Annotated in this window: 51 protein-coding genes and 1 tRNA gene (2 of these 52 only partly in view); 22 read left to right on the top strand and 30 right to left on the bottom strand. The window is 69.1% G+C overall.

What is annotated here, in order from left to right; genetic code table 11:
* A protein-coding gene (locus ACQEU1_RS24610) for a hypothetical protein (protein ID WP_433206072.1) crosses the window boundary here: on the top strand, positions 1–485 show its 3' portion. 49 nt of this gene lie to the left of the window's left edge; 485 of the gene's 534 nt are visible here — the last part of the coding sequence; its start codon lies off the left edge, out of view; the stop codon is at positions 483–485.
* Positions 486–575: 90 nt separating this feature from the next.
* Here the strand turns inward: ACQEU1_RS24610 and otsB are convergent, their stop codons facing one another.
* The 3 genes from otsB to ACQEU1_RS24595 form a co-directional block, all read right to left on the bottom strand.
* Positions 576–3107, bottom strand: coding sequence for a trehalose-phosphatase (gene otsB, locus ACQEU1_RS24605; RefSeq protein WP_433206069.1), 2532 nt, complete (start codon positions 3105–3107; stop codon positions 576–578).
* Positions 3108–3152: 45 nt separating this feature from the next.
* Positions 3153–4586, bottom strand: a complete 1434-nt coding sequence (locus ACQEU1_RS24600; RefSeq protein WP_433211722.1) for an alpha,alpha-trehalose-phosphate synthase (UDP-forming) — start codon at positions 4584–4586, stop codon at positions 3153–3155.
* Between the two features lie 69 nt (positions 4587–4655).
* Positions 4656–6083 carry a threonine/serine ThrE exporter family protein gene (locus ACQEU1_RS24595; protein WP_433206066.1) on the bottom strand — a complete coding sequence of 476 codons (1428 nt, stop codon included), beginning with the start codon at positions 6081–6083 and terminating at the stop codon, positions 4656–4658.
* Between the two features lie 175 nt (positions 6084–6258).
* Between ACQEU1_RS24595 and ACQEU1_RS24590 the strand changes: the two genes are divergently transcribed.
* A tRNA-Thr gene (locus tag ACQEU1_RS24590) sits at positions 6259–6331 on the top strand.
* A gap of 489 nt (positions 6332–6820) precedes the next feature.
* Positions 6821–7849, top strand: coding sequence for an L-glyceraldehyde 3-phosphate reductase (mgrA, locus tag ACQEU1_RS24585; RefSeq protein ID WP_433206063.1), 1029 nt, complete (start codon positions 6821–6823; stop codon positions 7847–7849).
* A gap of 533 nt (positions 7850–8382) precedes the next feature.
* On the opposite strand, the gene ACQEU1_RS24580 is transcribed toward mgrA, so the two are convergent.
* Complete coding sequence (locus tag ACQEU1_RS24580) at positions 8383–9804, bottom strand: sensor histidine kinase (protein WP_433206060.1); 1422 nt, start codon at positions 9802–9804, stop codon at positions 8383–8385.
* 7 nt (positions 9805–9811) lie between these two features.
* Complete coding sequence (locus tag ACQEU1_RS24575; RefSeq protein ID WP_109631358.1) at positions 9812–10528, bottom strand: response regulator transcription factor; 717 nt, start codon at positions 10526–10528, stop codon at positions 9812–9814.
* 117 nt (positions 10529–10645) lie between these two features.
* On the opposite strand from ACQEU1_RS24575, the gene ACQEU1_RS24570 reads away from it, so the two are divergent.
* Genes ACQEU1_RS24570 through ACQEU1_RS24560 form a run of 3 tightly spaced genes read left to right on the top strand, consistent with a single transcriptional unit; the run spans position 10646 to position 13259 of the window.
* The gene (locus ACQEU1_RS24570) at positions 10646–12004 is read left to right on the top strand and encodes a ferredoxin reductase family protein (protein WP_433206057.1); all 1359 of its coding nucleotides are present in this window, start codon (positions 10646–10648) and stop codon (positions 12002–12004) included.
* Between the two features lie 14 nt (positions 12005–12018).
* On the top strand, positions 12019–12516 hold the full coding sequence (locus ACQEU1_RS24565) for an FMN-binding protein (protein WP_433206054.1): 498 nt from the start codon (positions 12019–12021) through the stop codon (positions 12514–12516).
* A 2-nt stretch (positions 12517–12518) separates the two neighbouring features.
* Entirely contained in the window at positions 12519–13259 is a 741-nt protein-coding gene (locus tag ACQEU1_RS24560) for an FAD:protein FMN transferase (RefSeq protein ID WP_433206051.1), read from the top strand.
* A 301-nt stretch (positions 13260–13560) separates the two neighbouring features.
* Here the strand turns inward: ACQEU1_RS24560 and ACQEU1_RS24555 are convergent, their stop codons facing one another.
* A complete protein-coding gene (locus ACQEU1_RS24555) occupies positions 13561–14595 on the bottom strand; it encodes an ADP-ribosylglycohydrolase family protein (protein WP_433206048.1) in 1035 nt (344 codons plus the stop codon).
* Positions 14596–14696: 101 nt separating this feature from the next.
* On the opposite strand from ACQEU1_RS24555, the gene ACQEU1_RS24550 reads away from it, so the two are divergent.
* Positions 14697–17462, top strand: a complete 2766-nt coding sequence (locus ACQEU1_RS24550) for a BTAD domain-containing putative transcriptional regulator (protein WP_433206045.1) — start codon at positions 14697–14699, stop codon at positions 17460–17462.
* Between the two features lie 144 nt (positions 17463–17606).
* Here the strand turns inward: ACQEU1_RS24550 and ACQEU1_RS24545 are convergent, their stop codons facing one another.
* The 7 genes from ACQEU1_RS24545 to ACQEU1_RS24515 form a co-directional block, all read right to left on the bottom strand.
* Entirely contained in the window at positions 17607–18371 is a 765-nt protein-coding gene (locus ACQEU1_RS24545) for an SGNH/GDSL hydrolase family protein (protein ID WP_433206042.1), read from the bottom strand.
* A gap of 577 nt (positions 18372–18948) precedes the next feature.
* Positions 18949–19962 carry an N-acetylglucosamine kinase gene (locus tag ACQEU1_RS24540; RefSeq protein WP_433206039.1) on the bottom strand — a complete coding sequence of 338 codons (1014 nt, stop codon included), beginning with the start codon at positions 19960–19962 and terminating at the stop codon, positions 18949–18951.
* Positions 19963–19967: 5 nt separating this feature from the next.
* Positions 19968–21236 carry a 6-phospho-beta-glucosidase gene (locus ACQEU1_RS24535; RefSeq protein ID WP_433206036.1) on the bottom strand — a complete coding sequence of 423 codons (1269 nt, stop codon included), beginning with the start codon at positions 21234–21236 and terminating at the stop codon, positions 19968–19970.
* Positions 21233–22126, bottom strand: a complete 894-nt coding sequence (locus ACQEU1_RS24530; RefSeq protein ID WP_433206033.1) for a carbohydrate ABC transporter permease — start codon at positions 22124–22126, stop codon at positions 21233–21235. The genes ACQEU1_RS24535 and ACQEU1_RS24530 overlap by 4 nt, the downstream gene beginning before the upstream one ends.
* Positions 22123–23097, bottom strand: a complete 975-nt coding sequence (locus ACQEU1_RS24525; RefSeq protein WP_433206030.1) for a carbohydrate ABC transporter permease — start codon at positions 23095–23097, stop codon at positions 22123–22125. The genes ACQEU1_RS24530 and ACQEU1_RS24525 overlap by 4 nt, the downstream gene beginning before the upstream one ends.
* Before the next feature lie 12 nt (positions 23098–23109).
* On the bottom strand, positions 23110–24435 hold the full coding sequence (locus ACQEU1_RS24520) for an ABC transporter substrate-binding protein (RefSeq protein WP_433206027.1): 1326 nt from the start codon (positions 24433–24435) through the stop codon (positions 23110–23112).
* Between the two features lie 16 nt (positions 24436–24451).
* Entirely contained in the window at positions 24452–25663 is a 1212-nt protein-coding gene (locus ACQEU1_RS24515) for an ROK family protein (protein WP_433206024.1), read from the bottom strand.
* 126 nt (positions 25664–25789) lie between these two features.
* On the opposite strand from ACQEU1_RS24515, the gene ACQEU1_RS24510 reads away from it, so the two are divergent.
* Positions 25790–26437, top strand: coding sequence for a DUF3159 domain-containing protein (locus ACQEU1_RS24510; RefSeq protein ID WP_433206021.1), 648 nt, complete (start codon positions 25790–25792; stop codon positions 26435–26437).
* 1 nt (position 26438) lies between these two features.
* Here the strand turns inward: ACQEU1_RS24510 and ACQEU1_RS24505 are convergent, their stop codons facing one another.
* The 8 genes from ACQEU1_RS24505 to ACQEU1_RS24470 form a co-directional block, all read right to left on the bottom strand.
* A complete protein-coding gene (locus ACQEU1_RS24505) occupies positions 26439–27611 on the bottom strand; it encodes a hypothetical protein (protein ID WP_433206018.1) in 1173 nt (390 codons plus the stop codon).
* The gene (locus ACQEU1_RS24500; protein ID WP_433206015.1) at positions 27608–28912 is read right to left on the bottom strand and encodes a hypothetical protein; all 1305 of its coding nucleotides are present in this window, start codon (positions 28910–28912) and stop codon (positions 27608–27610) included. Before ACQEU1_RS24500 ends, ACQEU1_RS24505 begins: the two co-directional genes overlap by 4 nt.
* On the bottom strand, positions 28909–29235 hold the full coding sequence (locus ACQEU1_RS24495) for a hypothetical protein (RefSeq protein WP_433206012.1): 327 nt from the start codon (positions 29233–29235) through the stop codon (positions 28909–28911). The genes ACQEU1_RS24500 and ACQEU1_RS24495 overlap by 4 nt, the downstream gene beginning before the upstream one ends.
* Complete coding sequence (locus tag ACQEU1_RS24490) at positions 29235–29747, bottom strand: YbaB/EbfC family nucleoid-associated protein (RefSeq protein WP_433206009.1); 513 nt, start codon at positions 29745–29747, stop codon at positions 29235–29237. The genes ACQEU1_RS24495 and ACQEU1_RS24490 overlap by 1 nt, the downstream gene beginning before the upstream one ends.
* 43 nt (positions 29748–29790) lie before the next feature.
* Positions 29791–29952 (bottom strand): DUF397 domain-containing protein, encoded by a 162-nt coding sequence (locus tag ACQEU1_RS24485; protein ID WP_433206006.1) that lies wholly within the window; start codon positions 29950–29952, stop codon positions 29791–29793.
* The gene (locus tag ACQEU1_RS24480) at positions 29952–30785 is read right to left on the bottom strand and encodes a helix-turn-helix domain-containing protein (protein ID WP_433206002.1); all 834 of its coding nucleotides are present in this window, start codon (positions 30783–30785) and stop codon (positions 29952–29954) included. Before ACQEU1_RS24480 ends, ACQEU1_RS24485 begins: the two co-directional genes overlap by 1 nt.
* Positions 30786–30895: 110 nt before the next feature.
* Entirely contained in the window at positions 30896–31966 is a 1071-nt protein-coding gene (locus ACQEU1_RS24475; protein WP_433205999.1) for a 3-dehydroquinate synthase II family protein, read from the bottom strand.
* Positions 31963–32757 (bottom strand): 2-amino-3,7-dideoxy-D-threo-hept-6-ulosonate synthase, encoded by a 795-nt coding sequence (locus tag ACQEU1_RS24470; protein ID WP_433205996.1) that lies wholly within the window; start codon positions 32755–32757, stop codon positions 31963–31965. The genes ACQEU1_RS24475 and ACQEU1_RS24470 overlap by 4 nt, the downstream gene beginning before the upstream one ends.
* Before the next feature lie 202 nt (positions 32758–32959).
* Between ACQEU1_RS24470 and ACQEU1_RS24465 the strand changes: the two genes are divergently transcribed.
* Positions 32960–33868: a LysR family transcriptional regulator gene (locus tag ACQEU1_RS24465; RefSeq protein ID WP_433211718.1), complete on the top strand. Its 909-nt coding sequence runs from the start codon at positions 32960–32962 to the stop codon at positions 33866–33868.
* Here the strand turns inward: ACQEU1_RS24465 and ACQEU1_RS24460 are convergent.
* Both ACQEU1_RS24460 and ACQEU1_RS24455 read right to left on the bottom strand, forming a co-directional pair.
* Positions 33863–34786 (bottom strand): N-acetylglucosamine kinase, encoded by a 924-nt coding sequence (locus ACQEU1_RS24460; protein ID WP_433205993.1) that lies wholly within the window; start codon positions 34784–34786, stop codon positions 33863–33865. The genes ACQEU1_RS24465 and ACQEU1_RS24460 overlap by 6 nt on opposite strands.
* Before the next feature lie 51 nt (positions 34787–34837).
* Positions 34838–37654, bottom strand: coding sequence for a S8 family serine peptidase (locus ACQEU1_RS24455; protein ID WP_433205990.1), 2817 nt, complete (start codon positions 37652–37654; stop codon positions 34838–34840).
* 113 nt (positions 37655–37767) lie between these two features.
* Between ACQEU1_RS24455 and ACQEU1_RS24450 the strand changes: the two genes are divergently transcribed.
* From ACQEU1_RS24450 to ACQEU1_RS24410, 9 genes are read left to right on the top strand one after another with little or no spacing between them, the layout of a single operon-like run.
* The gene (locus tag ACQEU1_RS24450) at positions 37768–38622 is read left to right on the top strand and encodes a fumarylacetoacetate hydrolase family protein (protein ID WP_433205987.1); all 855 of its coding nucleotides are present in this window, start codon (positions 37768–37770) and stop codon (positions 38620–38622) included.
* Positions 38622–39929, top strand: a complete 1308-nt coding sequence (locus tag ACQEU1_RS24445; RefSeq protein WP_433205984.1) for an enolase C-terminal domain-like protein — start codon at positions 38622–38624, stop codon at positions 39927–39929. The genes ACQEU1_RS24450 and ACQEU1_RS24445 overlap by 1 nt, the downstream gene beginning before the upstream one ends.
* A complete protein-coding gene (locus ACQEU1_RS24440; protein WP_433205981.1) occupies positions 39926–40678 on the top strand; it encodes an SDR family NAD(P)-dependent oxidoreductase in 753 nt (250 codons plus the stop codon). Before ACQEU1_RS24445 ends, ACQEU1_RS24440 begins: the two co-directional genes overlap by 4 nt.
* 14 nt (positions 40679–40692) lie before the next feature.
* A complete protein-coding gene (locus tag ACQEU1_RS24435) occupies positions 40693–41730 on the top strand; it encodes a sugar ABC transporter substrate-binding protein (protein ID WP_433205978.1) in 1038 nt (345 codons plus the stop codon).
* Positions 41730–43205, top strand: a complete 1476-nt coding sequence (locus ACQEU1_RS24430; RefSeq protein ID WP_433205975.1) for a sugar ABC transporter ATP-binding protein — start codon at positions 41730–41732, stop codon at positions 43203–43205. Before ACQEU1_RS24435 ends, ACQEU1_RS24430 begins: the two co-directional genes overlap by 1 nt.
* Positions 43202–44218: an ABC transporter permease gene (locus ACQEU1_RS24425; protein ID WP_433205972.1), complete on the top strand. Its 1017-nt coding sequence runs from the start codon at positions 43202–43204 to the stop codon at positions 44216–44218. Before ACQEU1_RS24430 ends, ACQEU1_RS24425 begins: the two co-directional genes overlap by 4 nt.
* Positions 44219–44222: 4 nt before the next feature.
* Positions 44223–44534, top strand: coding sequence for an L-rhamnose mutarotase (locus ACQEU1_RS24420; RefSeq protein ID WP_433205969.1), 312 nt, complete (start codon positions 44223–44225; stop codon positions 44532–44534).
* Positions 44531–45487 carry an aldo/keto reductase gene (locus ACQEU1_RS24415; protein ID WP_433205966.1) on the top strand — a complete coding sequence of 319 codons (957 nt, stop codon included), beginning with the start codon at positions 44531–44533 and terminating at the stop codon, positions 45485–45487. Before ACQEU1_RS24420 ends, ACQEU1_RS24415 begins: the two co-directional genes overlap by 4 nt.
* A complete protein-coding gene (locus tag ACQEU1_RS24410) occupies positions 45484–46314 on the top strand; it encodes an amidohydrolase family protein (RefSeq protein WP_433205963.1) in 831 nt (276 codons plus the stop codon). The genes ACQEU1_RS24415 and ACQEU1_RS24410 overlap by 4 nt, the downstream gene beginning before the upstream one ends.
* Here the strand turns inward: ACQEU1_RS24410 and dapA are convergent.
* Positions 46311–47168 (bottom strand): 4-hydroxy-tetrahydrodipicolinate synthase, encoded by an 858-nt coding sequence (dapA, locus tag ACQEU1_RS24405; RefSeq protein ID WP_433205960.1) that lies wholly within the window; start codon positions 47166–47168, stop codon positions 46311–46313. The two genes, ACQEU1_RS24410 and dapA, sit on opposite strands and share 4 nt — an antisense overlap.
* 71 nt (positions 47169–47239) lie before the next feature.
* Here dapA and ACQEU1_RS24400 point away from each other — a divergent pair, with 71 nt between their 5' ends.
* Complete coding sequence (locus tag ACQEU1_RS24400; protein ID WP_433205957.1) at positions 47240–48118, top strand: LysR family transcriptional regulator; 879 nt, start codon at positions 47240–47242, stop codon at positions 48116–48118.
* 201 nt (positions 48119–48319) lie between these two features.
* Complete coding sequence (locus tag ACQEU1_RS24395) at positions 48320–48988, top strand: hypothetical protein (RefSeq protein WP_433205954.1); 669 nt, start codon at positions 48320–48322, stop codon at positions 48986–48988.
* A 14-nt stretch (positions 48989–49002) separates the two neighbouring features.
* Here ACQEU1_RS24395 and ACQEU1_RS24390 read toward each other — a convergent pair whose 3' ends face one another.
* Positions 49003–49677 (bottom strand): FadR/GntR family transcriptional regulator, encoded by a 675-nt coding sequence (locus ACQEU1_RS24390; RefSeq protein WP_285642861.1) that lies wholly within the window; start codon positions 49675–49677, stop codon positions 49003–49005.
* A gap of 189 nt (positions 49678–49866) precedes the next feature.
* Here ACQEU1_RS24390 and nagA point away from each other — a divergent pair, with 189 nt between their 5' ends.
* Entirely contained in the window at positions 49867–51072 is a 1206-nt protein-coding gene (gene nagA, locus ACQEU1_RS24385) for an N-acetylglucosamine-6-phosphate deacetylase (RefSeq protein ID WP_433205951.1), read from the top strand.
* Between the two features lie 204 nt (positions 51073–51276).
* The gene (locus ACQEU1_RS24380) at positions 51277–52305 is read left to right on the top strand and encodes a serine hydrolase domain-containing protein (protein WP_433205948.1); all 1029 of its coding nucleotides are present in this window, start codon (positions 51277–51279) and stop codon (positions 52303–52305) included.
* Positions 52306–52357: 52 nt separating this feature from the next.
* On the opposite strand, the gene ACQEU1_RS24375 is transcribed toward ACQEU1_RS24380, so the two are convergent.
* The 5 genes in view from ACQEU1_RS24375 to ACQEU1_RS24355 are tightly spaced (at most 10 nt apart) and all read right to left on the bottom strand, a layout consistent with a single transcriptional unit that may run on beyond the window.
* Positions 52358–53398, bottom strand: coding sequence for an SIS domain-containing protein (locus ACQEU1_RS24375; RefSeq protein WP_433205945.1), 1041 nt, complete (start codon positions 53396–53398; stop codon positions 52358–52360).
* Positions 53395–54813, bottom strand: a complete 1419-nt coding sequence (locus tag ACQEU1_RS24370) for a glycoside hydrolase family 3 protein (RefSeq protein WP_433205942.1) — start codon at positions 54811–54813, stop codon at positions 53395–53397. The genes ACQEU1_RS24375 and ACQEU1_RS24370 overlap by 4 nt, the downstream gene beginning before the upstream one ends.
* 3 nt (positions 54814–54816) lie before the next feature.
* Positions 54817–55635 (bottom strand): carbohydrate ABC transporter permease, encoded by an 819-nt coding sequence (locus ACQEU1_RS24365; RefSeq protein ID WP_433205939.1) that lies wholly within the window; start codon positions 55633–55635, stop codon positions 54817–54819.
* On the bottom strand, positions 55635–56633 hold the full coding sequence (locus tag ACQEU1_RS24360; RefSeq protein WP_433205936.1) for a carbohydrate ABC transporter permease: 999 nt from the start codon (positions 56631–56633) through the stop codon (positions 55635–55637). The genes ACQEU1_RS24365 and ACQEU1_RS24360 overlap by 1 nt, the downstream gene beginning before the upstream one ends.
* Before the next feature lie 10 nt (positions 56634–56643).
* On the bottom strand, positions 56644–56945 hold the 3' end of the coding sequence (locus tag ACQEU1_RS24355; RefSeq protein ID WP_382442835.1) for a sugar ABC transporter substrate-binding protein. It continues 973 nt past the right edge of the window; only the last 302 of its 1275 coding nucleotides appear in the window; its start codon lies off the right edge, out of view; it ends in the stop codon at positions 56644–56646.

Here is a 56945-nt window from a genome sequence, read left to right as displayed (position 1 = left end):
CGTCCTTGGTGCCCCAGGAGGTCCAGGGCGAGGACCTGCTCGACTACCTGGACCTCGAGGAGTGGGAGCTGGTGCTCCAACTCCTCGGCGACTTCGACGGCCACACCTGGCAGACGCCGCGCTACTGGGCCCTGCTGGCCGAAGCGGCCACGCAGATGGACCAGGACGAGGCCTGGTTCCAGTGGCGCTGCGTGGAGTCGATCCAAGGCCTGCTGCGCGTGGAGCTCACCCTCGCCGTGGATGCGGAACCGTTGCAGGCCAGGGGAGAACGTCCGATGTGGGACGTCACCGGCAGAACGCACCGGGTCGCCGCGCTGTGGATCGAGTCCAAGCCGGTGCTGGGTCCTGGCGAACGCGCGACGGCTCGCCTGCGCCCGTTCGTGCCGCCCGCGTGGGCGCACCTGATCCGCGGCGACACGATCACGCTGCACGGCACCTCCCCAGGCACCGCGAAGATCATCGAGAAGGTCCCGCCCCGCCTCTGACGCGCCAGCCTCCGAAACGGCAACGACCGCGGCCCCAACGGCAACCGCCGCGGCCCCCAAGGGGAACCGCGGCGGCACCAGACGAACGTCCTACTGCGAGAGCAGCTGGGCGCAGCGGATCAGGCCCAGGTGCGAGTACGCCTGCGGGTGGTTGCCCAGCGAGCGCTCGGCCACCGGGTCGTACTCCTCCGGCAGCAGGCCGGTCGGGCCCGCCGCCGCCACGATCTGGCCGAACAGCTCCTCGGCCTCGGTGCGACGACCGGTCAGCAGGTACGACTCGATCATCCACGCCGCGCAGAGGTGGAAGCCGCCCTCGTCGCCCGGCAGGCCGTCGTCGCGGTGGTAGCGGTAGACGGTGGAACCGGACCGCAGCTCCGCCTCGATGGCGGTGACGGTGGACTGGAAGCGCTCGTCGGTCGGGTCGATCAGGCCCGACAGACCGACGAACAGGGACGCGGCGTCGAGGTCGTCGCCGTCGTAGGCCGTGGTGAAGGACTGGACCTCGTCGTTCCAGCCGTTCTTCAGCACGTCGGTGGCGATCGTGTCGCGCAGCGGCACCCACGACGGGTCCAAAGACCGGCCGAACTGCTCGCCGAGCTTGATCGCGCGGTCGATGGTCAGCCAGCACATGACCTTCGAGTACACGTGGTGGCGCGGCGCGTGCCGTTCCTCCCAGATGCCGTGGTCGGGCTCGTGCCAGCGCCGCGAGACGGCCTCGGCCATGGCCTGGACCATCGTCCAGTCCGCGTCCGACAACGCACCCCGTGCCGTGGCCAGCTGCACCACCAGATCCACGACGGGACCGAAGACGTCGAGCTGCACCTGCTGGTTCGCGAGGTTGCCCACGCGGACCGGGCGGGAACCCGCGTAGCCGGGCAGCGACTCGATCACGGCCTCGGCGCCCAGCTGGGTGCCGTGCAACGTGTACAGCGGGTGCAGGCGCTCCGGGCCGGGGATGGTCTCCAGGACGCCGTGCAGCCACGCCAGGAAGCCGTCCGCCTCGGCGAACGAGCCCACCGACACCAGGGCGGCGGCGGTCATGGCGCCGTCGCGGAGCCAGCAGTAGCGGTAGTCCCAGTTGCGGACGCCGCCGAGCTCTTCCGGCAACGACGTCGTGGCCGCGGCCATGATCGAGCCGGAGTCCTTGTGCACCAGGCCGCGCAACGTCAGCGCCGACCGCAGCACCAGGTCCGTCTGCACCTTCGGCAGGTGCAGGCCCGCTGCCCAGTCCGACCAGTAGCCGGCCGCGCGGTCACGGCGGACCGACTCCGGCGACGCGTGCTCGGACAGGTCGTCGGTGCCGCACCGGAGTTCCAGCAGCACCGGCGCGCCCTCGCGCGGCCGCACGACGGCGCGGGCCGTCTCCTGCATGCCGTCCGAGGTGATCTCCCAGTCGACACCGGGGGACCGCAGCACCATCGGGTCGGACGTGCCGACCACGCGCAGGCCATCGCGCTCGCGCAGCAGCCGCACGGGCACCTGGCCGAACTCCGGCCGCGGCGCGAACGTGATCACCGCGTTGGTCGAGCCCGAGATGCGGCGCACCAGGTCGGTGCGGTGCGACGCGAGGTCGTGCTCCAGGTAGTCGGTCACGAGCAACCGCGACCAGCGGGTCTCCACGATCATCGTGCCCGGCAGGTAGCGCTGGCCCAGCGGCAGCGAGCCGTGTTCGGGCTTGATCGAGAAGTGGCCTGCCGCAGGGCCACCCAGGAGGTCCGCGAAGATCGCCGCGGAGTCCGGTTCGGGGTGGCACAGCCAGTTGACCTTGGCGTCCGGGGTCACCAACGCCACCGAACGCTCGTTCGCGAGCATCGTCAGGCGTTCGATCGGGACGGCCTGGTCGCCGTGCAGCCACGCCCGGCGCTCCTCCAGCAGGAACGCGAGCACGGTCGCCACGTCGGCAGGATCGGACACGTAGTGCTCGGCCAGCGACTCGCCAGCACCCACGCGGATGCCCAGGTCAGGACCGGAGAGGCGGGCGAACGCCTTCTCGTCCGTCACGTCGTCGCCCAGGAAGATCGCCGCGGTGGCGCCGACCTGGTGGCGCAGGATGTCCAGGGCGTGGCCCTTGTTGGTCTCGACCACGGCCAGTTCGATGACGGCCTTGCCCTCGGTGACCTGCACACCGTCCCAGGTGCACGGGCCGGAGCGGACGGCGGACAGCACCGCCTCGCCGATCTCCGGGGTGGCCGCGCGACGCACGTGCACGGCGATCGAGGCGGGCTTGACCTCCAGCTGGACGCCGTCCTGACCTTCGGCGATCTGCTCCAGCTCGGATTCGAGGCGGCGCAGCAACGCCTTGGCGTCCGCGTTGAGCGCGTGCACGAAGCCGACGTCGAACTCGGAGCCGTGCGACCCGACGAGGTGGACCTCGCCGGGCAGCCGGGACAGGGTGGCCAGGTCGCGCAGCGCGCGTCCCGAGATCACCGCGGATGTGGTCTCGTGCAGCGAAGCCAGCGAGCGGAGCGCGTTCACCGATTCCGGCAGCGGACGGGCCTGCTCGGGGTCGGCGACGATCGGCGCGAGTGTGCCGTCGTAGTCGCTCGCGACCAGAAGTCGTGGGGTGCGCGCGAGCTGGACGATCGCTCTGCGCAGTTCGGCGGGGAGGGCCTCGGCGGTCAACGCCCCTCCTGGAGCAGTCGAAGGGTCAGGTGGATCTGAAAGGATTCAGACCGAGGTCTGCGTGCCCAACGCCTCCAGGAAGGACCTTGCCCAGCGATCAACGTCGTGGGTGAGGACCTGACGGCGCAGCGCGCGCATCCTACGGCGGCCTTCGGCGGGATCGATGTCGAGGGCGGCCTGCAGAGCGTTCTTGACACCGTCCAGATCATGGGGGTTCACCAGGAACGCGCTGGTCAGTTCTGCGGCAGCGCCGGCGAACTCGCTGAGCACCAGAGCTCCACCAAGATCATATCGGCAGGCCACGTACTCCTTGCACACGAGGTTCATTCCGTCCCGAACGGGCGTGACGACCATGACGTCCGCCGCGCTCATGAACGCGACGAGCTCCTCGCGGTTCACCGACTGGTGCAGGTAGTGGACGACGGGTTTGCCGACCCGGCCGAACTCGCCGTTGATCCGGCCGACGGACTGCTCGATGTCCTTGCGCATCGTCACGTAGTGGTCGACGCGCTCCCGGCTGGGGGTGGCGAGCTGCACCATCGCGACGTCCTCCGGGTCCACGCGCCCGTCCGCGATCAGCTCGTAGAGAGCCTTGATCCGGACGTCGATGCCCTTCGTGTAGTCGAGACGGTCCACGCCGAGCAGGATGCGCTTCGGGTTGCCGAGGTCCGCTCGAATCTGCTTCGCGCGGGCCTGCGTCTCCTTGCGCCTCGCCACCGCGTCGAGGCCCGCGCTGTCGATCGAGATGGGGAACGCGCCGACCCGCACCGTGCGGTCACCGACCTGCACGACACCTGGCCGGGTCCTGACACCCACGGTGCCGCGCGAGGGCTCCAGGCCCACGAGCCGGCGGGCCAGCCAGAGGAAGTTCTGCGCGCCGCCGGGGCGGTGGAAGCCCACCAGGTCGGCGCCGAGCAGGCCGCGGATGATCTCCGTGCGCCACGGCAGCTGCATGAACAGCTCGACCGGCGGGAACGGGATGTGCAGGAAGAAGCCGATCTTGAGGTCGGGTCGCTGCTCGCGCAGCATCGCCGGCACCAGCTGCAGCTGGTAGTCCTGCACCCACACCGTGGCGCCCTGCGCGGCCACCTTCGCCGTCGCGTCGGCGAACCGCTGGTTGACCTTCACGTACGAGTTCCACCAGTGCCGGTGGAACGCCGGCTGCGCCACGACGTCGTGGTAGAGCGGCCAGAGCGTGCCGTTCGAGAAGCCCTCGTAGTAGTCCTCGACCTCCTTGGCCGAGAGCTCCACGGGGTGCAGCAGCAGGCCGTCGTCCTCGAACGGCGACACCACCGTGTCCGCGACGCCCGGCCAGCCGACCCAGGCGCCGCTGTGTGAGCGGAGGAACGGCTCGAGCGCGCTCACCAGCCCTCCAGGGCTGTGCTTCCACCGCTCGGTCCCGTCAGGGAGCCGCTCCAGGTCGACCGGCAGCCGGTTGGCCACGACTACGAACTCTGCCCCGTTCTCGCCAATGTCCATGCTCACGCGAAAGACGCTAGCCGGTGTGCGTGTCCTCGGCGTGTCGTGTAACCCCCGTCACAGCGAGTTTCACTCCAAACGACGCTTGCTGGGTTTGAGCGGCCCGGACAGGCGCGGACCTGCGAACTTCCGCTCCAGCCGACCCAGTCCGGTGCGCACCGGCTGGGCCAGGTACTCGCCGAAAACGACACCTCCGGCCAGAGCGAGAGCAATGCCACTCGCGAACACCAGCGTGCTCAGACCGGCCGTGTCGCCCTCCGCGGTGAGCTGGAACAGGCCCCGGTACGTCGTCCAGCCGGGCAGCAGCGGGACCACGCCCGCCTGCACGACGACGAGCGTCGGGATGCGCAGCCGGCGGGTCATCGTCGCGCCGCCGAACCCGGTGATCGCGGCGGCCACGGCAGAGGCCAGCAGCGCGTCCAGCCCGAGGCTCGTCATCAGGCCGTACGAGGCGGTGCCGATCGCACCGGAGATGGCGGCGGCGACGAGCGCGCGGGGCCGGGCGTAACAGGCGAGCGCGAAGAACGCACTCGTCGCCGCGCCGGCCGCGAACTGCATGGGCACCGCGGAGATCAACGCGGGCAGCGGTTCGCTGAGCTTGATCTCCAGTCCGAAGTGGACGGCCGCGCGGATCGACAGCGCGACACCGGCGATGAGCCCGGCGCTGAGCAGCACGGTCTCCACGGTGCGGCCGGCGGCGGTGACGTTGTAACCGGAGATCGCGTCCTGCACGGTGCTGACCAGCGCGAGTCCCGACAGCAGCACGACGATCCCGACCGCGACCAGCAGGCTCGGCCGGACCGGCAGCAGCCCCGTCGAGAAGATGGCGAGCGCCGCACTCGTGCCGAGCGCGCCGCCGACGAGCTGCTGGAAGAAGAACGGCAGGTTGCGCCGGTTGAGCAGCCGTCCGACCCGGTCGACCACGGCGGAGATGATGGCGGCGGTCAACGCGAGCACCACACCACCACCGACGAGGAACGCGACGGCGGCAGCCATGCCACCCCATGCGGCCGTGGCGACCCAACGCGGATATGGATGCGCCGCGTTGGTGATGTCCTCTAGCCGTGCGTGAGCCTCTTCGACAGGCGGAAGATTGCGCACCAGCTGCTCGACGTCCGCGAGCCGCGTGTAGTCGAGTCCGCGCTGCCGGACGACGCGAATGGACGTGATGGGCAGCGCTTCCGTGCCGCGATGACACGACACGCTGATAGAGGTGTAGATCACGTCGACTTCCGTGTGCGGAAGTCCATAGCTCTCGGTGACCGAGAGAATCGTCGCTGTCACATCGGCCGCACCCGCTCCACTGGCCATTTGGACCTCACCGATCTTCAGGGCGAGATCGAGTACCAGGTGAACCGTGGTGTCATCGGGCAGAGCAGGGCCGTGCAGGCTGTTCGTGGAAATCTCGTGCACCTCCGTCGTGTGATCGTGACGGGCACTTCGACTGTTGCTGTGTCGTCTGCCACCTCCGATCGGGCGACCCGAAATGGAGGACATGATCACTGTCCGTTGGTTACCCTCCTGACCTGGTCAAGGTGGTCACCCCGACGCATTGATCCACTCAGTTGGTTGGTCCGACTCCGGTCGGAGCAATCCGATCACACTGAGAGCAGACCGTTCGCCGCAGGTAGCACCCGCAACGGGCGCTTACGATGTTCGCGAACACGAGCCGGCCGGCGTAGCTCAATTGGCAGAGCACTCGCCTTGTAAGCGAAAGGTTAGGGGTTCGATTCCCCTCGCCGGCTCTTTTAAGGCGCCCTGACCAGCCATGACGGTTGGCCGGGGCGCCTTCTTGCTTCCTGGGGTCCGGCGCCGTTCAGTTCGCATGGGCGAAGTGGACGTCCTTCGCGCTGGTCGGCTGAGGCTTGGGCATCGCCGCGAAGTTCGTTCGTTGTTCTCACCGATGCAGTTTCCGGCACTATCCGCACCGCTGCATGTGCGTTCCGTAGTCATCGGTTCAGGAGAACTCGGGAACGACTCGAATTGCGGTCGAAGAGGCGCCCGCAGGAATGAGCAAGCCTCATGTGCGGACCGCCGATGCGGCGGCGTGGCAGTGGCCGAACTCACGTGCCGGCGGGTCGGCGATCGGCCGCGGCCGACCGGCCTCGGCCGAACGAGTGGCCGTGCGACCGGGCCCTCTGCTTTTTGAGGAACATCAACACCGGTCGTTGCCTCGCGGTCCTGGCGCGCGGGCGAACCACAACTGTCTCGTTAGGACGTGACATCGTGGGCACATGTCCTACCTCGCGGATAGCGCGCGCTACGACCAGATGACCTACCGGCGGACGGGACGCAGCGGCCTCAAGCTGCCCGCCATCTCGCTCGGTCTGTGGCACAACTTCGGCGGCGACCGGCCGTACGAGTCGGGTCGCGGAATCGCACGGCGGGCGTTCGACCTCGGCGTCACGCACTTCGACCTCGCCAACAACTACGGTCCGCCCTACGGCTCGGCGGAGATCACGTTCGGGCAGATCCTGAAGGACGATCTCAGGCCGTACCGCGACGAGCTGGTGATCTCCACGAAGGCGGGCTACGACATGTGGCCCGGCCCGTACGGGGAGTGGGGCAGCCGCAAGTACCTGCTCTCGTCGCTCGACCAGTCGCTCACGCGCATGGGCCTCGACTACGTCGACATCTTCTACTCCCACCGGTTCGACCCCGAGACGCCGCTCGAGGAGACCATGGGCGCGCTCGTGTCCGCGGTGCAGCAGGGCAAGGCGCTCTACGTCGGCATCTCGTCGTACTCGCCGGCGAAGACCCGCGAGGCGGCGGAACTGCTGCGGTCCGCCGGTGTGCCGCTGCTGATCCACCAGCCGTCGTACTCGATGCTGAACCGCTGGATCGAGCCGGAACTCCTGGACACGCTGGAAGAGGTGGGCGCGGGCTGCATCGCGTTCTCGCCGCTCGCGCAGGGCATGCTGACCGACCGGTACCTCGACGGCGTGCCGGAGGGGTCGCGGGCGTCGCAGGGCAAGTCGCTGTCGACGGACCTGCTGACCGAGGAGAACCTCGGCCGCATCCGGGCGCTGAACGAGATCGCGAAGTCGCGCGGGCAGTCGCTGGCGCAGCTCGCGCTGAGCTGGACGATCAGGGACCCGCGGGTGACGTCGGCGTTGATCGGCGCCTCGTCGGTGGGGCAGCTGGAGCAGAACCTGGCGGCGTTGCAGGCACCGCCGCTGACCGACGACGAGCTGGCGGAGATCGACAAGTACGCCGTCGAGTCGGGGATCGACCTGTGGGCGACGAGCTCGCAGGCGGAGTGAGGCTGGGCTGAACCGGGCCGGGGTGGGTGGTCTGCTCGCCCCGGCAGCGCGTGCCTGGGAGGTGGGGGCGGCTCGGCCTGGCAACGCGCGCCTGGAAGGTGGGGCGGTTTGGCTTGGCAACGCGTGTCGGGGAGGTGGGGCGGTTCGTCCTGGCAGCGCGTGTCGGATGGTGAGCGGTTCGTTCGGCCGGCGCGTCAGGCCGTGTGTGAGCGGTCCGTTCGGTCGGGGTGCTCGTGCTGGGGTGTGAGCGGTCCATTCAGCCCGCACCGATCCCGTGTGGCGGGCCGGTCTGCTCGGCTGGGCGACTCGTGCCGAGACGTGAGCGGTCCATTCAGCCCGCACCGATCCGGTGTGGCGGGCCGGTCTGCTCGGCTGGGCGACTCGTGCCGAGACGTGAGCGGTCCGTTCGGTGCGGCAACTCGTGCCGAGACGTGAGCGGTCCGTTCGGCCGGGCCACCCTGCCTGGCGTGAGCGGTCCAATCAGCCCGGCCACCACTGCCGCGGGCTGAGCGGTCCGCTCACCCCACGGCCGCCTACCCCGCGTGCCTCGGCAGGCGGATCGTGAACACCGTCGACCCCGGCCTGCTGGCCAGCTCGATCGTGCCTCCATGCGCCTCCACCAGCGACTGGACCACCGCCAGCCCCAGCCCGCTGCCCCCTCGCTGCCGGGTCCGCGAGTCGTCCACCCGGTAGAACCTGTCGAAGATCCGCGCCTGGTCCGCCTCCGGGATGCCCGGGCCCGTGTCGCTCACCCTGATCACCGCCCAGCCGTTCTCCGCCGTCACCTTCACCGTCACGGCGGTGCCGGCGGGCGTGTGAACGGCCGCGTTGGTCAGCAGGTTGTCGAGCACCTGCCGCAGCCTCGTCGGGTCGGCCGTCATGCGCACGGTGTCGGCGTCCAGGACCAGCGGGTGTGTCGTGCGGGCCGCGTGGAACGCGTCGGCGGCGGCCTCGGCTACTACCGACAGGTCCATCTCCTCCGGGCGCAGCGGTGGTTCGGACTCGGCGGAGTCCAGGCGGGCCAGCAGCAGGAGGTCGTCCAGCAGCACGCTCATGCGGGACGCCTCGGATCGCAGCTTCTCCAGGTGCTTCTCGCGTTCGCCCGGTTCGTTGGCCGCCGCGTACTTGAAGAGGTCGGCGTAGCCGCGCAACGAGGTCAAAGGCGTGCGCAACTCGTGTGAGGCGTCGGCGATGAAGCGGCGGAGGCGTTGTTCTGCTGCCGTGCGGGCTGCCAAGGAAGAGTCGATGTGCGCGAGCATCTTGTTGAACGCCTCGCGCAGCTCCTCCACCTCCACGCCGCCGCCGCGGCCGTCCACGCGCACGGCCAGGTCGCCCGAGTCGGTGAGGTCGTGCGACGAGATGTCGTGCGCGGTGTCGGCCATGTCGGACAGCGGCTGCATGCCCTTGCGGATCAACGCCTGCCCGCCCACCACCAACGCGACGAGGGCGGCCAGGAACGCGATCACGCCTACCGTGATGAGCTGCGAGATCGTGCCGTCGCGGTCGTGCATCGGGGCCGCGCTGACCACGATCCACTCGTCCTTGATCACCTGGCAGGCGCGCAGCCGGAACTTGCCCTCGTCGCGCAGGTACTCGGTCTCGAACTTGTCGGCGGTGAGCGCCTGCCGGGCGAGCGAGTCGAAGTCCCCGCGCTCGTTCTCCGGCGGTAGCTGGTCGCCCGGCACCGGGGTCAGCTGGTCGCCGTCGATCCGGTAGACCACGGCGAACCAGTCGGGCGGGATCTTGGTGATCTTGCCGGAGTACTCCAGCTCCTTGACCGAGCCCTGCTGGCTGATGATCATCTGGTCGTCCAGGCGGCGGTCGAGGAAGTCCTTCATCGACGTGACCATGACCCAGCCGACGATCACGAACACCGTCAGCGCCAGCGCGCCGAGGCCCAGGGCGAGGCGGGTGCCGAGCCGCCAGTCGCGGACGGGCTTCAACCGGAACTTCATCGCGGGCTCACTCCGCTGCTCGGCGGAGCACGTACCCCACGCCGCGCACGGTGTGGATCAACGGCTCGCGGCCGTCGTCGAGCTTGCGGCGCAGGTGCGAGATCACGAGCTCGACGACGTTCGAACGGCCGCCGAAGTCGTACTCCCACACGTGGTCGAGGATCTGCGCCTTGGTCAGCACGGCCGGGGAACGCCGCATCAGGTACCGCAGCAGCTCGTACTCGGTCGGCGTCAGCGTCACGAGCTTGCCGCCGCGCCGCACCTCGCGGGTGTCCTCGTCCATCACCAGGTCGGACACCTTCAGCACCGACCGCTTCCACGACGGACCGGTCGAGCGGCGCAGCACGGCACGAAGACGCGCCATCAGCTCCTCGACCGAAAAAGGTTTCACGAGGTAGTCGTCGCCGCCCCGAGTGAGTCCGGCGACCCGGTCCGCGGTGCCGTCACGGGCCGTCAGGAAGACCACGGGGACCATCGCGCCTGCCGCCCGCATTCGATCGAGAACGGTGAATCCGTCCAGGTCAGGCAGCATGAGGTCGAGCACGACGATGTCCGGTTGGAACTCGGCCGCCTCTCTCAACGCGTCCTCGCCGTTGAGCGCCGTCGCGGCCTGCCAGCCCTCGTACCGGGCGACCGTCGCGACCAGGTCAGCGATGTGCGGCTCGTCATCTACGACGAGCAATCGAACCGAGTTCCCCTTGTCCACGTGCTCATGGTGCGTCACCCCGTGGCTCTCCCGCTCGATCGACAGGAACTCGACAGCGCGGGCATAGGGGAGCCACAGCTCGAACGCCAAGGATCGAGATCGACCGCCAGAGACCGCCTGACCGAGGAGCCCGCCGTGACGACCACCCTGCAGCACACCGTGCGACCGGCTCCGGCCGGCCGTGCGACGCCGCACAAGGTGCTGGCCAAAGCCGGCCTGTACGTGTTGCTCCTCGCCAACGCGGCCTTCGTGACGTACCTGTTCAACGCGGCAGGCGTCGGGTCCAACAAGCTGATCAACTTCGGCAGGCTCGCCGGCCTCTACGGGGCGCTCGCGATGGCGTTCCAGCTGCTCCTGGTGGCGCGGCTGCCGTGGCTCGACCGGCGGCTCGGCATGGACAAGCTCACCGGCTGGCACCGCTGGGTCGGCTTCTCGATCTTCTGGCTGCTGATCGGTCACCTGGTCTTCATCGCGTTCGGCAACGCCGGTGACGAGGGCCCGATCGCCGAGATCGTCCGGCAGGCGACCGAGCTCGAAGGCATCCTCCGCGCGCTGGTGGCGTGGGCGATCATCATGACCGTCGGCATCGTCTCGGCCCGGTTCGCCCGCCGCAAGCTCGCCTACGAGACCTGGCACTTCATCCACCTGTACACGTACGTGGCGATCTTCCTGGCGTTCTCGCACCAGGTCGCGGTGGGCAGCACGTTCCGCAAGTCGGCGCTCGCGACCGGCTACTGGTGGGGCTTGTGGGCGTTCGCGCTCGGGTCCGTCCTCATCGGACGCGTGGTGCTGCCGCTCTACCGCAACTGGAAGCACCAGTTCCGGGTCGCGGCCGTCGTGCCGGAGGCGCCGAACGTCGTGTCGGTCTACATCGAGGGCAAGGACCTCGACCAGCTCGGCGCGAAGGCCGGCCAGTTCTTCCTGTGGCGCTTCGTGACCAAGGACCGCTGGTGGCAGGCCAACCCGTTCTCGCTGTCCGCTGCGCCGAACGGCAAGTACCTGCGCCTCACCGCGAAGGCCCTGGGCACCGGCAGCGCGGACATCCGCAACATCAAGGTCGGCACCCGCGTGTTCGCCGAGGGTCCGTACGGCGCCTTCACGACCATGCACCAGACCAAGCCCAACGCGCTGCTCGTCGCGGGTGGTGTCGGCGTCACGCCGGTGCGCGCGCTGCTGGAGGAGATCCGCGGCCACGTCGTGGTGCTCTACCGGGTCAGCGACCCGCGCGAGGCCGTGCTGCTGCGCGAGCTCGAAGGCCTCGCGAGGGCCAAGGGCGCGGTGCTGCGCCTGGTCACCGGGTCGTCGAAGACCATCACCGCCAACGGCCCGTTGCTCGGCCCGGAGAACATCATCGCGCTGGTGCCGGACGTGCAGGACCGCGACGTGTTCATCTGCGGCCCCGGCGGCATGACCGGTGCGGTGATCAAGAGCCTGGACGAGCTGGGCGTGCCCGCAAACCAGATCCACGCCGAGCGCTTCGCGCTGGCCAACTGAAGGGGTTCGACGACGTGAAGTGGGCAATTCCCGTAGCGGTGCTCAGCGTGGCCGGTCTCGTTCCGGTCTGGCTCTACTCGCCCGGCGCGGCGCACGAGGGTGAGATCAACGAGGTCGCGGCCCCGCCCGCGCAGGAACAGCAGCAGACCGTTCCACCGACGACGACCACCGCTCCCAGGACCACCGGGTCCGCACCGAAGACGACCGGGTCCGCGCCGCAGACCCAGCAGCAGCAAACCCAGCAACAGCAGCAGAACCGCACCGTGGCCGGGCCTGCCGTGAACACCTCGGAAGGCACCGTGCAGGTGCAGGTGACGTTGCAGGGCAAGAAGATCGTGGACGTGAAGGCGTTGCGGGCCCCCAACTCCGACCCGACCAGGATGGCGCTGCCCCTGCTCAAGCAGTCGGCGCTGAAGGCCCAGAGCGCGGACATCGACACGGTCTCCGGCGCGACCGCGACCTCCGAGGGCTACAAGCAGTCGCTGCAGGCCGCCCTCGACGGGGCGAAGTAGCCGTGTCCGTGCGGCGCGTCGAGCACATCATGGGCCTGCCGATCTCGGTGGACCTGCGTGACGGGGACGCCGCACTGGCCGAGGAGGCGTTCGCCTGGCTGCGGGCCGCGGACGCCCAGTTCTCGCCGTTCAAGCCGGACAGCGAGGTGTCCAGGCTGGACCGGGGTGAGCTCACCAGGGAAGAGCTCACCCCGGACCTGGTCGAGGTCCTCTCGCTGTGCGACTGGTACGAGCAGTCCACCGGTGGCGCCTTCACCGCACGGGTCCCCGGCCGCGGCCTCGACCCGTGCGCGGTCGTGAAGGGCTGGGCCGTGCAACGGGCGGCGGACATGCTGCGCGACGGCGGTGCCACCTCGTTCTGCGTGAACGCCGGCGGCGACGTGGTGGTCGCGGGCGAACCCGAACCCGGAAAGCCTTGGCGCGTCGGCGTTCGCCATCCCGACATCGCCGACCAGCTGAGCGTCGTGCTCGGCGTGCGGGACGGAGCCGTTGCCACGTCAGCGTTGTACGAACGCGGTCAGCACATCCTCGACGGCCGCACCGGCGAGCCCGTCACGGGGATTCTTTCGGTCACAGTTCTCTCCGACGACCTCGCGATCGCGGATACCACTGCCACAGCAGCGTTTGCGCTGGGCAGGGACGGGATCGAGTGGGCGGCGGAGCAGGAGGGCTGCGAGGTCTTCATCGTCGACGAAGATCGTCAGGTGTACTCGAGCCCTGGACTTCCCGTACACATCTGTTAACATGCCCGCCCAACGGAGCTTTGACTCCGGGGCACGTTTCTCGTTGATCAAGAGCTGGATCGGAACTCGCGCTCGGGGCGAGACCCGGCCTGCTGTTGACCAACTACTCGTGCGGAAGAGCCTGCTGCGGCGCGAATTCGGGAGCGCACCGCAAGCGGGCTCTTCCTGTGTTTGATGGCCGCTGCTCCGCAGACGGCGGCGAGTTCGTCGAGAAGCCGATCGTCCGCCCGACTCGCTCGCACCGAAATGGGCTTCGCCGATTTCGGCACGAGCGGGTGACCGGACGACCGGCACGAACTCGCTAGGCGTAGCGGTCCTCGTTGAAGTCCAGGTTCACCGCGGACATGCCGAGGTCGCGACCCATCGCGTCGAGCACGTCCACCATCTCCAAGCCCATCAGCCAGTCCCGCGGCAGCGCTTCGGTGCCGTGCAACGCGCCGAGCACGTTCCCGGTCAACGCCGCCGTGGCATCGCTGCCGCCGGAGTGGTTGGCCGCGGCCCGCATCGCGTCCACGAACTGCGACGGCTTCGGGTGCGTCAGCACGGTGTAGACCGCGATGGCCAGCGCCTCCGGCCCGGTCCACCCGCTTCCGAGCCGGTCGACGCGCACCGGCGCCGACCCGTCGTGCTCCTCCGCGAGCACCACGGCCCGGGTCAGCACCGTCGCCGTGTACGTGTCGTCGCGCAGCACTCGACCGATGACCTGGTCGATCGCCTCACGCAACGGACGGGCCTTCACGGCGAGCAGATGGATCAGCAACGCCAGCGCGCCACCGGACACCCAGCCACCCGTGCCGCCGTGCGTAAGAGCAGCAAACCGGCAGCCGAGGTCGTAGGCGATCGCGGCAGAAGGCGCGAAGCCGGCCGGGGCCGTGCGCGTGACGCCGTTGCAGCCGGACGACTCGTTGTGCGGGTTCTCCGGAGTGGACGGTGTCTCGGCGGCCAGCGCGCGCAGGCACGTCAGGCCAGGAGAACGGCTCTCGTACAGGCGCTCGTCGGCGAGCAGGCCGACGGAGCCGTGTTCGGGGGCCGGTTGCTGCTGGGTGACGAGCCACCTGCGGTAGCTGTGCCAGACCATCTGGGACGGTTCCCACTCGCCGGTCCGCTTGCCGCGCACCCAGGCGCGCAGGTAGCCGTCGGCGGTGAAGAGGGTCAGCTGGGTGTCGTCGGTGAACAGCGCGGGCTTGGGCGGGCCCAGCACGCCCTCTGGGCCGTGTTCGCGCTGGATGTCGGCCCAGCCGAGGTACTGCACGGGCGCTCCCAGCGCATCACCGAGAGCGCCGCCGAGGAGGCACCCGGCGCCGCGGTCCACCACGGAATTCCTGTCTCGCGGCACGTGTGAACAGTAGCGTCCCGCGAACTCGGGCCGAACTTGTATCTGAGACACGGGCTTGCGCACCTTCTGAAGTGACGAGGTCAGCGCACCTGAGGAGGGGCATGCGGAGCAAAACCGGACTCGAGTTCGGCGTGCTCGGTCCACTCCAGGTGCTCGCGGACGGACGGCTCGTGCAGCTCGGCCGCCGCGGCATGCGCGGACTGCTCGCCATGCTGGTCGTGGAGGCGAACCGACCCGTCTCGATCGACCAGATCGTCGACGCGCTGTGGACGGACACGCCTCCTGCCACCGCGCGGACGATCGTGCACGGCTACGTCTCGCGGCTGCGCAAGGTGCTGGAGGAGTCCGATCCCGCGGGCTCCGCGACGATCCGCACCACGCCGACGGGCTACCAGCTGACCGTCGATCCCTGGCGTCTCGACCTGCACCGCGCCCGGCAGCTCGTGGCGTCCTCCCGCGGCAAGCCCGCCGCCATCAGGGCGGGCTTGCTGCGCGAGGCGTTGGGTCTGTGGCGCGGACCGGTGCTCGCTGACGTACCGGGAGACCCGATGACCTCGGATCTCGAGGAGCTGCGGCTGTCGGCGCTGGAGGAGCGCATCGACGCCGAGCTCGAACTCGGCCGCCACCTGGAGCTGGTGGGCGAGCTGCGCGGCCTCTGCACCGAGTACCCGTACCGCGAACGCCTGGTCGCGCACAGCATGCGGGCGCTCTACAGGTCGGGCCAGCGCGCGGACGCCCTGGAGGCCTACCAGCGGTTCCAGCGCCGGGCCGTGGACGAGGTGGGCATCGACCCCGGTCCGCAGCTGCGGGCGTTGCACGAGCAGGTGCTGCGCGACGACCCGTCGTTGAGCGTGATCGGACCGGTCGAGTCGCGACCCGTCGCGCCGAGGGCGGGGATCGTGGCGCCCGCGCTGCTGCCGGCGTCCGCGTCGAGGCTGTTCGGCCGCGACGACGACCTGATGTGGCTCGACAACGTCGTGACGGCCAGGAACCTGCTGGCGACGACGGTGACCGTGCTGACCGGCCCGCCCGGCGTCGGCAAGAGCGCCCTCGCGATCACGTGGGGGCACGAGAACTCCGAGATGTTCCCGCACGGCGTGCTGTTCGCGGCGCTCGGCGACACCGAACCGGGCGAGGTGCTGACCCGGTTCCTGGTCGCGCTGGGCGTGCCGGCGGACGGCGTGCCGGTCGGCGTCGAGGACCGCGTCGGGCTCTACCGCTCGCTGCTCAACCGCCGCCGCGTGCTCGTCGTGCTGGACGACGCGACGGCGTTCGAGCAGGTCCAGCCGCTGCTGCCGCCGGGCTCTGGCTCGGTGGTGGTCGTGACGTCGCGCTCGCAGCTGGAACGCCTCGTCGTCACCAACAGCGCCCGCGTGCGCAAGCTCGGGCCGCTGGAGGACGAACCGGCCCGCGCGCTGGTCGACGACGTGCTGGGCAGGCCGTTGTCCGAGGAGGACCCGGTCGCGTCCAAGAAGCTCGCCGAGCTCTGCGGAGGACTGCCGCTCGCGTTGCGGGTGGCCGCGGCCAAGCTCGTGATCAGTCCCGAGTGGACGGTCGACGAACTGCTGGGCGAGCTGGCCGACGACGGGCAGCGGTTGCGCGGCCTCGACCTGCCGGAGGCCGGCGTCGGGGTGTCGCGGGCGCTCGACCTGTCGACCCGCGACCTGCCGGACGAGCTCGGCGAGGTCTTCCAGTCCGTCGGCATGGCGCCCGGCCGCTGGATGTCCTCGCACGCCGTCGCCGCGCTGACCCGCACGCAGGTCGAGGCGGCCCGATCCCGGCTCGCGCAGCTCGTCGGGGTGAACCTGCTGGTCGAACCGTGGCCGGACGGCTTCACGATGCACGAGCTGGTGCGCCTGTACGTGCGCGGCGCCGGCCGGCCGGACCTGGACTCGTTGCGGCGTCTGGTGAACTACTACCTCGTCGCCTGCGACCACGTCCGCCGCTTCCTCCGGCCGGCGCGGGACGGGCTGGACTTCGTGTTGCGGGACAACGGTTCCACCGCGCTGCCCGCGTTCGAGGACCCGGTCGACTGGTTCGACCAGGAGTGGCCCAACATCGTCGCGGTCGTGCACGCGTCCGCCGAACGCGGCCTGCACGACCAGGTGTGGCAGCTCGTACGGCTGTTGCACCACTACGCGACGGTGCGCGCGCTCACGGGGGAGTGGGTGGCGCTGGTCGGGTTCGGTCTGGCCGCGGCCGAGGTGACGGGGAGCCGCCTCGGCCAGGTCCTGATGCTGGACACGACCTACACGACGAACGCCCGGCTGGGACGGCCCGTGCTGCTGCCGGACGCCCGTCGTGCGCACCGGATCGCGGTCGAGCTCGGCGAACGCCAGTACCTCGTGCTGACCCTCGCCCAGCTCGCCGACGTGCTGTTCCGGCTGCAGCTGCACGACGAGGCGCTGCTGCACTTCTGGGAGTCCGTGCAGCTCGCGCAGCAGTCCGGCGACGTCGTCGGCGAGGCGCACGGGCTGAACAACGTCGCGCAGGTCGAGCAGGCCCGCGGGCACGTCGAGGTGGCGCTGCGGCACCAGGCCCACGCGGTCGAGGTGTACCGGCGCTCCGGCGACAACGTGGCGTTGATCCGCGGCCTCGCCAACCTGGCCGAGCTGCACCTCGAGGCCGGGGCGCTCGACCGGGCCGAGACGCTGGCCCGCCAGGTCGTCGACCAGGCCGCCGTCGCCGGGGTGACGTACCTGGAGGGGTTCGGGCGGCACGTGCTCGGCGGGGTGCTGCTCCAGCGGGCGGAACGGGTTGCTGCACAAGCGGAATTGACGGAGGCGCTGCGCCTCTACGCGCAGGTCAACTCGGCGCGCGCGGTCGAGGTGAGGGCCGCTTTGGACACTCTCTCGTCCGAGGTTTAGTCAGCGTTTAGTCGTCTGGTCCCAAAGCATGGGATGTTGGACGAGCAGGTTGCCGAGTGGGGGATTACCGAGGGGGTAAGGCGGCCTGCTTCTGGAGGGCCCGACCGGCATTCGGGGGAGAGTGCCGGTCGGGCTTTCCGCCCTCTACTGGAAGTTCTCCTCGGTGCAGCGCGCGACCGGCAGCAGTTCCGGGCGCTTGGGCGCCAGGCCGTCGCCCATCGACTCGCCCCGCAGCGTGCGGCCGATCCACGGCACCACGTGCTCCCGCGCCCACTTCAGGTCGGCCTTGCGCTGGGTGACCCAGTCGGCCTGTTCGAGCGCGGGCCACGGCTCGTTCCACGAGTGGTCGTCGATCAGCCCGAGCACCTCGGCGGCCTTCAACGCGACCCGCTGGTGCCCTTCCGGCGAGAGGTGCAGCCGGTCCGCGCTCCACGCGCGACGGTCGTGCAGCGGGTGCATGGCCCACAGGTCGACCATCCGGCAGTGGTAGCGCTCGGCGATCGACCACAGGTGCGTGTTGTAGATGGCGACCTTGCCGCGGATGCTGCGCAGCAACGGGGTCGACCGGGTGTCGAAGCCGGTGAAGATCACGACGTCGGCGCCGGTGGCGCGGAGGTCGGCCACGGCCACCTCGTAGACCTCGGCCAGCGCGTCCGGGTCGCTGTTGGGCAGCATGATGTCGTTGCCACCACCGCAGAACGTCACCAGGTCCGGCTTGAGCGAGATCGCGAGCGACACCTGGTCGTCGATGATCTCCTGCAGCATCTTGCCCCTGACGGCGAGGTTGGCGTACCGGAACTCCGGCGCCTGCCTGGCGATCATGCCGGCCAGCCGGTCCGCCCAGCCGACGTAGGTGTCACCGGGCCCCGGGTCGTCCATGCCCTCGGTGAAGCTGTCCCCCAGGGACACGAGACTGTTCCATCGCAGCAGCACAACATCCCCCTATCTCCGTGCGACGTGCCTATCCGACCACCGCCTGCGGGCTCCCGTCCGAAGGCGACTAGTTAGCATGCACAACGAACCCGTGGTTACGCCACCGTCGGTTACGGCATCGTAGGTTTTGTTGCACTGGGTGACGATTCTTTTACCACTCGATCGAGGGAAACTAGAGGCGATTCCGGGGGATTCGTCCTTTGGTGTCGCTAGTTTCTGCCGGGTGCGTTCTGGTTTGCCCCTTCCGTTCGTTTCCCTCGGTGTAGCGCTTCTCACAGCCGCCGCGCTGGCCGCTGTCGCGCTGAGCGGCCCACCCGGAGGAGCGGTCAATCCGCCTCCGCATTCCAACCCCGTGGTGACCCCGCGCACCGGCGCGCCCGTTCCGTCGCAAGTGGAAAACCCCGCAGCGGCCTCGGCGCGTGAGGTCGCTGCGGGGTCGTAGGGCCTTTCCGGGCGGACGCCGCCGCCGGTCCAGTCCACCCGGAAAGGTGTTCGGGACCGTCTCAGGGGGCGCCGCCGCCGATCTACCCCCTGAGACGGGTTCCGCGAGCGGCTAGCCGCTCGCCGCCACGTCCAGCTCAGGCGCCGGAACGTGGTCGTTGTAGGCCGAGCGCAGCCTCAGCTCCGCGCTCGGCGAGGCCCCGATGTGGTCGAGGCCGAGGAGCGCCGCACCCACGACGGGCGGGACGTCGACCAGGCGGACCTGGGCGAGCGGTGCGGCTTCCAGGATCTGCTGGCGGACGGGTCCCACGACCGTCTCGCCGGTGTGCGTCAGCACGCCACCGCCGAGCACGACGTCGACGGGCTCGTTCATCAGGTCGAGCTTGCGCATCGAGACCGTGGACAGCAGGACGATCTCCTCGATGAGACGGTCGACCTGCGCCAGCGCGACCTCGTCACCCTGCGCCGCCACCTGGAACACCAAGGGGCACAAGGCGTGCGGGTCGAGCTCGATCTCCTCGAAGTGGATCTTCTCCACGACGTTGAAGATCGACTTCTCGCCGTAGTGCGCGAGCAGTGCGTCCAGCAGCAGCGTGGGCTTGCCGCGGCCGTCCTCGGCCCGCACGGCGTGCCACAGCGCGTCGTTGCCGAGCTGGCCACCGCCACCCCAGTCACCCGAGATCGCGCCCAGGGCGGGGAAGCGGTGGGTACGTCCGTCGCGTGCGACACCCACGGCGTTGATGCCCGCACCGCAGACGACCGCCACACCCCCAGCGGCGGCGGTCCCTGCCCGCAGGAGCGCGAACGTGTCGTTGCCGACGAACGTGGTCTTCGACCAACCTCGCTCGGTGATCGCCCGCGTCAGGTCCTCCTCCTCGCGGGGCAGGTCGGCCCCGGCGAGGTAGGCGGACGTGTGCGCGGCGATCGGCTCGTCGGGGGACAGTCCCGCCTGAGCTGCGGCCTCACGTGCCAGTCCCTCGAACACGTCGAGTCCGCGCTTCATGCCCACGGTCTGCGGCGGGGCGCCGGGCCCGCGCACCTGCGCGAGCACCTTGCCGTCCGCGTCGACCAAGAGCACCGCGGTCTTGCTGTTCCCGCCGTCGATGGCGAGCACCCGGTCGGTCATCGTTGTCAGTTTCCCTTCACCCACGGCAGCAGATCGCGGTTCTGCGCGATCAGCTCGTCGGCCAGCTGGTCCGCGATGGCGTGCTGGCCGATCAGCGGGTGAGCGAGCAGCGCGTCGGCCACCCGGTCCCGGCCGCCGTGCTTCGCTGCTTCCAGAGCCAGGTACTCGTACGCGGTGACGTGCGAGATCATGCCGGAGATGGACGGTTCCACCGGACGCACGGGCAGCGGCTTGCCGCCATCAGCGTCCACAGTGGATGAAACCTCGATCACGGCGTCGTCGGGCAGGAAGGGCAGCGAGCCGTTGTTCTGCACGTTGACCACGTGCTTCTCCGCGCCCTCGCCACCGGTCAGCGCGTGCACGAGCTGCACGGCCGCCTCGGAGTAGTACGCGCCGCCGCGCTGCGACAGCTGCTCCGGCTTCGTCACGACCGACGGGTCGCCGTAGATGTCGAGCAGTTCCTTCTCAACGGCAGCAACGACCTCCGCCCGCGGCGGCTCGTTCAGCTGCTTCTTCACGACGGCGTCGTGGTTGTAGAAGTAGTTCAGGTAGTACGACGGCACCATGTTCAGGCGCCGCATCAGCCCGCCGTCGATGCCGATGTGCTCGGCCAGCCCGTCGACGTGCTTCTCGAGCAGCTCAGGCAGCCGGTCGACGCCGTCCACGTACACGCCGCGTTCCCACGTGAGGTGGTTGAGACCCACGTGCTCCAGCTCCACCGACGACGGATCGACGCCGAGCAGAGCGGAAGTCCAACGTTGGAACGTGATCGCCACGTTGCACAGGCCGATCGCCTTGTGCCCCTCCTGCAGGAGAGCGCGCGTCACGATGCCGACCGGGTTCGTGAAGTTCACGATCCACGTGTCGGGCCCGGCCAGCCGGCGCACCTTGTCCGCGATGTCCAGGACCACCGGCACGGTCCGCAGGGCCTTGGCGAGGCCTCCCGCGCCGGTGGTCTCCTGGCCGACGCACCCGCAGGTGAGCGGGAACGTCTCGTCCGAGGCACGCGCCTTCTGCCCGCCCACCCGCAGTTGGAGGAGGACAGCCGACGCACCCTCGATGCCTTCTTCGAGCGACGAGGTGGTGCGCACCTTCGCCGGGTGACCCGCGTGCTCCAGCAGGCGCTGGCTGAACGGGCCGACGATGCCGAGGCGGTGCTGGTCCGGGTCGACGAGGACGATCTCGTCCACCGCCAGGCTGGTGCGACGGCCGGCGATGCCGTCGATCAGCTCCGGTGTGTAGGTGGACCCGCCACCGACGACGGTGAGTTTCATCCCTTGACCCCCGTGAACGTGATTCCCTTGACGAACGACTTCTGGGCGAAGACGAAGAGGACGACGGCCGGGATCATCGTCAGGAACGTGACGGCCATCGAGGAGTTCCACTGGACGATGTGCATGCCCTTGAACGTCGCCAGTGCCAGCGACAACGTCCACTGGTCCTTCACCTCGCCCGTGTAGAGCAACGGCCCGAAGTAGTCGTTCCAGGTGAAGAGGAAGCAGAACAGCGCGGTGGCCGCGATGCCCGGCTTCGCCATCGGCACGATGATCCGCACCAGCGCCTGGAACTCCGAGCAGCCGTCCACCCTCGCGGCGTCCACGTAGGACTGCGGGATGGTCAGCATGAACTGGCGCAGCAGGAAGATGCTGAACGCGTCGAACAGGAAGTACGGCGCGATCAACGGCACCAGCGAGCCGGTGAGGCCCAGCGACGACCAGGTGTCGTACAGCGGCACGGCGACGACCTGCGGGGGCAGCATCATGGCGCCGATGACGAGGATGAACGCGATGTTCCTACCACGCCACTTCAGCTTCGCCAGCGCGTAGGCCGCGGGGATCGACGAGATCAGCATGCCCAGAGTCGCCAGCAGCGAGTACGTGAGGCTGTTGATCAGGTACTGGAAGAGCGGCGCCTTGTCGAAGACCTCGACGAAGTTGCCCCAGTGCCACTCGCGCGGCCACAGGTCCGCGGTGAACGCCTGGTCGTCCGACATCACCGCGGTGAGGAAGACGAACACCACGGGGGTGGCGAACATCAGGCCGAGCGCGAGACCGAGCGCGTGGGTCGCGACCCAGTTCAGCAGAGCGCCGGTGCTCATCTTGCGGCGCGGCTGCTCCGGCTCCGCGGGGACGTCGACCGGTGGTTTGGTCAGCGTGGCGGTCATGCTCCCGGACCCCCTTCCTCAGCGGTGGAGTTCTTCCGCATCCGCTGCACCAGGACGATGGTCACGGCGAACGAGATGATGAACAGGACCGTGGCCATGGCGGCCGCGTAGCCCATGTCGAAGTAGCGGAAGCCTTGCGTGTACAGGTAAACCGGGAACGTCAGCGTCGAGTTGTCCGGGAAACCGAGATATTTGGTCGATCCCGTGGCGTCCGCCGCTCCCGAGGCCGCTGAACCCGCGACGACAGCCTGCGTGAACAGCTGCAGGGCGAGGATCACCGAGTTCACGATGCCGAAGAGCAGCACCGGGGAGATGGTCGGCAGCGTGACGTGCCACCAGCGCCGGACCGGGCCGGCGCCGTCGAGTTCCGCCGCCTCGTACTGCTCCTGCGGCACGTCGAGGATCGCCGCGAGGATGATGATCATCAGGTCGCCGGAGATCCACAGCATGATCGCCGTGATGCCGGGCCGGGACCACGCGGGGTCCGCGAACCACAGCGGCGAGTCGATGCCGAACCAGCCGAGCACGCTGTCGAGCGGGCCGCCGTTGGGGCGCATGACCATGAAGAACACGAGGGTCGCGGCCACCGGTGGCGCCAGGGACGGCAGGTAGCAGAGCGTCCGGATCAACCCGACGCCCGACTTCAGACGAGCGATGACCGATGCCACGCCCAGCGCGAACACCGTCCGCGCGATCGTGAGCACCACGACGAACCAGAGCGTGTTCGAGATCGCCTTGATCAGCAGGGGATCCTTGAACATGAACTCGTAGTTCGCGAGGCCGTTGAACTCCGGCGCGTTGATCAGGTCGTACTTCGTGAAGCTGAAGACGACCGTGGCGATCAACGGGTACACGAAGAAGATGGCGAAGCCGATGATGGCCGGGGCCATGAACCCGAGCACGGCGAGACGGTGGCGGGCACGAGCCCGCCCCCTGCCGGGGGCGGGTCGGGCGCCGAGCGTGGCGGTCATCTGGCGAGTCCCTTACTTACCGCTCTTGGCGATCTGGTCGTCGATGTTCTTGTCGACTTCCTTCAGACCGGCGGCCAGGTCCGGGACCTTGCCGGACTGGTAGGAGATCGAGAAGTCCGTGACGGCCTTGATGTGCGCGTCACCGATCGGGGTGACCGGGTTGCCCTTGAGCTTGTCGCTCTTGGCGAGGTCGATGAACGTCTTGAACTGCTCGTCCACTTCCAGCTTGGGGCTGTCCATGGCGGCCTTGGTGCTCGGGACGTTCTTGATGGCGTTGGACAGGTCGACGATCGTGTCGGTGTCGAACGTCAGGTGCTTGATCAGCTCCCACGCGGCGCCGGGGTTCTTGGCGCCCTTGGGAATGCCCATGATCGTGCCGGTGGTGAAGGCCGTGCCGTAGTCGGCGGGCTTCCAGGTCGGGAACGGGGCGGTGCCGAACTTGATCTGCGGTGCCTGCGCCTTGAGGAACGCGGTGCGGTACTCACCGTCGATCATGATCGCGATCTTGCCCTGGTGGAACGCGTGGTCGGCGGAGTACTCCTGGCCGAGACCGGCGCGGAAGCGCTCCAGCTGGTCGTAGCCGTAGAAGTCCACGAGCTTCTTCTGGAACGTCATCATCTCGGTGAAGCCGGGGGAGCTGGCCAGACCGGACTTGCCGTCCTTCTCCCACTCCGCGCCGAACGTCGGCGCGAGGATGGTCGGGCGGTTGGCGTAGAAGCCCATCGTGGGCAGGTAGCCCGCGACCTCGATGTCACCGTTCGGCGCCTTCTTGGTCGCCTTCACGGCCGCGTCGTACAGCTCGTCGAGCGTTTTCGGCGGGTTCGTGATGCCGGCCGTCGAGAGCAGGTCCTTGTTGTAGTACATGGCGTACACGTCGCTGAGCATGGGCATCGCGCAGCGGTTGCCCTTGTACTCGGTGTACTGCTGAACCGCCGGGGTGAGCTGGTTCAGGTCGACCTTGTCGCGGTCGATGTAGGACTTCAGCGGCTGGAACGCGCCCGAGGAGCAGAACTGGCCGATGTTGTCCGTGGTGAACGACAGCGCGACGTCCGGCGTGTTGCCCGAACGGATACCCGCGGTGATCTTGTCGTCGTCCTGCGAGCCCTCGTGCTTGATCTCGATGTTCGGGAACTTCTTGTTGAACGTCTTGAGGGCCTTCGTGACTTCTTCGTACTCGCGGTCGGAGTAGTTGCTCCAGACCGTGAGGGTGAGCTTGTCGTCCTTGCCAGGAGCAGCTGCGGCGTCAGAGTTGGCGCCACCACCCTTGCCCGCCGCACATGCGGTGAGGGTCAGCGCTGCGGCGACACAGAGCAAGGCAGCACGGGTGTGCTTGCGCATGTGCACTCCTTCTCGATCAACGTGGGGACCCGGCGACCACAGGGCCGCGGAATGGAGCTGTAGTGGCGGCCGGGAGGCCGAAAACCTGTTCACGTGCCACGGCCAGGGCCGAGTGCAGTGCGCCGCTGCGCACTGGTTTCCCGGTGACCAGAGCCAGTTGAACGGGCGTTCGCGGCACCACCAGTTGCCGCAGTTCCGCGGCAACGAGGTCGTTCAGCGTGGTTCCGCCTGCCTGCGCGATGTCGCCGGACAGGAGGATGAGTTCCGGGTCGAGCACCGCGACGACGCTAGCCACGCCCGTGGCGATGCGCTTGGCGAGATCGGCCATGAACTCACGGCCCGCAGGACCCGCGGCCAACGCCTTGCGCACGGCCCCGTGGCCGTTGCGCGCGGCGAGCCCGTGGGCCCGTGCGAGCTTGCAGATCGACGTGTTGCTGAGCAGTTCACCGAACGTGCCGCCGGAGCGGTCCGTGTCGGTGTCGGCCGCCGCGCGGTCCGGGATCATCAGCCCGTCGATCTCGCCCGCGCCACCGGAGGCACCGCGCAGCAGCGCTCCGTTGACGACGACGGCGGCACCGACGAGGTCCGCGGGCCAGATGACGACGAAGTCGCGCACCTCGGTGGCCCTACCGGCGACCATTTCTTCCAGCGCGACCAGGTTGACGTCGTTCTCGACGCTCACCGAGGTCGCGAGCTGCTCCCGCAACTGGCCGGGCATGTCGAAATTGCTCCAGCCGGGCAGATGTGGTGCGTAGGCGAGCTCGCCGTTCGCGGGGTTCACCGCTCCCGGACAGCCCACCACGACGTGCAGCAGCTGGTCGGCGCTCAGGCCCGCTTGCCCGCAAGCCTTGCCGACCGCGCTCACGAACGCCTCCAGCACGCCGTGCTTCGCGGGCATCGGCGCCTTGTGCTCGGTGAGCACGGCACCGGAGATGTCCGCGATGGCGATGTCGACCGTCTCGGGGGTGAGATCGACAGCGGCGATGTGCGCAAGCGCCCCGTTGACCGACCACAGCTGAGCGCGCGGCCCGCGTCCACCACCACGAAGTCCGTTGCGGACCACCGTGTCGGCGTCTTCGAGCCTCGTCAGCAGCTGTGCGGTCGCCGGCTTCGAAAGACCGATCAGGCCTTCCAACTCCGACCTGGTCAGCGGCCCGTTGCGCAGCAGAGCCTCGATGGCTGCGCGGTCGTTGATCTCCCGCAGCAGTCGTGGGCTTCCGGCACGCATTAGGTCCGCTCCTGTCTGTTAACTTTCCAGACGATTTCGGGCAACGGTAGTGACGCCGTTCACGCCGGTCAATCCCCGATACGGGTCCGTTACCTGACTTAGGTTCACCTAAGGCACCCTGGAGACATGACGGACGTGCGCCAGGAGTCGCTCGCATCACTGCTAGGAGGCCGGGGCGGCGCCCTCGACGCCTCCCTGCCGCCCCTGGCGTTCGTGGCGGGGTGGCTGATCTGGGGTCACTCGATCGGCGCAGGGGCCGTCGCCGCCGTCCTGTGCGGCGTGGTGATCGCCGTTGTGCGGTTCGTGCGCGGCGACAAACCCCGAGCGGTCCTGCTGTCCGTCCTGCTCGTGGTGGCGGCGGCTCTGGTGGCTCTGTACACCGGGCGGGTCGAGGACTTCTTCCTGATCCAGCTGCTGTCCAACGTGGCCTCGGCGCTGGCCTGGGCGGGGTCGATCGCGGTGCGGTGGCCGTTCCTCGGGCTCGTGGTGGGGACGATCCTGGGGCAGAAGACGCGGTGGCGGCGTGACCCGGACCTGCTGCGGGCCTACTCGGTGGCGTCGTGGCCGTGGGTCGGGCAGTACGTGCTGCGGGTGGCCGTCTTCACGCCGTTGTGGCTGGACGCGCAGGTGTTCTGGCTGGCGACCTTGCGGGTGGCGTTGTCCTGGCCGCTGCAGATCGTGTGCATTTTGGTGTCGGGGTGGGTGCTGCGGCGGGCGCTGCCGGCGGACCACCCCGGGTTCCGTCATCCGCGGGTACCGGAGTCTGCCTCTTAGGTCAGCGCTTCTTCCGCTTCTTGCCGGAGCCCGGCACCGTCCCGGTCTTCGGTGGCAGCGGCGGAGCCTCCGGGTACGCCTCGATGGAGTCCTGGTGCTTCATGAAGCCGATGAACTCCTGGATCACGAAGCGGTTCAGCAGGTAGAGGAACACGACCGAGCCGATGCCGAGCGTCACGACCCAGATCGAGTCGGCGTGGCCGTCGACCACCTGGAACTGCTTCTGCATCCGCGCTGATCCGGTGAACTGGGACAGCACGGTCCCGCAGAGCATCACGAGCGGCATGAGCAGGAACGCCCCGACCACACCCAGGACGTAGGGGCGGCTGTCGGTCCGGAACTCCCAGTTCGCGGGCCGCAGCTCGTGCCTGCGCAACGGCCGGTACGACCAGAGCGGACGCTCGCCCGTCTCGATTCCCTCGGAACGTGCCCGCACCGCCGCGAGCGCGGTCGCGCCGACCTCCGCCGTCACCGGGATCAGCAACTCGCGCACTGTGCCGACGACGTGCAGAGCGGGTCCGGGCCGCACGTCGAACGTGCGCGGCCTGCCGACGTCCCCGCCGGCGTAGATGATCACCTGGCAGGTCATCTCCTGCTCGACCTCGACGAGCTCGATCGACCGCAGCGCCGTCCAGGGCACCGCGACGACGTCCCGCGAACGTTTGCGCCGCGAGGCGAGGCTGTCGAGCACCAGCCGGTCCTCGCGGACGCACAGCCTCGCCTTCAGATCACGCACGGGAAAGGGGATCTCGAGCTTCGACGCGATCAGGCGCGTGGTGACGGGGTGCGTCATCACGAGCCGGACGGCCTCGCCCAGCGCCCAGCACAGGACGGCCAGGCCCAGCCACAGGCCGAGCGCGACCGGCTCACCCCGGTCGCCCGCGAGCTGTGCGCATTCGAGGAACGCCGCGAACAGGCCGGTGACCGACGCCCAGCGAGACCAGATCGGCCACATCGTCACGCGCCGCCAGTGCCACCACAGGCCCACGAGGACGACCGCCCACAACGCCGTGCCGATGACCGCGACGTCGGCGATCCCGAGCGGTGCGACCGACTTCCTCGCGGCGAGCGCGTTCTCCCAGGCGGACAGCCTGGCCGCGGAGACCACGGGCACCGCCGCCGCGAGGAAGATCAGGAGCAGACCGGCGGCTCTGCGGGCGAGCACCTCGATCACAGATCGCCCTCCATGCGCGGGAACGACCTGGACTGGTCGACGTTCGCGCGCTGTCCCTCCCAGTACTCGCGCCAGGCCTCGTTCTTGTCGTCCTGCTTGGCCTCGGCGTCCGCCTCGCGGTGCGTCTGGTCGCTCCACTCCTGGACCACCGCGTTGCCGAGCACCTTCGGGTAGTTCGGCACCGAGAACGGCAGCTCGTGGCCGGCGACCCTGGGACGCAGCTCCCGTTCGAGCACGTCAGCGGCATCGTCCAGCCTCGGGTCACCGGTGCCCAGGCGGTCACGGAGGTTGCCGCCGCGGGTTTCCACCAGGTCGTCGATGGCCTTCTTCTTGTCGGCCATCAACTTCTCGCCCTGCTCGCCCAGCTCCCGCAACTTCTTGGCGTCGTCCGCGTCCAGTTTGCCCGCCTCCGCCTTCTTCGCCATGTGCAGCGCCTTGTTGGCGTGTTTGGCGGCGTCGCGGTTGTAGTCGGTGACCGTCTTCTTGAGGTTCTTGGTCGTGCCCTTGATCATGTTCCGCGAGTTCTTGGCCTCGTCGGACACCTTTTCCAGCTGTTTGACGACCTTGCTGACCTTCTTCGCGTTCTTGCCCGCGGTGATCGCGCCCTGGGCGACGGTGTCGGCGATGAACGCCGCCTCCGACGCGCCGAACGTCACCGGTGCCAGTGCGGTCGCCGCCGCGAACTTGATGATCGCGTTGGACACGAAGGTCGCGATGGCGTCGCGGATCGCGCCGCGGACCACGCCCACGGCAGACGCGGCGACGGTCATCGCCTGTGCGGCGGAGGTGGCATGACTGGCGCCGCCGGCCACGACGTTCGAGAAGTCCTGCACCGCCCTGCGGTAGCCGTCCATCGCCGGGCCCTGAGCACCGGACAGCGCACCGAGCGTGCTCGTGTACTTGTCCGCGGTCTCCTGCATGCGCTTCGCGATGTTGGTCCACGTTTCGGCGATGGCGTTGACGGCGTCCGGGTCGCCCGCCACCAGGTCGAGCGCCTCCTTGATGAACGCGATGTGCTCGATCAACCAGCCGATCCCGGCCGACAGCAGGCTGCCGAGCGGGTTCGTCACGAAGCCGAGCAGATCCATGCCGAAACCGGCTGCGTCACCCAGCACGGCGGTCCAGTCGCCCTTGATGCCGTCGTAGATCAGGTTCGCGGAGCTGCTGAAGATGCCCGCCGCGTCCCAGGCCTGAGTGGGACTGTCGAAGTTGGAGAAGACCTCGGTCCCGCCGCCCTCGGGTTCCTTCGTCGCGTCGAGTGGGTTCAGCTCGCCGATGTTCTGCGGACCAGGCTCGCTCACGGCTGACCTCCGTCCAGGCCCTCGCGCAGCTTCCGGAACATCTCCGCGGCGGACTCTTCCTGGTCGGCATAGGTCTTGCACATGTCGGCGAAGCGCTGGATCAGCACGTCACCCGCTTCTTTGACGGCGTCGACGTACTCGCTCGCGTCCCCCGTCCAGTTGCCCATGAGCGCCGCGAACGGCTGGCCCGCGACACCCCACGCCTCGAAGTTCCAGAGGTTGTCAGCGCCCGACGCCTTGGCGTCCGGGAGCCCGCTGAGGAGAGCCTGAAGTTCCCGCCGGTGGACGTCGAGGGCCTGGAGGTCGACGTTGAAGCCCGTCATCACCAGCCACCTTCCTTCTTGAAGAGGCTGCGCTGGTCGAAGTCCGTGTCGTCGTCCTCGGCGGGGCGGCGGGCCGGGCGAGGAGGAGGTGGTTGGGAGGCGGCTTCCTGTTGTTCCTCGTTCACCACGAACTGGGGTGGTGTGGGTGGTGCGGGCTCGTCCGGGACGTCTATGTGCGGGATCTGGGATTGGACGAACTGCATGGCTTCGCTGTTGTCGCCGATGAGCGGGGCCATGATCGTGGCGATCTGGCTCACTGCTTGGGCCTGGGCTCGCTTGGCCGTGGACATGACGAGTGCGGCCAGGCGGTCTTTGGGCATGTCGTCGGCCTTGGTGCCGAAGCTCAGGCTGAGGAGTGCTCCGCCTGCGCTGACGCTCACCGTCACGGCGCCGTCCGAGCTGGTGGCGGCGCCGGTCAGGTTCGCGAGCTGGGACTTGGCCTCTTCTGCCTGGTCGAGCAGGGCTGCGGTGCGCTGCTCGTAGTCCTCGATGAGTTGGTTCGGATCGGTCATTTGGGCCCCCCTTGCACGTGCGTGAGGGGGACGTTACCGAGGGTTACCGGGTCTCGCGGTGGGAACGCAGGAACGCGCGCCAGGCCTCTGCGGAGACCGGGAGGTGGGTCGCTGGGGCCTTGCTGTCGCGGATGCCCACGCCGTGGCCGATTTCGACGCAGTTGTTGCCGCCGCCGCTGAAACTGCTCTTGCGCCAAGTGGTCATCAGAGCCCCTCCAAGATGCCGTCGATCACCGCCCTCGATTCTTCCTCAGTCAGCGCGATGGCTGCGAGGGCCGTCAGGACGTTGTCGTGGATCTTGATGGTTTCCGGGTCGTCGAAGAAGAGGCAGGAGTTCACGCTCTCGATGTAGACCATCGGCGGGTACTTCGGGAACTTCATCATCCGGAAATCGCCGGCCGTACCGGCGTGCATTCCTGCTGAGCGCGGGACGACCCGCAGGCTGATGTACTTGCGCACGGACATCCGGAGCAGATGAGCGAGCTGCTCCCGCCACACCTCCAGGCCGCCGACCTGAAGCCACAGCGCCTGCTCGTGAACGAAGAATGTGAACTTCCGGCCTGGTTCGAGGATGTCCGCTCGTGCCGCCCTTGCCGCAGCGACCTTGGCAACGTTCTCCGCTTCGACCGAGGGAGCGTGCGCGGTGACGACGTAGCCGTAGTCGGGTGTCTGCAACAGACCTGGCACGAGGATCAATGACCAGTCGATGACCTCGTCGGCGATCTGCTCGTGCTCGATGAGCGTGCGCACCTGGTCCGGAACACCGTCCTTCGGCATCTGGAGCCAGGCGCTGCCGCATTCGCGGAAGAGTTCGAGGAGGTGTTCTCGTTCTTCCACGGTGGCGTGGCAGTAGCCGAGCAGCAGAATGACGTCGGCCTCGGACACGCCACCCTTGCCGAGTGTCATGTCCGAGATCTTGGCTTCCTGCCAGCCGAGTCGTTCCGCTAGCTGGCGGTGGGTGTAGCCGGTCCTGGCGATGATGGCGCGCATCATGCCGCCGAACTCACGCCCCACCACGCTGGAGGATCTTTTGGGCATGGTCGAAAGCTAGGGCCGGAAAGTCGTTTCCTGCCATTGTTTCCGGTCAAATGTGCCTGAAGGTAGGACGCATGGAGCAGCTCCATATTCGGGATGATCTTCCTGGTGGATCAGGACTCCTTGCAGAACTCGCCGATCGGCAGGCCCACGTGGCGTTGTTCGGTGGCGATGTGGCCCAGGAGTTCGTCGCCGGGGCGGAGTTCGGTGACGTTGAGGACCTTGCCGCCGGGGCCGAGGACGCGGACGTGCCAGTCGTCCTGGACCATCAGGTCGACCACGACGCCTTCCGGGGAGCGGGCGGTGATCGTGAGCATGGGGCGGGACTCCAGTTTGGCGCGGCCCACGGTGAGTTCGCGGGTGCGGCCGTCGGCGTTGACGGCTAGGACCTTGCTGCCGGAGCGCAGTTCGGACAGGTAGTTCGTGCGGTTGGCCGGGCCGAGGACGTACGAGTGGAGCGCTCCCGCGTTGACGCGGAACGGCCGGGTCGGCATGTACGGCAGCGGATGTGTCTCGCTGCAGCACAGGACGAAGCCGGACGAGAACGAGCCGACGAGGATGCCTTCGTCCTCGGTGAAGTGCGAGGCGGTGTCCACGCAGACGCGGTCGCCCAAACCGTTGTGCGTCAACGCTTCCACGGTCAGCGTGGTCAACGTCAAAGGCTCGGACTTCGCCTCCAGCAGGCGGGCGAGGCGGAACACGTCGGTCGCGTCGGCGGGGGCCATCAGGACGCCGTCGGAGCCGTGTTCCAGGCACTCCAGGACGATCGCGGCCTCGACGAGGTCGGTGACGACGGTGATCAGCTTGCCGGGGGCGCCGTGCGCGGCCGCGATCACGATTTCGAGGGGGATCTTGGTCGGGTCGGTGAACTTGACGAGCGTGTGGTCCAGGCGTTCGGCTGCGGCGCAGGCGAGTTTCAAAGTTCGGTCGTCGCTGACCGTCACGAACGCCGAGCGCGACGGGAGGCGGTCGAGCGCGTCCTGGTCGTCCACCGGGACGATCACCAGGTGTGGACTGTCGACAGCGGAGCCGACCAGCACGCGGGTGATCGTGGGCGGGAGGCTGTCGAGCAGCGCGGGATCGTCCGCGACGACACCGGCTACGCGGCTGTGCACGGCCGCGTCGATCACGGCGGTGCGCTGTGCTTCCGGGACGGTCCGGACGTCGATCCAGGCGAACTTCACCGGTTCTCCAAGGCTGTCAGTGCGTGGATGAGGCCTGCGTCGGCCGGCGCGTGCACGATCGCCGCCAGTTCGGCGACGAGCGGCATCGGGGCCGGGGAGGTGAAGACACGTCGTCCCACGGCGAGGCCCGCGCAGCCGGCCGCCATCGCGGCCCTGGCGTGGCCCGCGAGGCTGGTCGTGGAAGCGGGACCACCGGCCACGACAACGGGAATCGGGCAGTTGGCGACGACGTCGGCCATGTCCCGGGCCGAGTGTGAGAGCGTGGTCTTGACGATGTCCGCGCCCAGGTCCGCCGCGATGTTGACGACGTGCGCGAGCAGCGCGGGGTCGCGAGGGTCGCTCACGCGAGGGCCGCGAGCGTAGGCCATCACGACCAGCGGGACGTTCCACGAGTCGCACGCCGCCGCGACCCTGCCGAGGTCGGTGAGCTGGGCGGCTTCGGTGTCGGAGCCGATGTTGACGTGCACGCTCACCGCGTCCGCGCCGAGCCGCAACGCCTCGTCGACCTCGCCGACCAGCACCTTCGCGTTGACGTCTGCCATGTGCGCGGTGCCGGCGCTCAGGTGGACGATCAACGCGCAGTCGCCCAGCACGGCCGGGTCGATCGCCCGTACCCGTCCTTTGTGGACGATGATGGCGTCGGCGCCGCCCAGCACGACCGAACGGACCAGTTCGTGCCACCGGTCGCGCGGCACCACCGGACCGTCGGAAACGCTGTGGTCCAAGGGCACGAAGAGGTACCTGTCGTCGTTCGGACGGGAAAGCCGCCGCAGCCGCAACGCTTTCCTCATTGGCACACACCTCCTGCTGTCGTTTGGTGGTCAACAGCCTGGGGTAGCCCGCGCGTGCGGCGGCAGGTGTGAGATGCCGATAACTCGCGGGTTATCGCCCTGACAGAGCAATCCGGCCTGCGCCGACCACGGTGCGTCATCTGGTGACACCCACGTGGCCGATTTTGTTGGTCAGCAACTCCTTTAGGCTTCGTCAGTGCGAATGGAGCTGAGACATCTGCACGTGGTGCTGGCCGTGGCGCGTGCGGGGAGCATCAGCAGGGCCGCCTCCCAGCTGAAGATCGCGCAGGCCGGGCTGACCGCCCAGGTGCGCCGGATCGAGGCGGGTCTCGGCGGGCCGTTGTTCCTGCGCCGCACGGACGGCGTCGAGCTGACCGAACTGGGCCGCCACGTCGTGCTGCGGGCCCAGGACCTCGTCGAACGGTTCGACGACCTGCTCGTCACCTCGCACAAGCTCGCCCGGCGCGGCGACTCGGGCATCAGGCTCGGCGGGGTGGTCGGGTCGCCCACGGCGTTGCTGGTCGGGGTCGTCCGCGAGGTGCTGCCGGGCCTGCCGCAGACCACGCACGTCGAACGCGGCGGCGACACCGTGCTGGAACTGGTCCGCACGGGCGAGCTGGACCTGGCGCTGGTGGTGGAGTTCCCGCGCAGCCCGTTGCGCTACCCCGAGGCGGTCGGTCTGCGCGGGGTCGTCACGGAACGCATGATGGTCGGCGTCGCGGTGGGACATCGGCTGTCCGGGCGCAGCGAGGTGCTGCTGTCCGAGCTCGCCGGCGAGGAGTGGGTCGTGCCGGACGAGCACCACGGCGGGCGCCTCAACCTCGACCTGGCGTGCGAGGCGGTCGGGTTCACGCCCCGGTGCGCGCACTTCGGCGTCGACTCCTCCGTGGCGGCCGACCTGGTGCGGTCGACCGGTGCGGTGGCGGGCTTCTTCCCCGGTCACGACGTGCCGGGCGTGCTGCTCAAGCCGATCATCGGCAACCCGTTGCACCGCCGGATCACGCTGGTGTGGAACGACGACGCGGCCGAGCACGTGGACGACGTGCACGCCGGGCTCTTGAGGGCGTACCACGAGAGGACCCCGCACTCGGGCCGCCTGCTGGCGTCATGAGCGGCTGGGCCGCGGCGCGTCCGGGCCCAGCACGTCGACCGCCGCGAGCCACGCCGCCCCGGCCGCGCCCTCCGTCGCCATGATCACCTGAGCGTTGCACCGGGCGAGCAGCTCCTCCTTCAGCCGCGTGCCGACCGGCGTCTTGATCAGGCTGCCGACGAGCACGATCGGTGAGGTGTCGGAGGGGTCGCGGACGGCCGTGGCCGTGTCGGCGAGGAGGCGGGCCGCGTTCGCCACGATGCTCAGGGCCTCGGGATCCCCGTGGTGGTAGGCGGAACTGACCAGCGGCGCGAACTTCGCCAGCGCGATCGGCGGCCGGTCGTTGACGACGTTGATGAGCTGGCCGCGGTTCTTGGCGCCCGCCGCCGTCAGCACGGCCGTGGCGAGGCCCTCCAGCGGGGCGTCCAGGTCGAGGAGCTTCAGGGTGGCGCGGACGGCCTCGCGGCCCAGCCAGAACGCCGACCCGTCGTCGCCGATCAGCCAGCCGTAGCCGCCGGACTGGGCGACCATCCGGTGCCCGGCGATGCGGCCCGCGATGGATCCCGTGCCCGCCACCAGCGCGGTGCCGTCCGGGGACGACGTGCCGGTGGCGAAGGCCGCCTCGATGTCGGTGACCACCCGCATCGGGCAGTGCAGGCCCGCGTGCGTCCAGGCGTCGTGGAAGAGGTCGAAGATCGCCGGGTCCGCGAGCTTCGTGGCACCCGCCATGCCGAGGACGCCCGAGCGGACCTTGCGGGAGTCGAGGCCGTCCAACGCCTCCGCCAGCGCCTCGCCGATGTGCGCGGCGGCGACGTTCGGCGGGTGCGAGTTGGGGTTGGCGCCGCCCGCCACGCCCTGGCCCAGCCGCGTGCCGTCCAGGTCGAGCACCAGGGCCCTGGTTGACGTGCCGCCCGCGTCGAGTCCCACGACCAGATCCATAACGATCGAGTATGCCGAGAGACCCGTGCGGGAGGCACGCCCAACCGGGTGTCACCGCACGAAGGCGCGGTTACCGCTTGCGTTGTGGTGGAACAGCACCAGCGAGCCGGCCGGAACTCGATCACCCGGACGGACCACAGTGGACAGTGCGGGAACGATCAAGCTGTAGTCGAACGTCGCCTGCGGGGCCACGTCGACCAGGTCATCGGTGTCGGCCGGAGCGGTGTAGCGGCTCTGCACCCCGACCGTGTAGGTGACCGGGCCGGACGGCAGCGAAGCTCGCGAAACGGGCAGCACCACCACGTCGCTGTCGAACAGGTTGGTGTCGGTCGAGCCGTCGAAGCCGTTCAACGGCTGCTCGTCGACCACGTCCTTCGTGCCGGCCACGACCGTGCGGGCGAGCCAGATGTCGGCCGTGATGTCGCCGTCCGGGTTGGTCTGCTTCTCGGCGGTCGTCACGAAGTCCTTGCCGCCCACCGAGAACCTCACCTCGGGCTTGGTGGTGCTGCCGATGTTCGCCCAGGTGTCCCAGGTGGCGACGCCGAACGCCAGCAGGTCGTTGGTCGCCGTGGCGCCGACGTACCGCAGGTCGCCGCCGCGGGCGGTGCGGTTGACGGCGCAGTCGTCCTGCACACCCTCGCCGCACGACGGGAGCCGGTCGGAACGGGCGCCGAGGTTCAGCACGGTCATCCGCGACTGGTAGCCGGGCTGGTCGAGGCCGCGACCCGCGACGCGGCCGCGGGCCAGCGTCAGCCGCGACACCGGCTTCGGCGCCGCGTAGACGGGAACGCGCAGCGTGCGGTCGCCGGTGAACATCACCAGGCCGGAGGCCTCCGCCAGGAACTGACGGCCCTCCTCCAGCGACACCGTGGGGTCGGGCGTCTTGCGCAGCGCGCCGGGGTCGGAGATCCGCACCTGCACGGGCACCGACGCCGTCGCGCCCGGCCGCAGCGTGACCTGGGGCGTCACCACCTTGAAGGTCACCCCGGGAACCGACGTGATCGGCTCGTAGCGTGCGGTCAGCGACACGGTCTGCGCACCCTTGTTGACCAGCCTCAACGACTTGCTGATCGACGTCGGGCCGGCGGCCTCGACCGTGCCGAACGCCGCGTCGCCGAGCACCAGGACGTCGGACTGGAGCGCGGCGAGCCCGTCGACCCGGCCGGCGCCGACGCGCATCGGTGCCTCGCGCACGCCCTTCGAGTCCTTGACCACCCCGGAGGCTGTGTTCATCAGGGCGGCCTTGACCTCCGCGACCGTCCACTCGGGATGGACCTGGCGGACGAGTGCCGCGATGCCCGCCACGTGCGGCGACGCCATCGACGTGCCGCCCATCGACACGCCGTCCGAGGCGGTGCCGGAGGCGGCGGAGAAGATCGTGTCGCCCGGTGCGGCCACCGCGATCGACGACCGCGACCGCGAGGACGACGGCGTGATCGTGTCCTCGATCGACGGCGAGACGGACTTGACCGCCACCTTCAGCGACGAGGTCAGGCGCACGGTCAGCGTTCCGGCGTCCAGGGCAGGGCGCAGGGCCTGAGCGGCCTCCGCGGTCAGCTGGAACGCGGGGATGTGGGCGTTTCCGGCGATTCCTGCCGCGAACACCGGCAACGTCGTCGGCAGCACGACACCGGCGGCCCCGGCCTTCCAGGCGTTGTCCGTGCGGGCACCGGACCCGCAGGCGCGCGTCGCGTCGCTGTCGTCCCACTCCAGCCAGACGATCTTCCCGGCCAGCGGCTCGGAGATCGGCTGACAACCGTCCACGTTGGACGCGAGCTTCACGACCGGTTTCGAAAGGTCGAACGAGTCCTTGAAGTTCTGGCTGTACTGGCCCGCGTACTGCTTCCCGGCCACCTCCAGGCCGTCCAGCATCGAGAACGAGTCGCGGCTGTTCGCCACGGAGATCGCCTCGGCTGAGTTGCCCGGCGAGCCGGACACGTCGTAGAAGTCGCCGCCGTTGCCGGCCGCCGCGACCACGACGACGCCGTGCTCGACGAGCTTGCGCACAAACAACGCGTCGGGGTCGTCCGGAGCGCCGAAGTCGCTGCCCAGCGACAGGTTCACCACGTCGAGCCTGTCGGAGAAGTCGCCATCGCCGTTGGGGTCGAGCGCCCAGTCGAGGGCCTGCGCGGTCAGGTTCGTGCCACCCTCACAGCCGAACACCTTCAACGCGTAGAGCGACGCCTTGGGCGCCGTGCCAGGGCCGATCTTCAACGAATCCAGATCGACGGAAGCGTACGAACCGCGGTAGGTCGTGCCGTCCGCGTTCACCCCGAACCCGGCCGCGGTGCCGGCGACGTGCGTGCCGTGACCCTCGCAGTCCAGGGGATCCGCGTCCGGCTCCGGCACCGACCCCGGCTTGGCCGTGTAGGCGTCGCCCGCGAAGTCGTAGCCGCCGACGACCTTGGCGGTCGGGAACGTGCCGCCGCCGAAGTCCGCGTGCCGGTAGTCGATGCCGGTGTCGATCACGCCGATCCGCACGCCGTCGCCGAACTTGCCGAGCGACTTCCAGACGTCGGACGTCCGGGTGAGCCGAACGGCGTGCGCGTTGGACAGCCGCTTGGGGACCATTCGGTGCACCGCGCGGACCTCGGGCATGCGCGACAACGAGGACAAACGCGACTTGTCCGTCGAGAGCACCACGCCGGGCACGGCGTTGGTCGTTCGGGCGACTTCCCGGCCACCGGACCGGGACACGACCCGGGAAGCGTGCTCGGACGTGGTGTCCCGTGCTGAACGCGCCTGTGAAACAGTGCCCGTGTCGACCGCTGCGGTCGAGGTCAGCTCCACGAAAACGGTTACAGGCTCGACCGGCGCTGCCGGTGCCAGCAGTGCGCCGACCAGGACTGACGCGGCGGCGAGATTCATGATCAACTCCTCTTATTCATCGGACGACTTCCGGACGAGCCCTAGACGAGAGCGGCCTCGCGGGGCTATACATCCGATGTATTTCGTAGGGTGTGAGCAGAGGAGGAACGGCCGTGCAGTTCTTGCGCCTGGGGCCGGTCGGCGATGAGCGTCCCGCAGTCAGGGCCGACGACGGGATCACGTACGACCTCCTGCCGATCACCCCGGACATCGACGGGGCGTTCCTCGCGAACGACGGCGTGAACCGCGTGCGCGCCGCACTCGAAGCGAACGAGCTGACCGTCCTCGACCACGAGGACCTGCGCGTCGGGCCGCCGCTCGCGCATCCGGGCAAGGTCATCTGCATCGGCCTCAACTACCGCGACCACGCGGAGGAGACCGGCGCGGACATCCCCGGCGAGCCGGTGATGTTCCTCAAGACGCCCGACACCATCGTCGGCCCGTACGACCAGGTGCTCGTCCCGCGCAGGTCGGTGAAGACCGACTGGGAGGTCGAGCTCGGGGTCGTCATCGGCAGCACCGCGCGTTACCTGGAATCCGAGGAGGAGGCTCTGGCGTGCGTCGGCGCGTACGTGCTCTCGCACGACGTCTCCGAGCGGGAGTTCCAGATCGAGCGCGGCGGAACGTGGGACAAGGGCAAGAACTGCGAGACGTTCAACCCGCTCGGCCCCTTCCTCGTGCCCGCCGACGAGATCGCCGACCCGCAGAGCCTGGAGATGCGGCTCTGGGTCAACGGCGAGATCAAGCAGAACTCCTCCACCAAGAACATGATCTTCTCGGTCGCGGAGATCGTGCGCTACCTCAGCCAGTTCCTTGTCCTTCGTCCGGGTGACGTCATCAACACCGGTACACCCGCCGGTGTCGCGCTCGGCCAGCCGGAGCCCAAGCCGTACCTGCGCGCCGGTGACGTCGTGGAACTGGAGATCGAAGGCCTCGGCAAGCAGCGCCAGACCCTCGGGCAGGCGTGATGCCGAAGATCACCGCACTGGACGTCCTGGACATCCGGTTCCCGACGTCGCGCGAGCTCGACGGCTCCGACGCGATGAATCCGGACCCCGACTACTCAGCTGCCTACGTGGTGCTGCGGACCGACGACGGGCCGGAGGGCCACGGGCTCGCGTTCACCATCGGCCGCGGCAACGACGTGCAGGCCGCCGCCATCAAGGCGCTGGCGCCGCACGTCGTCGGCAAGGACGTGCCGGAGAACGCGAAGGCGTTGGCGGAGCTGTACTTCGAGCTCATCGGCGACTCGCAGATCCGCTGGCTCGGGCCCGAGAAGGGCGTCGCGCACATGGCGATCGGCGCCGTCGTCAACGCGGCGTGGGACCTCGCGGCCCGCCGCGCCGGGCTGCCGGTCTGGAGGTTCCTCGCGCAGATGACGCCCGAGGAGATCGTCAGCCTGGTCGACTTCCGGTACCTCTCCGACGCGTTGACGCCCGACGAGGCGTTGCAGATCCTGCGCAAGGTCGAGCACGGCAAGTCCGAACGCGTGGAAACCGTTGCCCGCGACGGATATCCGGCCTACACGACGTCGCCCGGCTGGCTCGGCTACTCCGACGAGAAGCTCGCCGGACTCGCGCGCCAGGCGTTGGCCGACGGCTTCGACATGATCAAGCTCAAGGTCGGCGGCAGCCTCGACGACGACGTCCGCCGGATGAAGCTCGCCCGAGAGGTCGTCGGCGACGACGTGCGCGTGGCGGTCGACGCGAACCAGCGCTGGGACGTCTACACGGCCGTGCGGTGGATGAAGGAACTGGCGCCGTACAACCCGTACTGGATCGAGGAGCCCACCTCGCCGGACGACGTGCTGGCGCACCGCGCGATCGCCGACGCGCTGGCCCCGATCCGAGTCGCCACCGGCGAGCACGTGCAGAACCGGGTGATCTTCAAGCAGCTGCTGCAGGCCGGTGCGATCGACTTCCTGCAGCTCGACGCGTGCCGGGTCGCGGGCGTCAACGAGAACATCGCGATCCTGTTGCTGGCCAAGAAGTTCGACATCCCGGTGTGCCCGCACGCCGGCGGGGTCGGCCTGTGCGAGCTGGTCCGGCACCTGTCGTTCTTCGACTACGTCGCCGTGTCCGGTGAGGTCGGCGAGCGCGTGATCGAGTGGGTCGACCACCTGCACGAGCACTTCCTCGACCCGGCCGTCGTCGAGAACGGCCGCTACCTCGCGCCGACGCAGCCGGGTTTTTCGGCCCAGCTCAAGGACGAGACGCTGGCCGACTACGTCTACCCAGAGGGTCCTGTGTGGACTGAGCTGGAGGGTGCGGAATGACCGACTTCGAAGGACTCGTCGCCGTCGTCACGGGCGGCGCGTCCGGCATCGGACTCGCGACCGCCGAGTTGCTGAGCAGCCGGGGTGCCACGGCCGTCGCGCTGGACCTGAACCCGGACGTCAAGGACCCGCTGGTCGGCATCCGCGCGGATGTCTCGGACGACGAGAGCGTCCGGGCAGCCATCGACGAGGTCGTCCAGCGCTTCGGACGGCTCGACGTCGTGGTCAACAACGCCGGCATCGGCGCGCAGGGCGACGTCACGGCCAACGACGACGCCCAGTGGTCGAAGGTGCTGGACGTCAACGTCCTCGGCATGGTCCGGGTCTCCCGCGCCGCGCTGCCGCACCTGCGGAACTCGCCCGCCGCGGCGATCGTCAACACCTGCTCCATCGCTGCCTGGGCCGGGCTCCCGCAGCGAGCGCTCTACTCGGCCAGCAAGGGCGCGGTGTACTCGCTGACGCTCGCGATGGCCGCCGACCACGTCCGCGAAGGCATTCGCGTCAACGCGGTCGCCCCCGGCACGGCGGACACCCCGTGGGTGGGCCGTCTGCTCGACTCGGCGCCGGACCCAGCCGCCGAGCGGGCCGCGTTGGAGGCGCGCCAGCCGCACGGCCGGCTCGTCTCCGCCGATGAGGTCGCGGGAGCCATCGCTTATCTGGCGAGCCCGCTTTCGGGTTCCACCGCCGGCACGATCCTCGCCGTCGACGGTGGCATGTATGGCTTGCGCTTGCGTCCCAAGCAGTCATGAAAGGCAACACAACGATGAAGCGTCGCAACCTCACCGCCGCGGTGTGCCTCGCGCTCGCCGGTGCACTGACACTGTCCGCGTGCGGCGGCGGTGGAGCCGCCGGCACCGGAGCCAGTGGCGTCGGGCCGATCGGTGCCGACCACCCGCGAGCCGACTCCGACTTCTGGAACTCCTACATCAAGTACTTCCCGGACAAGGCCAAGGAACTCGGGATCAACCTGCTGAACCCGACGAACTCGCAGAACAAGGTCGAGAACCTGGTTGCGAACGCCCAGTCGCTGCAGTCGCAGGGTGCCAAGGCGATCGTGATGGCCCCGCAGGACACCGGCGCCATCGCGTCCACTCTGGACAGGCTCGACAAGGCGGGCATCCCGGTCGTCACCGTCGACACCCGCCCCGACAAGGGCAAGACCTACATGGTCGTGCGCGCGGACAACAAGGCGTACGGCGAGAAGGCCTGCAAGTTCCTCGGCGACAAGCTGGGCGGCAAGGGCAAGGTCGTCGAGTTCCAGGGCGCGCTGTCGTCGGTCAACGGCCGCGACCGCTCCGAGGCGTTCGCCGCCTGCATGAAGCAGAACTACCCCGGCATCACGGTGTTCGAGGAGCCGACGGACTGGGAGGGCGCCAAGGCGTCCGCCGCGCTGCAGACGCGCCTGAACCAGCACCCGGACATCAACGGCATCTACATGCAGGCCGGTGGCGTGTTCCTCGCGCCGACGCTGCAGGTGTTGCGGCAGAAGAACCTCCTCGTCCCGCCGACCGACCCCAAGCACGTCTGGATCGTCTCCAACGACGGCATCCCGTCGGAGCTCGAAGCGATCCGCAAGGGTGAGATCGACGCGACCGTGTCGCAGCCGGCCGACCTCTACGCGCAGTGGGCGCTCTTCTACGCGAAGGCCGCGGTCGAGGGCAAGACGTTCCAGCCCGGCCCGACGGACCACGACTCCACGATCGTCGACGTCGGCGGTGGCCGCCTGGAGGACCAGCTGCCCGCGCCGCTGATCACCAAGGAGAACGTCGACGACAAGGCGTTCTGGGGTAATCAGATCTGATGAGTGAGTACGCGGCTGTCGCGCGTGGCGTGACGAAGAGGTTCGGGCGCACGCTCGCGTTGGACGACGTGAGCATCGAGATTCGCGCCGGTGAGTCACACGCGCTCGTCGGTCGCAACGGCGCGGGCAAGTCGACGTTGGTCTCCGTCCTGACCGGCATGCGTGCGCCGGACGCGGGCGAGGTCAGCTTCTTCGGCGAACCCGCGCCGCCCGTGAGCGACAGCTCGGCCTGGCGCCGGCACATCGCGTGCGTGTACCAGAAGTCGACGGTCGTGCCCGACCTGTCCGTCGCCGAGAACCTGTTCATCAATCGGCAGGACCTCGGCGGCGGGCTGATCAGGTGGAAGAAGCTGCGGGCCGAGGCGTCCGAGTTGCTGGAGACCTACGACGTCGCGGTGAACCCCGACGCGTTGGTGTCCTCGCTGACCGTCGAGCAGCGGCAGTTGGTGGAGATCGCGCGGGCGTTGTCGATCGGGTCGCGGTTCGTGATCCTCGACGAACCGACCGCGCAGCTCGACGGCCCGGCGATCGAGCGGCTGTTCGACCGGATGAGGTCGTTGCAGGAGCGCGGGGTGACGTTCCTGTTCATCTCGCACCACCTGCAGGAGGTCTACGAGGTCTGCCAGACGGTGACGGTCTACCGCGACGCGCGGCACATCGTCACCGCGCCGGTGGCCGAGATGTCGAAGCCCGACCTGATCGAGGCGATGACCGGTGAGGCCGGCGGGCTGAACGTGCCGTCCGGCGACGACCGGCCGTCGTCCGACGAGACGGTGCTGGCGGTGTCTTCGCTGAGCGGCGACCACTTCTCGGACATCACGTTGTCGGCGACGCGCGGCGAGGTCATCGGGCTCGCCGGCAGTGCGTCGTCGGGCAAGCACGAGTTCGCTGAGACGGTGTACGGGCTGCGCAAGCCTTCCGCCGGGTCCATTTCCGTCGACGGATCCGTGGTGCGCGGCGGTGACGTTCCGGCGGCTTTGAAGGCGGGAATCGGTTGTGTGCCACGGGATCGGCACCACCAGGGACTGGTGCTCGACCTGTCGATCGCGGAGAACGCGACGATGAGCACGGCCGGTGCGTTCGTGTGGCCCGCCGCCCAACGGTCGGCGGGCAGCAACGCGATCGACTCGTACGACGTGAAGGCGGCCGGGCCGGACCAGCCGGTGTCGGACCTGTCCGGCGGCAACCAGCAGAAGGTCGTGATGGCGCGGGCGCTGGCCGGTGACCCGTCGGTGCTGGTGCTGATCAACCCGACCGCGGGTGTCGACGTGAAGTCGAAGGAGTCGCTGCTCGGGGTCGTCGACGCGCAGGCGCGGCGGGGCAAGGCGGCGATCGTCGTCTCGGACGAACTGGACGACCTGCGGGTCTGCGACCGCGTGCTGGTGCTGTTCCACGGCCAGGTCGTGCGGGAGTTCGGCCGCGGCTGGCGCGACCAGGAACTGATCTCTGCGATCGAGGGAATGAGCTCGGAATGACCAAGGCCATGACACCGCAGGTCTCGGGGGCCGCGCCTGTGGAGAAGCAGAAGTTCCGGCTGGCGCGCTATCAGGACCTCGCGCTGGTCCCGGTGATCATTCTCCTGCTGATCATCGGCGCGGTGCTGTCGCCGATCTTCCTGACGGCCAACAACCTGATCGCCGTGCTGACCCAGCAGAGCGAGCTGTCGTTGCTGGTGCTCGGGCAGGCGATGATCCTGATCGTCGGCAAGATGGACCTGTCGCTGGAGTCGACGGTCGGTCTGGCGCCCGCGCTGGCCGTCGCGTTGATCATCCCGTCGTCGGCCGGTGGGCTGGACGTCGGACTCGCGGCCTGGCTCGCGTTGCCGTTGTGCATCCTGATCGGTGTCGCGATCGGCGGGCTGAACGGGTTCCTGATCCTGAAGGTCGGGCTGTCCGGGTTCATGGTGACCCTGGGCATGCTGACCATGCTGCGCGGGTTGCAGCTCGCGATCACCGAGGGCAAGTCGCTGATCGACGTGCCGGAGTCGTTCCTGTACCTGGGGTCGACGACCTGGCTCGGGTTGCCGGCGGCGGTGTGGATCTGCGTTGTTTGTTACGCCGTGGGCATCTTCGTGCTGAAGTACCTGCGCGCGGGACGGTCGTTGTACGCGATCGGCGGCAACTCGGAGGCGGCCCGTGCGGCCGGCATCCGGGTCGACCGGGTGGTGTGGACCGTGCTGATCATCGGGTCGGTGCTGGCGGTGATCGCGGGCATCCTGATGACCGGGCGGCTCGGATCCGTCGCCGCCACCCAGGGCGAGGGCATGATCTTCCAGGTCTTCGCGGCCGCGGTGATCGGCGGCATCTCGTTGCAGGGCGGCAAGGGCACGCTGTTCGGTGCGCTGTCAGGCGTGCTGATGCTGGGGCTGGTGGAGCAGATCCTGCGGTTGCAGGGGGTTTCCGGCTTCTACATCAAGGCCTCGTACGGCGCGGTGATCATCCTGGCGCTGATCGTGACGCGGTTCGCGACCGGGCAGAAGCAGGAGTAGGGCCGTGGAGACCGTCGCGTTGCACACCCGGCTCCGGGCCGGTGCCGAGGCCGAGTACGACCGCGTCCACGCCACGATTCCTTTGGAACTGGATGGGGCGTTGCGCGAGGCCGGGGTGCACTCGTGGCGGATCTGGCGGTCCGGGCGGGAGTTGTTCCACCTGGTCGAGGTGGAGGACTACCGGGCGATGCGGGCTCATCTGGCCTCGCATCCCGCCAACGTTCCGTGGCAGGCTCGGATGGCCTTGTTGCTGGAGGTCGAGGACGACTACTCCGGCGCTGAACCCGATGTGCGACTCGTGTGGGAGCTGCCGTGAAGGTTGCTGTGTCTCGTCTGGGCTTCGGCGGCGCGCCGATCGGCAACCTGTACCGGGCGATCCCGGACGAGGAGGCCTTCGGCGCGGTCTCGGCGGCCTGGGACGCCGGGGTCCGGTACTTCGACACCGCGCCGCACTACGGGCTCGGGTTGTCGGAACGCCGCCTCGGGGCCGTGCTGGCGGACAGGCCGCGCGAGGAGTTCGTGATCTCCACGAAGGTCGGGCGGGTGCTGGAGCCGTCCGACGGCATCGGCATGGACGACGAGGGCTTCGCGGTGCCGCGGACGTTCCGGCGTGTGCGCGACTACTCGGCCGACGGTGTTCGCCGGTCCATCGAGTCCTCTTTGGAGCGTCTCGGGACGGATCGCGTCGAGATCGTCTACATCCACGATCCGGACGACTTCTGGGACGAGGCCTTCGGCGAGGCCTATCCCGCGCTGGAGTCGTTGCGGTCGCAGGGTGTCGTCGGCGCGATCGGGGTCGGCATGAACCAGTGGGAGATGCCGGAGCGGTTCGTCCGCGAGACCGACATCGACGTGGTGATGCTGGCCGGGCGGTACACGTTGCTGGAACAGCCGTCGCTGCCGTCGTTCCTGCCTGCCTGTGTCGAGCGCGGTGTTTCGGTGGTGGCGTGCGGGGTGTTCAACTCCGGGCTGCTGTCGAAGCCCGTCGTGGCCGAGGACTCCAAGTACAACTACGAGGACGCGCCTCTCGCACTGGTGGCGCGGGCTCGCGCCATCGCCGAGGTGTGCGCGCGGCACGGGGTGACGTTGCCCGAGGTGGCGATCCAGTTCGCCCTGGGACATCCGGCCGTGGAGTCGGTGGTGATCGGGGCGCGCAACGCCGCGCAGATGACGTCCAACGCGGCCTACTTCTCGTCGCCGATCCCGGCCGGGTTGTGGGACGAGCTGAAGTCGTCGGGGCTGCTGGGTGCGGAGGTTCCGACGCCGTGATCGTCGATGCTCACCACCACCTGTGGGACCTGTCGGTGCGGGACCAGGACTGGATCACCGATCCGCCGATGGGCGTGATCCGCCGTTCTTTCCTGGAGCCCGACTTCGTTGCCGCTGCGCCTGAGGTTTCGGCATCCGTGCTGGTGCAGACGGTGTGCGTGCCGGAGGAGACGCCGGAGTTCCTCGCCGTGGCGGCGTCTTCGGACGTGGTCGGCGCGGTGGTGGGCTGGGTCGATCTGACGTCCGCAGGTGTGGGCGATGCCCTGGCGGCGTTGGTGGACTCGCCGGACGGCTCGTGGCTGCGCGGGATCCGGCACCAGGTGCAGGGTGAGCCCGACCCGGAGTGGTTGTGCCGCGAGGACGTCTGGCACGGGCTGGCCGCGGTCGGCTCCGCCGGGCTGGTCTACGAGCTGCTGACGTTGCCTCACCAGATGCCTGCCGCGCGGCGGACCGTGGCGGCGTTGCCGCAGGTCGAGTTCGTGGTGGACCACTGCTCGAAGCCTGCCGTCGGATCGGATCCGGGGGAGTGGGCGGAGCTGATCCGGTCGTTGGCGGCGCACGAGAACGTGACGTGCAAGCTGTCCGGGCTGGTCACCGAGGCCGACTGGAAGTCGTGGAGCGTCGCGGACCTGCGGCCGTACTTCGAGGTCGTGCTGGACGCGTTCGGGCCGGAGCGGCTGATGTTCGGCTCGGACTGGCCCGTGTGCCTGCTGGCCGCCTCCTACGAGGAGTGGCTCGGTGCGGCGCAGGAACTGGTCTCGGAGCTGTCGGCCGGCGAGCAGGACGCGATCTTCGCGGGCACCGCTCGCCGGGTCTACGGGCTTTAGAAGAGGGCCTTCAGCTCGTTGATGAGCTGCGGGGTGGCGCCGGCCAGCGGTTCGCGGACCGGGCCGGACGGCAGGCCGAGCAGGTTCAGCGCGGCCTTGACGGCGACGGCACCGGGCTCACGGGTCATGATCGCGGTGATGACCGGCAGCAGGGCCTGGTGGCGGCGCAGGGCCTCCTTGTTGTCACCCTCGTCGTAGGCATCGAGCATCGCCTTGATCTCGTTGCCGACGACGTGGCCCACGGTGCTGACCGTGCCGACGCCGCCGATCGAGTACAGCGGCAGGATCAGCTCGTCGTTGCCGGAGTAGTAGTCGAGGCCGGTCTCGGCGATGACCCGCGCCGTGGCGAGCAGGTCGACCTTGCAGTCCTTCACGCCGACGATCCGCGGGTGCTCCGACAGCCGCAGCAGCGTCTCGGTGTCGATCGCGGTGCCGGTGCGGCCGGGGATGTCGTAGAGCAGGGCGGGCAGGCCACTCGCGTCGGCGACGGCGCGGAAGTGGTTCTCGACGCCTTCCTGAGTGGGCTTGCTGTAGTACGGCGTGACGACGAGCAGGCCGTCGGCGCCGTTCTGCTCCGCGCTTCGGGAGAGCTCGATGGTGTGCCGCGTGGAGTTGGTGCCGACGCCCGCGAGGATCTGCGTGCGGTCGCCGACGGCCTCCTTGACGGCCCTGATGATCTGCGCCTTCTCGGCGTCGGTGGTCGTGGGCGCCTCGCCGGTCGTGCCGTTGACGACCAGCCCGTCCGCGCCGCCCTTGTCGACGAGGTGCGCGGCCAGCTCCTGCGCACCCTTGAGGTCCAGGTCACCGTCGGGGGTGAACGGGGTGACCATCGCAACCAGCACTCGTCCGAACATGACTCCAGCGTGGCTCTAGTCTTCACGAAGTTCCAGTTAGAAGTTCTGCCCGGAACGTTAAGCTGAGCTTTGTGTTGGATGTGCGACGACTCCGCCTGCTCCACGCACTATCGGTCCACGGCACGGTCACGGCCGCCGCCGAGGCCCTCCACGTGACCTCGCCGGCCGTGTCCCAGCAGCTCGCGGCTTTGGAACGGGAGGCCGGTGTCGCCCTGGTCGAACGCGACGGCCGCCGGCTGGCCCTGACCCGTGCCGGGCACGTGCTGGCCGCGCACACTCAGCTGGTCCTGGACCAGTTGGCCGCGGCCGAAGCCGACCTGGCTTCGCTGCGGACCTCGGTGTCCGGTGTGGTGCGGGTGGGGGCTTTCGTTTCGGTGGCAGCGTTGTTGCCGCGGGTGATCCAGGTGTTGCGGTCGGCTCACGGGTCCGATGTGGACCTGTTCGTGCACGAGATGGAGCCCGAGGCGTCGTTGCCCGCGTTGCGGCGCGGGGACATCGACATCGCGGTGATCCACTCGTACAACATCATGCCGCGCTCGCTGCCGCCGTCCTGCGAGTCGTTCGAGCTGTTCGTCGAACCCGTGAACGTGGCGCTGCCGTTGTCGGACCCGTTGGTGCAGCAGGATTCCGTGGATCTCGCCGTGCTGGCCGACCGGCCGTGGATCATGCCCCGGACGGACGCGTCTTGCCACGAGCTGACCCAGCGGGCGTGCGGCGCCGCCGGGTTCGTGCCTCGGGCGCAGGCTTACTGCGACGACTTCGGGGTGATGTGCGGGCTGGTCGAGGCCGGGCTCGGGGTGGCTCTGGTGCCGTCCGTGGCGCGACGGCCCGGGGTGGCGTTGCGGCCGTTGACGCAGCAGGTGTTCCGGACGGTGTCGGCGGTGGTGCGCAACCGGGCGGACGGGCAGCCCGCGGTGCGGGCGGTGCTGGAGCAGCTACGCCAGGTCTGAGAGCCACTGCGTTCGCACTTCCACTTTTTGTCCTCTATTTGTTGTGTGCATGCCTCGTTCGGGTTCCCAGTTTCCCCGAATTGTTACATTGGGCCTTTTTATGTGTGAGAAATCGAATTCCGGCGTACCTTCGTGGAGAACCGTTCGAGTCGACGAGGTGGGGCAATGGCGATTTCTCGAAGAAGAGCGCTGAGTGGTGCCTTGGCGCTGGCTGTCGGTGCACCCACCCTTACGGCGTGCGGGGCGGCGGCCCCTGTCGTGGCGGGAGTGAGCGGAGCCGCGGCCGGGTGGCTCGCCGAGTTCGGCAACGAGATCAGGGCCCAGATCGCGGCGAAGACGGTGGAAGGAGGGACGTGGGCGTTCGAGAAGCTCTGGGAGAAGTGGAGCGGCCCCACGGCCGAGGTCGCCGCCAAACAGGCCGAGGAAGGCTTTGGTGTTGCCGGAGACACCGTTTGGGGTCACGCGGTACCCGGCACCACTTTTGTGAGCCTTCATCGAGCGAAGCCGTACAACCCTGCGACCGACAGATTGGCTTGCGTGCGTGACTCGGGTGAGTTCGTGGTGCTGGAGAGCTGGGCCTGGAAAGGCGTGCTCGCATTCGTGCGAAAAGAGGTCGGCGACAAGGAGGGGGACGACCAGTTGCACGCTCTTCAGCTGCTCGCAAACACGCTCATGCCCCACGGTGCGATGAGCCCTGGGAAGACGCCGGCGGAGACCGTGAGCTGGGTGGGCTACCCGACGAAGGACGGCGGTGGCGTGGAGATCGTCAAGTTCGTCGACGCGGGTACGGCCAAGGTCATGGTCACCGCCTCCGGCTACTACACCGGCACCCACGGCCGGGCGACCTCGCACACGTTCGATCTCAAGTGATCAGCCGCGGCGGGCTACGCCAGGTCTGAGAGCCACTGCTCGACGCCCGCCACGTGCACCGTGGACCAGCTGCGGGCGAGCTCCGGCTGGTGGGCGGCCAGCGCGTCGACGATGGCGCGGTGCTCGGCGACCGTGCGGTCGACGGCGTTGGACTGGGTGATGCCGCGCCAGATCCGCACCCGCACCGTGGGGCCTGCCAGCGTGTCGAGGAGCTGGGCCAGGTAGGCGTTGCCGGAGCACTGGGCGATGGCGCGGTGGAAGTCGAGGTCGTGCTCTACCAGTTCCTCGACAGATTTGGCGTGCTCGGCCGCGTCGCAGAGGGCCCGCAGCTTCACGATCTCGTCCGGATCGACCCTTTGGGCAGCCATCGCGGCGGCCGCGGGCTCCAGGATTCGGCGTACCTGGAGGACCTCCAGGACCGAATCTTCGCCTCGGTGCAGGTCCAGCACGAAGCTCAAAGCGCCGAGCAGGTCGTCTGCCCTCAGAGACGACACGTACGTGCCGTCGCCCTGGCGGACGTCCAGCACGCGGACGAGGGACAGCGCCTTGACGGCTTCGCGCAGCGAGTTGCGCGACAGGCCGAGGCGTTCTGCCAGGTCAGCCTCCCGCGGGAGACGGTCGCCGGGCTTCAGCTCGCCCGAAACGATCATCTCCTTGACGCGCAGGATCGCATCGTCAGTGACTGCCACGGCACCCTCAACTCGTCGTAGACCTCGGATGTCTGGGGACCAGTATGCGCCACGGATGGTCATCTTCGGCGCATCCCGGCATTTCCGGCGCTGATTAACCAGGTCTTATGTGAGATGGTTATCTCCTAACGACACGTGACGTGGACCTCTGTTGTCGCCATAATGGTCTGGACCATTCAAGGAGGGATCTTGGACGCCGTTGTCGCAGCACCGCGCGCTTTGCTCGGTCGCACGATCGTCGGTCCTGCCTCGGTGCGGATCAGGGACGGCCGCATCGTCGAGGTGACCACCGGTGAAGCACCACCTGGCGCAGAGGTCCTGTCCGGCGGCCTGCTGACACCAGGCTTGGTCGACGTGCAGGTGAACGGCGCCGTGGGCGTCGACTTCGCCGAGGTGGACGCCGCCGGAATGCGTTCCGTGGCCGAGGCTCTGCCGTCCACCGGAGTGACCCGGTTCCTGCCCACGCTGATCACCGCACCGGTCGACGTGGTGCTCAGGCAGGCGCGGGCGGTCCTGGCCGCTTCCGCCGCTCTGCCCGACGGCGTGGGAGCCCGGCCGTTGGGCGTACATCTCGAAGGCCCCTTCCTGTCGCCGAAACGGGCAGGGGTGCACGACCCGTCGTTCATGGTCGAGCCTGGTCCTGACCAGATCTCGGCGTTGCTGGACGACGAACTCATCCGCCGTGCGCTGCGGATGGTGACCATGGCCCCTGAACAGCCTGGTGGTCTGGAGGCGGTCCGCCGTCTCGTCGAGGCCGGCGTGCTCGTCGCGGTGGGCCATTCCGACGCCACGGGTGAGCAGACCCGCGCCGCCGCCGACGCGGGTGCCCGCATGGTGACGCACCTGTTCAACGCCCAGCGCCCGCTCGGCCACCGCGAACCCGGCGTGCCCGGCGTCGCGCTGGTCGACGAGCGCTTCACCCTCGGCCTCATCGCGGACCTCGCGCACGTGGGCCCGGACGTGTGCCGGCTCGTGTTCAACGCCGCCGGGGCACGAGTCGCGCTGGTCACCGATGCCGTCGCCGCCGCGGGGATGCCGCCCGGCCGCTACCACCTCGGTGGGGCGGACGTGCTGCTCACCGAGGACGGCGTGCCGCGCTCGCCGGAGGGCACCATCGCCGGCTCCGCGCTCACGCTGGACCGCGCCGTGCGGAACATCGTGTCCGTGGGCGTGCCGGTGGCGGACGCGCTCGCATCGGCCACGATCGTGCCCGCCGAGGTCATCGGCGAGTCCGGTCTCGGCCGTCTCGCACCGGGTGCCGTCGCGGACCTGGTGTGGTGGGACGAGGACCTGCGGCCCAAGAAGGTCTGGGTCGACGGTGAGGTCGTGTTCGACGTCGACGCTCCGGTGGTGGCCGCACCGGTCGCGGCCGGCTACGCGACCGCGGGCCAGTAGCTCCAACGCTCAGAGGGCGCTTCCTTCCCCCGTCGCACGGGGAGGGGAGCGCCCTTTGTCGTTCAGTGCGTTCCCATTGCAACGGCATCGTTGCGTTGAGGCGATTCTCGGTGCAACGATCTTGAGGCTTTAAGCTGCTGATACTCGACTTGAAGGCAACGAGGCCGTTGTTGCAATAAGGAAACTGGACGTAGCGTTTCGCTCATGAGAAACGAACTTGCCCAGGAAATGGTCGACGCCGGTCTCCTCGGTGTGACGATCCGAGTGCGTGACGAACACGGCGACCAGGTCGTGTCCGCCGGGTCGAGCGAACTGGACGGAAGCGCGCAGCCACCGCCGAACGGGTACGTCCGGATCGGCAGCAACACCAAGACGTTCGTCGCGGCGGCGGTCCTCCGGCTCGTGGCGGAAGGCCGGCTCGGGCTGGACGACGCGGTGGACGCGCACCTGCCCGAGTTCGGCGTCGACCGCCGGATCACGGTCCGGATGCTGCTCCAGCACACCAGCGGGATCTTCAACCACACCGGCGAGTACTACGAGGACGGCACGATCGCGCCGGGGATCCCCTGGCAGGGAAGGGAATGGCTGGACAACCGCTTCCAGTCGCACGACCCGGCGGACCTGGTGCGGTTCGCGCTGGCCAAGCCCGTGCGGTTCGAGCCCGGCGCGGACTGGAGCTACTCCAACACCAACTACGTGATCGCCAGGCTCCTCGTCCAGAAGATCACCGGCATCCCGTTCGCCGAGGCGATGAACGAACTCGTGCTCGCCCCTCTCGGCCTGAACGACACCTCGGTGCCGGCCGGTCCGGAGATCGCCGAACCGCACGCCCACGCCTACTACCGGCACGAGGACGAGACGATCGACCTCACCCGCCTCGACCCGTCGTGGATCTCCAGCGGCGGCGACATGATCTCGACGACCGCGGACCTCGCCACGTTCATCGGCTCGCTGCTGCGGGGTGACCTGCTGCCGGCCCCGCTGCTCGCCGAGATGCTCGACCCGCACCCGAAGGTGGGCTACGGCCTGGGCGTGTTCGTCCAGGAGACGCCCGGCGGCAAGGTGATCTCGCACAACGGAGGCGCGATGGGCCACGCCGCGTTGATGTACGCGACGGCGGACGGCGGCAAGGTCCTGACCGCCGCGCTGAACTACGTCGACGACGCCGGCCTGTCGCTCGCGGCGGCGTTCCAGGAGATGACGAAGAAGCTCGTCGACGAGACGTTCCGCTGACAGGAAAAAGCCCCGCCCAGGGGGACTGGGCGGGGCTTCCCGGTGGTGCGGATCAGAGGGTCCGGGTGACCTTGTTCAGGCCGCGCGGGCTGTCCGGGTCGCCGCCGCGGGCCAGCGCCAGGCCGTAAGCCAGGCGCTGCACCGGGAGGATCTCCAGGACGGGCGCCACTTCCTCGGCGGTCTCGGGGATCGGGATCGACAGTGTCGCGCCCACCTTCTCCGAGGCCGAACCGACGGCCACGACGTCCGCGCCGCGCTGGTGCACCACGTCGAGGGCGTCGCGCAGCGAGTCGCCGCCCTTGCCCAGCGACGTGACGGCCAGGACCGCGGTCTCGCCGTCCACCGCGGCCACCGGGCCGTGCAGCAGGTCGGCGCCGCTGTACGCGCGGGCCGCCAGGTAGGAGGTCTCCGCCAGCTTCAGCGAGGCCTCCAGCGCCGTGGCGTAGGAGTAGCCGCGGCCCGTGGTGAGCACGCGGTCCACGAACCGGTAGCGGCGGACCGCCTCCTCGACGGTCGGCGCCGAGGCGTCCAGCGTCACCTGGGCCAGTTCGCCCAGGTTGGCCGCCGCCTCGCCGTTGCCGCCGCGGATGGCGTCGATGAGCAGGTACAACGCCAGCAGCGTCGCCGAGTACGTCTTGGTGGCGGCGACGGCGTGCTCGACACCCGCGGAGACGTCCACCGAGAGCTCGGCGGCCGCGTTCAACGGGGACTCCGGGGTGTTGGTCACCGCGACCGTGAGCGCGCCCCGGCGGCGGTAGGAGGCCGTGACCTCCAGCAGGTCGGGGGAGCCACCCGACTGGGAGACGGTGACCAGCAGGACGTCGCGCAGGTCGGGCTCGGCGCCGTACAGCGTGGTCGTCGAGGCCGAGACCAGGCCCGCCGGCAGCTGCAGCAGGATCTCGGTCAGGTACTTGGCGTAGATGGCCGCGTGGTCGCTCGAGCCGCGGGCCGCGAAGAGCACGAAGCGCGGGGCCCGTTCGCGGATGACGGCCGCCACCTCGGCGATCGCCGCCCGCGAGGCGTGGAGCGACGAGAAGATCGACGGCTGAGCGGCGATCTCCGCTGCCATGTGCTGGCCTGGCTGCGTGGTCATGTGGTGCCTTTCAGGATCAGCTCGGCCGCGGCTCGGAGGCTCACCCGAGAACCGCCGTGGGTGTCGATGCGGGCGACGCTGCCCAGGTCCGGACCCGGCACGCCGGTTTCCACGTGCACCACGTCCAGGCCCAGATTAGTTAAGTTTGTTACCAGTTGTCGAGCGCTCGTGTGGCGGTGAGCGTCTCTGGTCACGACCACGATTGTGCGATCACCGGACACCCGCGCAACTTCTTCGGCCGAGACGTCGCGCACGGCGATCACCTCGGTGCCCGGGAGGACCTCGCGCAGGTACGGGCCGAGGCCCCACGGCACGTCGCCCACGGCGATCGACGGGTCGACCACCATGTCCACGACGACCGGGGACGAGCCGACGTCGACCTTGCCCCGGACCTCCAGCGCGCGGCGGGCGGCGGTGAGGCCGATCTCCGCGTCGTGGGCGTCCACGGTGGACGGCGGCAGGCCCAGCGCCAGCGAGCGGGCCGCCGCCTGCGCCAGGCGTTCCTCGGAGAGGTCGCCTGCCTTCACGGCCGCCACGATCGACTCGATCAGCCACTTGAGGTCGTCGTCGTCCAGCGACATGCCGCCGAGGCACATCGCGTCGACACCGGCCGCCAGCGCGCGCACGGCGCCCTGGGCGAGGTCGCCGCCGACCGCCTTCATGTCCAGGCCGTCGGTGATCACCGCGCCGGTGAAGCCCAGCTCGGTGCGCAGCAGGTCGATCGCGTGCTTGTTCAGCGTCACCGGCGCCGGGCCCCACTCGGGGACCACCAGGTGGCCGGTCATGATCGAACGGACGCCCGCGTGCACGGCCGCCTGGAACGGCACGAGCTCGACGGCCCGCAGCTGCTCCTCGGTGCGCGGCAGCACCGGCAGCTGCTCGTGGGAGTCCTCAGTGGACGCTCCGTGGCCGGGGAAGTGCTTGGCGCAGGCGGCAACGCCCACGGCCTGCAACCCCTCGACCCACGCGGCGACGTGCCGGGCCGCGAGCACCGGGTCCGAACCGAACGCGCGGACGCCGATGATCGGGTCGTCCAGCGTCAGCACGAGATCGGCGGACGGAGCGAGGTTCAACGAGATCCCGCACTTCGCGAGCCGCGAGCCGATGGACGCGGCCACCGAGCGGGTCAGGTCGAGGTCGTCCGCCGCGCCCAGCGCGTGGTTGCCCGGCACCTCGGAGCCGCGACCCGCGTCGAGACGCGTGACGTCGCCGCCCTCCTCGTCGATGCCGATCACCACGTCCGGGCGCACCGAACGCAGTTCGCCGCACAGCGCGGTCACCTGGGCGTCGTCGACGACGTTGCGCCCGAAGAGCACAACGCCGCCCAGCCCGTCAGCGACCCGCCGCAGCAACCAGTCGGGGGCGGTCGTTCCGGTGAATCCGGGAAGCAGAACGGCAGCGGCCAACTGATCCACGCGTCATCCCTTCACAGCACCAGCGGTGACGCCGGCGACCATCTTGCGTTGCACGATCAGGAAGAACACCAGCGCCGGCACGGTGAACAGGACGGACGCGGCCATCGCGCCACCCCAGTCGGTGCCGAACGCGGTCTGGAACCCGGACAGCCACACGGGCAGCGTCTCGCTGTCCTGGCTGCGGATCAGCACCTTGGCGAACAGGAACTCGTTCCACGCCGTGATGAACGCGAACACCGAGGTGGCCACGAGACCCGGTCCGAGCAGCGGCAGCGTCACCTTCTGGAACGCCTGCCAACGGCCGCAACCGTCCACCATGGCCGCTTCCTCGAGCTCCGCCGGAATGCCGTTGACGAACCCGCGCAACGTCCACGCGCAGAACGGCAGCGTCACCGCGAAGTACACGAGGATCAGCGACGAGAGGTGTTCGTACAGCTGGAGGTCCCGCATCATCAGGAACATCGGGATCAGCAACGCCTCGAACGGCGCCATCTGCGCGACCAGCATCAGCAGCACGAAGCTCTTGCGGCCGCGGAACGCGAAGCGCGACATGGCGACCGCCGCCGTGATGCCGATGACCACCGCGGCGAGCACGGCCGTCAGGGTCACCATCAGGCTGTTGCCGAGCGACGACAGGAAGCCCGGCTTGGTCCACGCCGTGACGAAGTTCGTGAGCGTCACCGAGAACGGGATCAGGTCGTAGTCCGACGTGATCGTCGTGCCCTTGGGCTTCAGCGCCGACGTGATCATCCAGTACGTCGGGAAGATGAAGAACAGCGCGAGCAGGATGCCCGTGACGTTCGCAGCAGACTTCTTGAGCATCAGAGCTTGCCCTCCTCGGTCTGCAGCAGCTTGCGCAGGTACTGGAACGTGATCAGGCCGAGGATCAGCATCATCAGCACGGAGATCGCGGCCGCGACGCCGAAGTGGCTCTTCGCGATGCCTTCCAGGTACTGCAGCACCGGCAGCGTCGTCGACTCACCACTGGGACCGCCCTCGCGGAACACCCAGATCTGGGCGAAGACCTTGAAGTCCCACAGGGTCGACAGGAACGTCACCATCATCAGCAGCGACCGGATCTCCGGCCACGTCACCGCGCGGAACGTCTGCCACGGCGAGGCGCCGTCGATGCCCGCCGCCTCGTAGAGGTCGCGCGGAATGCCGACGAGCCCGGCGTAGAGCGAGAAGGCGAGGAAGGGGATCGCCTGCCAGATGATCAGCAAGCCGACGACGGACAGCGTCGAGGTGCCCGACGAGAACCACGAGTAGCCGGCGTAGGAGTCGAAACCCAGCTGCACCAGCGTTTTGTTCAAGATGCCGTAGTTCTGGTCGAACATCCACTGGTAGACCGTGGTGGACGCCAGGATCGGCATGGCCCACGCGCAGAGCATCGCGATCTGCAACGCGATCCGCACCCACGGCGTGAGCACGCGCATCAGCAACGCGATCCCGAGACCCATGCCCACCGAGGCGCCGACGACGGCGACGGTGAACACGACGGTCCGCAGCGAGGCGATCCAGAACCGCTCGTCCTGCAGGACGGCGGCGTAGTTGTCGAGGCCCGTCCACACGACCTCGCCGCGCACCAGCTCGCCGAGGTTCAGCTGGCGGAAGCTCGTCACGAAGACGGAGACGACCGGCCAGCCGATCAGCCAGAGGATCGCGATGAGGGCGGGTGCGAGCAGCAGGTAGGGCAGCGCCCGGTCGAAGGCGCTGCCCCGGCGGCGCCGCTTGGGCGCCCCCCGGGTCGTGGCAGGCGGCAGCGCCGGGGGGATGGTCCCCGCCGGCGCTGCCGCTTCGGTCGTGTTGACGGCCGTCATCTCAGCTTGGCTAGGCCATCGCCTTGGTGATGGCGTCGCTCGCGTCCTTCGTCGCCTGGTCCAGCGTCTTCGCGCCGGTCAGGTACGCGGTGAGCGCGTCCTTCAGCGGGTTCTGGCCCGCCTCGACGGCCGCCCACTTCGGCGTCACCGGGGTGACCTTGCCGTTGGGGGACGAGTCCGCCATGGCCTTGCCGATCGCGTTGCTGGCGAGCTTCGAGGTGTCCTTGGAGGTACCGGGGACGGCACCACCCGCGGCGAGCTGGTCCTGGTAGTTCTTGGAGGACAGCAGCGCCAGGTACTTCTTGGCCGCGT

Origin of the sequence: Lentzea sp. CA-135723 (assembly GCF_050936595.1) — a bacterium.
Lineage (GTDB): Bacteria > Actinomycetota > Actinomycetes > Mycobacteriales > Pseudonocardiaceae > Lentzea.
This window is presented reverse-complemented; position numbering and strand designations above follow the sequence as displayed.

Bases quoted from the DNA above. Each gene is read 5' to 3' on its own strand.
- ACQEU1_RS24550 (WP_433206045.1), top strand. From the start codon at position 14,697: ATGCGGAGCAAAACCGGACTCGAGTTCGGCGTGCTCGGTCCACTCCAG.
- ACQEU1_RS24465 (WP_433211718.1), top strand. From the start codon at position 32,960: ATGGAGCTGAGACATCTGCACGTGGTGCTGGCCGTGGCGCGTGCGGGG.
- dapA (WP_433205960.1), bottom strand. From the start codon at position 47,168: ATGTTCGGACGAGTGCTGGTTGCGATGGTCACCCCGTTCACCCCCGAC.
- ACQEU1_RS24515 (WP_433206024.1), bottom strand. From the start codon at position 25,663: ATGCGTGCCGGAAGCCCACGACTGCTGCGGGAGATCAACGACCGCGCA.
- ACQEU1_RS24525 (WP_433206030.1), bottom strand. From the start codon at position 23,097: ATGACCGCCACGCTCGGCGCCCGACCCGCCCCCGGCAGGGGGCGGGCT.
- ACQEU1_RS24580 (WP_433206060.1), bottom strand. From the start codon at position 9,804: ATGAAGTTCCGGTTGAAGCCCGTCCGCGACTGGCGGCTCGGCACCCGC.
- mgrA (WP_433206063.1), top strand. From the start codon at position 6,821: ATGTCCTACCTCGCGGATAGCGCGCGCTACGACCAGATGACCTACCGG.
- ACQEU1_RS24530 (WP_433206033.1), bottom strand. From the start codon at position 22,126: ATGACCGCCACGCTGACCAAACCACCGGTCGACGTCCCCGCGGAGCCG.
- ACQEU1_RS24470 (WP_433205996.1), bottom strand. From the start codon at position 32,757: ATGAGGAAAGCGTTGCGGCTGCGGCGGCTTTCCCGTCCGAACGACGAC.
- ACQEU1_RS24490 (WP_433206009.1), bottom strand. From the start codon at position 29,747: ATGACCGATCCGAACCAACTCATCGAGGACTACGAGCAGCGCACCGCA.
- ACQEU1_RS24375 (WP_433205945.1), bottom strand. From the start codon at position 53,398: ATGACCACGCAGCCAGGCCAGCACATGGCAGCGGAGATCGCCGCTCAG.
- ACQEU1_RS24520 (WP_433206027.1), bottom strand. From the start codon at position 24,435: ATGCGCAAGCACACCCGTGCTGCCTTGCTCTGTGTCGCCGCAGCGCTG.
- ACQEU1_RS24540 (WP_433206039.1), bottom strand. From the start codon at position 19,962: ATGACCGACCGGGTGCTCGCCATCGACGGCGGGAACAGCAAGACCGCG.
- ACQEU1_RS24600 (WP_433211722.1), bottom strand. From the start codon at position 4,586: ATGGACATTGGCGAGAACGGGGCAGAGTTCGTAGTCGTGGCCAACCGG.
- ACQEU1_RS24460 (WP_433205993.1), bottom strand. From the start codon at position 34,786: ATGGATCTGGTCGTGGGACTCGACGCGGGCGGCACGTCAACCAGGGCC.
- ACQEU1_RS24510 (WP_433206021.1), top strand. From the start codon at position 25,790: ATGACGGACGTGCGCCAGGAGTCGCTCGCATCACTGCTAGGAGGCCGG.
- ACQEU1_RS24425 (WP_433205972.1), top strand. From the start codon at position 43,202: ATGACCAAGGCCATGACACCGCAGGTCTCGGGGGCCGCGCCTGTGGAG.
- ACQEU1_RS24595 (WP_433206066.1), bottom strand. From the start codon at position 6,083: ATGTCCTCCATTTCGGGTCGCCCGATCGGAGGTGGCAGACGACACAGC.
- ACQEU1_RS24535 (WP_433206036.1), bottom strand. From the start codon at position 21,236: ATGAAACTCACCGTCGTCGGTGGCGGGTCCACCTACACACCGGAGCTG.
- ACQEU1_RS24365 (WP_433205939.1), bottom strand. From the start codon at position 55,635: ATGCTCAAGAAGTCTGCTGCGAACGTCACGGGCATCCTGCTCGCGCTG.
- ACQEU1_RS24380 (WP_433205948.1), top strand. From the start codon at position 51,277: ATGAGAAACGAACTTGCCCAGGAAATGGTCGACGCCGGTCTCCTCGGT.
- ACQEU1_RS24360 (WP_433205936.1), bottom strand. From the start codon at position 56,633: ATGACGGCCGTCAACACGACCGAAGCGGCAGCGCCGGCGGGGACCATC.
- ACQEU1_RS24495 (WP_433206012.1), bottom strand. From the start codon at position 29,235: ATGACGGGCTTCAACGTCGACCTCCAGGCCCTCGACGTCCACCGGCGG.
- ACQEU1_RS24485 (WP_433206006.1), bottom strand. From the start codon at position 29,952: ATGACCACTTGGCGCAAGAGCAGTTTCAGCGGCGGCGGCAACAACTGC.
- ACQEU1_RS24435 (WP_433205978.1), top strand. From the start codon at position 40,693: ATGAAGCGTCGCAACCTCACCGCCGCGGTGTGCCTCGCGCTCGCCGGT.
- ACQEU1_RS24445 (WP_433205984.1), top strand. From the start codon at position 38,622: ATGCCGAAGATCACCGCACTGGACGTCCTGGACATCCGGTTCCCGACG.
- ACQEU1_RS24455 (WP_433205990.1), bottom strand. From the start codon at position 37,654: ATGAATCTCGCCGCCGCGTCAGTCCTGGTCGGCGCACTGCTGGCACCG.
- ACQEU1_RS24430 (WP_433205975.1), top strand. From the start codon at position 41,730: ATGAGTGAGTACGCGGCTGTCGCGCGTGGCGTGACGAAGAGGTTCGGG.
- ACQEU1_RS24440 (WP_433205981.1), top strand. From the start codon at position 39,926: ATGACCGACTTCGAAGGACTCGTCGCCGTCGTCACGGGCGGCGCGTCC.
- ACQEU1_RS24480 (WP_433206002.1), bottom strand. From the start codon at position 30,785: ATGCCCAAAAGATCCTCCAGCGTGGTGGGGCGTGAGTTCGGCGGCATG.